The organism is Paenibacillus sp. CMAA1364 (genome assembly GCF_054373195.1).
This window is the reverse complement of the sequence record NZ_JBITNB010000025.1, coordinates 1-52,264: the sequence shown is the minus strand read 5'-3', so window position 1 is coordinate 52,264 and position 52,264 is coordinate 1. Positions and strand designations below refer to the sequence as shown.

General features: G+C 39.1%; 48 protein-coding genes. 39 read left to right on the top strand and 9 right to left on the bottom strand.

All coding sequences use genetic code 11. The features are described from left to right. The first annotated feature begins 199 nt into the window (after positions 1-199). The 17 genes from ACH8E3_RS13595 (at position 200) to ACH8E3_RS13515 (ending at position 19,289) form a co-directional block, all read left to right on the top strand. Positions 200-937 (top strand): glycerophosphodiester phosphodiesterase, encoded by a 738-nt coding sequence (locus ACH8E3_RS13595; RefSeq protein ID WP_458633180.1) that lies wholly within the window; start codon positions 200-202, stop codon positions 935-937. 180 nt (positions 938-1,117) lie between these two features. Continuing rightward, positions 1,118-2,056: a manganese-dependent inorganic pyrophosphatase gene (locus ACH8E3_RS13590; RefSeq protein ID WP_458633182.1), complete on the top strand. Its 939-nt coding sequence runs from the start codon at positions 1,118-1,120 to the stop codon at positions 2,054-2,056. Positions 2,057-2,329: 273 nt separating this feature from the next. Then, positions 2,330-3,682 carry an ABC transporter substrate-binding protein gene (locus tag ACH8E3_RS13585; RefSeq protein ID WP_458633179.1) on the top strand — a complete coding sequence of 451 codons (1,353 nt, stop codon included), beginning with the start codon at positions 2,330-2,332 and terminating at the stop codon, positions 3,680-3,682. Positions 3,683-3,781: 99 nt separating this feature from the next. Next, positions 3,782-4,735, top strand: a complete 954-nt coding sequence (locus ACH8E3_RS13580; protein WP_458633178.1) for a carbohydrate ABC transporter permease — start codon at positions 3,782-3,784, stop codon at positions 4,733-4,735. After that, on the top strand, positions 4,732-5,595 hold the full coding sequence (locus ACH8E3_RS13575; RefSeq protein WP_458633177.1) for a carbohydrate ABC transporter permease: 864 nt from the start codon (positions 4,732-4,734) through the stop codon (positions 5,593-5,595). The genes ACH8E3_RS13580 and ACH8E3_RS13575 overlap by 4 nt, the downstream gene beginning before the upstream one ends. Before the next feature lie 84 nt (positions 5,596-5,679). Next, positions 5,680-7,401, top strand: coding sequence for a cache domain-containing sensor histidine kinase (locus ACH8E3_RS13570; protein WP_458633176.1), 1,722 nt, complete (start codon positions 5,680-5,682; stop codon positions 7,399-7,401). A 32-nt stretch (positions 7,402-7,433) separates the two neighbouring features. After that, positions 7,434-8,783: an ABC transporter substrate-binding protein gene (locus ACH8E3_RS13565; protein ID WP_458633175.1), complete on the top strand. Its 1,350-nt coding sequence runs from the start codon at positions 7,434-7,436 to the stop codon at positions 8,781-8,783. A 20-nt stretch (positions 8,784-8,803) separates the two neighbouring features. Then, positions 8,804-10,402: a response regulator gene (locus ACH8E3_RS13560; protein WP_458633174.1), complete on the top strand. Its 1,599-nt coding sequence runs from the start codon at positions 8,804-8,806 to the stop codon at positions 10,400-10,402. Positions 10,403-10,614: 212 nt separating this feature from the next. Next, positions 10,615-10,932: a thioredoxin family protein gene (locus ACH8E3_RS13555; RefSeq protein ID WP_458633173.1), complete on the top strand. Its 318-nt coding sequence runs from the start codon at positions 10,615-10,617 to the stop codon at positions 10,930-10,932. 22 nt (positions 10,933-10,954) lie between these two features. Then, complete coding sequence (gene deoC, locus ACH8E3_RS13550; RefSeq protein ID WP_458633172.1) at positions 10,955-11,632, top strand: deoxyribose-phosphate aldolase; 678 nt, start codon at positions 10,955-10,957, stop codon at positions 11,630-11,632. A 202-nt stretch (positions 11,633-11,834) separates the two neighbouring features. Further along, positions 11,835-12,659 (top strand): 5-dehydro-4-deoxy-D-glucuronate isomerase, encoded by an 825-nt coding sequence (gene kduI, locus ACH8E3_RS13545; protein ID WP_458633171.1) that lies wholly within the window; start codon positions 11,835-11,837, stop codon positions 12,657-12,659. A 25-nt stretch (positions 12,660-12,684) separates the two neighbouring features. Next, complete coding sequence (locus ACH8E3_RS13540; RefSeq protein ID WP_458633170.1) at positions 12,685-13,443, top strand: DeoR/GlpR family DNA-binding transcription regulator; 759 nt, start codon at positions 12,685-12,687, stop codon at positions 13,441-13,443. 12 nt (positions 13,444-13,455) lie between these two features. Then, positions 13,456-14,208: a 2-dehydro-3-deoxy-D-gluconate 5-dehydrogenase KduD gene (gene kduD / locus ACH8E3_RS13535; protein WP_458633169.1), complete on the top strand. Its 753-nt coding sequence runs from the start codon at positions 13,456-13,458 to the stop codon at positions 14,206-14,208. Positions 14,209-14,410: 202 nt separating this feature from the next. Then, complete coding sequence (locus tag ACH8E3_RS13530; protein ID WP_458633168.1) at positions 14,411-15,703, top strand: homocysteine synthase; 1,293 nt, start codon at positions 14,411-14,413, stop codon at positions 15,701-15,703. 276 nt (positions 15,704-15,979) lie between these two features. After that, on the top strand, positions 15,980-17,941 hold the full coding sequence (locus ACH8E3_RS13525) for a heavy metal translocating P-type ATPase (protein ID WP_458633167.1): 1,962 nt from the start codon (positions 15,980-15,982) through the stop codon (positions 17,939-17,941). Positions 17,942-18,056: 115 nt separating this feature from the next. Further along, positions 18,057-18,998 (top strand): thioredoxin-disulfide reductase, encoded by a 942-nt coding sequence (gene trxB / locus ACH8E3_RS13520; RefSeq protein ID WP_458633181.1) that lies wholly within the window; start codon positions 18,057-18,059, stop codon positions 18,996-18,998. 54 nt (positions 18,999-19,052) lie between these two features. Then, the gene (locus ACH8E3_RS13515) at positions 19,053-19,289 is read left to right on the top strand and encodes a glutaredoxin family protein (protein WP_458633166.1); all 237 of its coding nucleotides are present in this window, start codon (positions 19,053-19,055) and stop codon (positions 19,287-19,289) included. A 70-nt stretch (positions 19,290-19,359) separates the two neighbouring features. Here ACH8E3_RS13515 and ACH8E3_RS13510 read toward each other — a convergent pair whose 3' ends face one another. Together ACH8E3_RS13510 and ACH8E3_RS13505 are read right to left on the bottom strand one after the other, a co-directional pair. Beyond that, positions 19,360-19,557 carry a hypothetical protein gene (locus ACH8E3_RS13510; protein WP_458633165.1) on the bottom strand — a complete coding sequence of 66 codons (198 nt, stop codon included), beginning with the start codon at positions 19,555-19,557 and terminating at the stop codon, positions 19,360-19,362. A 158-nt stretch (positions 19,558-19,715) separates the two neighbouring features. After that, the gene (locus ACH8E3_RS13505; RefSeq protein ID WP_458633164.1) at positions 19,716-20,876 is read right to left on the bottom strand and encodes an ROK family protein; all 1,161 of its coding nucleotides are present in this window, start codon (positions 20,874-20,876) and stop codon (positions 19,716-19,718) included. A 137-nt stretch (positions 20,877-21,013) separates the two neighbouring features. Here ACH8E3_RS13505 and xylA point away from each other — a divergent pair, with 137 nt between their 5' ends. From xylA to ACH8E3_RS13490, 3 genes are all read left to right on the top strand, one after another. Continuing rightward, the gene (gene xylA, locus ACH8E3_RS13500; RefSeq protein ID WP_458633163.1) at positions 21,014-22,327 is read left to right on the top strand and encodes a xylose isomerase; all 1,314 of its coding nucleotides are present in this window, start codon (positions 21,014-21,016) and stop codon (positions 22,325-22,327) included. Positions 22,328-22,418: 91 nt separating this feature from the next. After that, on the top strand, positions 22,419-23,915 hold the full coding sequence (gene xylB / locus ACH8E3_RS13495) for a xylulokinase (RefSeq protein ID WP_458633162.1): 1,497 nt from the start codon (positions 22,419-22,421) through the stop codon (positions 23,913-23,915). Between the two features lie 217 nt (positions 23,916-24,132). Further along, positions 24,133-25,269, top strand: a complete 1,137-nt coding sequence (locus tag ACH8E3_RS13490; RefSeq protein WP_458633161.1) for a transglutaminase domain-containing protein — start codon at positions 24,133-24,135, stop codon at positions 25,267-25,269. Positions 25,270-25,356: 87 nt separating this feature from the next. Here ACH8E3_RS13490 and ACH8E3_RS13485 read toward each other — a convergent pair whose 3' ends face one another. Next, positions 25,357-26,493, bottom strand: a complete 1,137-nt coding sequence (locus ACH8E3_RS13485; RefSeq protein WP_458633160.1) for a virulence factor — start codon at positions 26,491-26,493, stop codon at positions 25,357-25,359. A gap of 388 nt (positions 26,494-26,881) precedes the next feature. Between ACH8E3_RS13485 and ACH8E3_RS13480 the strand changes: the two genes are divergently transcribed. The 6 genes from ACH8E3_RS13480 to ACH8E3_RS13455 all read left to right on the top strand — a co-directional run bounded on the left by ACH8E3_RS13480 (position 26,882) and on the right by ACH8E3_RS13455 (position 35,855). Continuing rightward, positions 26,882-28,504, top strand: a complete 1,623-nt coding sequence (locus ACH8E3_RS13480; RefSeq protein WP_458633159.1) for an ABC-F family ATP-binding cassette domain-containing protein — start codon at positions 26,882-26,884, stop codon at positions 28,502-28,504. Between the two features lie 198 nt (positions 28,505-28,702). Continuing rightward, positions 28,703-29,668, top strand: a complete 966-nt coding sequence (locus ACH8E3_RS13475) for an ABC transporter permease (RefSeq protein ID WP_458633158.1) — start codon at positions 28,703-28,705, stop codon at positions 29,666-29,668. Positions 29,669-29,698: 30 nt separating this feature from the next. Further along, complete coding sequence (locus ACH8E3_RS13470) at positions 29,699-30,592, top strand: carbohydrate ABC transporter permease (protein ID WP_458633157.1); 894 nt, start codon at positions 29,699-29,701, stop codon at positions 30,590-30,592. Positions 30,593-30,688: 96 nt separating this feature from the next. Then, a complete protein-coding gene (locus tag ACH8E3_RS13465; protein ID WP_458633156.1) occupies positions 30,689-32,365 on the top strand; it encodes an extracellular solute-binding protein in 1,677 nt (558 codons plus the stop codon). 129 nt (positions 32,366-32,494) lie between these two features. After that, a complete protein-coding gene (locus ACH8E3_RS13460) occupies positions 32,495-34,075 on the top strand; it encodes a response regulator (RefSeq protein ID WP_458633155.1) in 1,581 nt (526 codons plus the stop codon). Between the two features lie 16 nt (positions 34,076-34,091). Then, complete coding sequence (locus ACH8E3_RS13455) at positions 34,092-35,855, top strand: sensor histidine kinase (protein WP_458633154.1); 1,764 nt, start codon at positions 34,092-34,094, stop codon at positions 35,853-35,855. A gap of 85 nt (positions 35,856-35,940) precedes the next feature. Here the strand turns inward: ACH8E3_RS13455 and ACH8E3_RS13450 are convergent, their stop codons facing one another. Together ACH8E3_RS13450 and ACH8E3_RS13445 are read right to left on the bottom strand one after the other, a co-directional pair. Then, positions 35,941-36,126: a hypothetical protein gene (locus tag ACH8E3_RS13450; RefSeq protein ID WP_458633153.1), complete on the bottom strand. Its 186-nt coding sequence runs from the start codon at positions 36,124-36,126 to the stop codon at positions 35,941-35,943. Positions 36,127-36,317: 191 nt separating this feature from the next. Beyond that, positions 36,318-36,482 (bottom strand): DUF1328 domain-containing protein, encoded by a 165-nt coding sequence (locus tag ACH8E3_RS13445; RefSeq protein ID WP_458633152.1) that lies wholly within the window; start codon positions 36,480-36,482, stop codon positions 36,318-36,320. A 285-nt stretch (positions 36,483-36,767) separates the two neighbouring features. Here ACH8E3_RS13445 and ACH8E3_RS13440 point away from each other — a divergent pair, with 285 nt between their 5' ends. The 11 genes from ACH8E3_RS13440 (at position 36,768) to ACH8E3_RS13390 (ending at position 48,576) form a co-directional block, all read left to right on the top strand. After that, on the top strand, positions 36,768-37,250 hold the full coding sequence (locus ACH8E3_RS13440; RefSeq protein ID WP_458633151.1) for a DUF948 domain-containing protein: 483 nt from the start codon (positions 36,768-36,770) through the stop codon (positions 37,248-37,250). Between the two features lie 56 nt (positions 37,251-37,306). Continuing rightward, positions 37,307-37,849 (top strand): hypothetical protein, encoded by a 543-nt coding sequence (locus ACH8E3_RS13435; RefSeq protein WP_458633150.1) that lies wholly within the window; start codon positions 37,307-37,309, stop codon positions 37,847-37,849. 68 nt (positions 37,850-37,917) lie between these two features. Beyond that, positions 37,918-38,256 (top strand): general stress protein, encoded by a 339-nt coding sequence (locus tag ACH8E3_RS13430; protein ID WP_458633149.1) that lies wholly within the window; start codon positions 37,918-37,920, stop codon positions 38,254-38,256. Positions 38,257-38,383: 127 nt separating this feature from the next. After that, the gene (locus ACH8E3_RS13425; protein ID WP_458633148.1) at positions 38,384-39,553 is read left to right on the top strand and encodes a PP2C family protein-serine/threonine phosphatase; all 1,170 of its coding nucleotides are present in this window, start codon (positions 38,384-38,386) and stop codon (positions 39,551-39,553) included. After that, a complete protein-coding gene (locus ACH8E3_RS13420; RefSeq protein WP_458633147.1) occupies positions 39,550-43,236 on the top strand; it encodes a response regulator in 3,687 nt (1,228 codons plus the stop codon). Before ACH8E3_RS13425 ends, ACH8E3_RS13420 begins: the two co-directional genes overlap by 4 nt. A gap of 31 nt (positions 43,237-43,267) precedes the next feature. Beyond that, a complete protein-coding gene (locus ACH8E3_RS13415; protein WP_458633146.1) occupies positions 43,268-44,137 on the top strand; it encodes a CheR family methyltransferase in 870 nt (289 codons plus the stop codon). Positions 44,138-44,155: 18 nt separating this feature from the next. After that, positions 44,156-45,811 (top strand): response regulator, encoded by a 1,656-nt coding sequence (locus tag ACH8E3_RS13410; RefSeq protein WP_458633145.1) that lies wholly within the window; start codon positions 44,156-44,158, stop codon positions 45,809-45,811. Positions 45,812-45,890: 79 nt separating this feature from the next. Next, the gene (locus ACH8E3_RS13405; RefSeq protein WP_458633144.1) at positions 45,891-46,229 is read left to right on the top strand and encodes an STAS domain-containing protein; all 339 of its coding nucleotides are present in this window, start codon (positions 45,891-45,893) and stop codon (positions 46,227-46,229) included. A 17-nt stretch (positions 46,230-46,246) separates the two neighbouring features. Further along, positions 46,247-46,699 carry an anti-sigma B factor RsbW gene (gene rsbW / locus ACH8E3_RS13400; RefSeq protein ID WP_458633143.1) on the top strand — a complete coding sequence of 151 codons (453 nt, stop codon included), beginning with the start codon at positions 46,247-46,249 and terminating at the stop codon, positions 46,697-46,699. Beyond that, on the top strand, positions 46,696-47,466 hold the full coding sequence (locus ACH8E3_RS13395) for a sigma-70 family RNA polymerase sigma factor (RefSeq protein ID WP_458633142.1): 771 nt from the start codon (positions 46,696-46,698) through the stop codon (positions 47,464-47,466). Before rsbW ends, ACH8E3_RS13395 begins: the two co-directional genes overlap by 4 nt. A gap of 123 nt (positions 47,467-47,589) precedes the next feature. Then, on the top strand, positions 47,590-48,576 hold the full coding sequence (locus ACH8E3_RS13390) for a magnesium transporter CorA family protein (RefSeq protein WP_458633141.1): 987 nt from the start codon (positions 47,590-47,592) through the stop codon (positions 48,574-48,576). A gap of 89 nt (positions 48,577-48,665) precedes the next feature. On the opposite strand, the gene ACH8E3_RS13385 is transcribed toward ACH8E3_RS13390, so the two are convergent. The 3 genes from ACH8E3_RS13385 to ACH8E3_RS13375 form a co-directional block, all read right to left on the bottom strand. Further along, positions 48,666-48,992, bottom strand: a complete 327-nt coding sequence (locus ACH8E3_RS13385) for a DUF5665 domain-containing protein (protein WP_458633140.1) — start codon at positions 48,990-48,992, stop codon at positions 48,666-48,668. A gap of 98 nt (positions 48,993-49,090) precedes the next feature. Continuing rightward, a complete protein-coding gene (locus ACH8E3_RS13380) occupies positions 49,091-49,498 on the bottom strand; it encodes a YtxH domain-containing protein (protein WP_458633139.1) in 408 nt (135 codons plus the stop codon). A 55-nt stretch (positions 49,499-49,553) separates the two neighbouring features. Further along, entirely contained in the window at positions 49,554-49,811 is a 258-nt protein-coding gene (locus ACH8E3_RS13375; protein ID WP_458633138.1) for a GlsB/YeaQ/YmgE family stress response membrane protein, read from the bottom strand. Between the two features lie 259 nt (positions 49,812-50,070). Here ACH8E3_RS13375 and ACH8E3_RS13370 point away from each other — a divergent pair, with 259 nt between their 5' ends. Next, positions 50,071-50,802, top strand: a complete 732-nt coding sequence (locus ACH8E3_RS13370) for a pirin family protein (protein WP_458633137.1) — start codon at positions 50,071-50,073, stop codon at positions 50,800-50,802. 56 nt (positions 50,803-50,858) lie between these two features. On the opposite strand, the gene ACH8E3_RS13365 is transcribed toward ACH8E3_RS13370, so the two are convergent. Next, positions 50,859-51,086, bottom strand: coding sequence for a DUF1128 domain-containing protein (locus tag ACH8E3_RS13365; RefSeq protein WP_458633136.1), 228 nt, complete (start codon positions 51,084-51,086; stop codon positions 50,859-50,861). A gap of 151 nt (positions 51,087-51,237) precedes the next feature. On the opposite strand from ACH8E3_RS13365, the gene ACH8E3_RS13360 reads away from it, so the two are divergent. After that, positions 51,238-52,026, top strand: a complete 789-nt coding sequence (locus ACH8E3_RS13360; protein ID WP_458633135.1) for an alpha/beta fold hydrolase — start codon at positions 51,238-51,240, stop codon at positions 52,024-52,026. Positions 52,027-52,264: the final 238 nt, after the last annotated feature.

Below are 52,264 nucleotides of genomic sequence, written 5' to 3'. Positions count from 1 at the left end.
TGGACTTCTTTTAGACATTAGAAAAACTCCCATCATTGTAGTAGTAGAAGTTTTTATTTTTTCTACTGTCTACTATGATGGGAGCATATCAAAATACACTGGACGACTTTTTGCTGTGGATAGTAAATAATTGATGTATCTGACCTGAATACTAACTATAATTAAATATAGTGTAACTTTTGATTAGGAGGGATTAAGAATGGAGAGGATCATTAACTTTGCACATCGGGGTGCATCTGCTGTGTGTCCTGAGAACACGATGTCGTCTTTTACTAAAGGGCTTGAATTAGGTGCGAGCGGCATTGAAACGGATGTTCAGATGACGAAGGATGGACAACTGGTCTTGATTCATGATGAATCTGTTCAACGGACAACGGATGGCAAGGGTTTTGTGAAAGATATGAATTTTGATGAGCTCTCTATGTATGATGCTGGCTCTTGGTTTGGACATTCTTTTAAGAGCGAACGCATCCCATTATTAGAAGAATTGTTAGATCTTCTACGTGAGCGAGACACGATACTCAATATCGAATTGAAGAATGGTATCTTCATGTACCCAGGGATGGAAAAAAAGGTGATTGATCTTGTGCGTCAGTTCGGCATGACGGAACGAGTCATACTTTCTAGCTTTAACCACTATTCTCTAGTTCACTGCAAATCGATTGCGCCCGAGATTCGAACAGGCATTCTATATATGGAAGGACTATACCGTCCTTGGAATTATGCTGTATCCGTTGGAGCAGAAACGCTTCATGCGAATCATCTTACTGTACGTCCAGAACTTGTTGTGGAAGCAGAGAAACATGGCATCACGTATCTTCCGTTCACAGCAAATTCTCCTGATCGAATGAAGACTCTAATCCATGCAGGAGTATCAGGAATGATTACGGATTATCCTGATGTATTAGATAAGATTCTATCCAATAGAAGCGTATGATCGGGTGAAAACGACAGGGTGGCTATGATACTAATTTCTTCTGGTTCGCTACATACCAAGGAAGTAGAAAGATTATTCTGTGTAAGGGGATTGGAATAATTTGAATTTGACGTTATAATCTTTAAATAGGACAACAAATGTGGTTTACTAAGTATGGAACATACGAAGGAGAGAATAATGATGTCAACTAAAGTACTTATTTTTGGACACAAGAATCCAGACACAGATACCATATGCTCAGCTATTGCTTATGCTGAATTAAAGAAAGCGATAGGTGTAGATGCAGAGCCCGTACGTCTAGGTAATGTGAATGGGGAAACACAATATGCTTTGGATTATTTCAAAGTAACTGCACCTCGTCTTGTAGAGACCGTATCTAATGAGGTAGCTGAAGTCATATTAGTCGATCATAACGAAAGCCAGCAAAGTGCGAATGATATTGATCAGGTTCGTGTTGTTGAAGTCATTGATCATCACCGGATTGCTAATTTCGAGACGAGTCATCCCCTATATTATCGTGCAGAGCCAGTAGGTTGCACAGCGACTATTCTTAACAAGATCTATAAGGAAAAGGGCGTGGCTATTCAGAAGGAGATCGCAGGATTGATGTTATCCGCTATTATTTCTGATTCTCTATTATTGAAATCACCAACATGTACAGAAGAAGATGTGGTTGCAGCTAAAGAATTAGCTGATATTGCTGGTGTGGACTTGTATAGTTATGGATTAAAAATGCTAAAGGCTGGTGCTGATCTGAGTGATAAGACGATTAGTGAGTTGATCTCATTAGATGCAAAGGAATTCCAAATGGGTAATGCCAAAGTAGAAATTGCCCAAGTGAATGCCGTGGATATCAATGATGTATTGGTTCGTCAAGCTGAGCTGGAATTGGCGTTGACTCAGGTTGTAGCAGATAAAGGACTAGATCTATTCGTATTTGTCGTGACGGATATCCTTAACAACGATTCAGTTGCGTTGGTACTTGGTAAAGAGACTCATGCCGTTGAGCGAGCTTATAATGTTCAATTAGTTGATAATAAAGTCTTGTTAAAAGGTGTCGTATCCCGTAAATCACAGATTGTTCCAGTGTTAACGGAAGTCTTGAAGACACTTAGCTAAGACTTCTGCTCAGATCACGGAATATTAAGATTCAATTAAGTAGGATCATATTTGCTGCTGTTTCGAATAGTAAAAATACCCCCATCAAATAGTAATTTGATGGGGGTATTTTTCATGAAATATTATGTGTAAAGGAGTCTGTTATAAAGTTAAAGCATAAGGTAGTCGTAATATTTCAACCCTAAATTCGCATCATTACCACCTCAAAAAGTGGGAATAAGTCTTGTAGAATAAAGAGTGTAAATAGAAACATTCTCGAAAGGGGTTAAGAAAATGAAAAGAGTTAAACGTTACACGGTATTGTTGCTAGTAATCATGTTAGTCGCTGCTCTAGCAGCTTGCGGAGGAAATAACACCGCTAACAGCCCTAAGAACAACACACCAACTACTGAACCAGTTGAAGAGACTAAAACACCTGATGAAGTGAAAGAACCAGCTGAAAAGATTGAACTTTCCTTCTGGTCGTTGGGAACGACAAACTATGAGGATCTTGCTAAGGAATATACCAAAGAGCATCCGAACGTTACAATCAAATTTCAAAATACATCAGATCAAACAGCACATCACAACAATCTGACAACATCGTTATCCGCGGATTCAGGTGCTCCTGACATCTTCATGCTAGAGATTGGCTTCATGGAGCGTTTCATTAACGCCCAGGATAAGTTTTATAACCTAAATGATTTAGGAGCCAAAGATATTGCAGCTAACTATCTAGATTGGAAATGGAAACAAGCATCATCTATCGATGGAAGCTTCCAAATTGGTCTACCTACGGATATTGGACCAACAGTTGTATACTATCGTACAGATCTTGCTGAGGCAGCGGGGTTACCCGTTGATCCTGCAGAATTCGGAGCAACAATTGATACTTGGGATAAATTCGCAACCGTGGCTAAAGACTTTAAAGAAAAAACAGGAAAGCCATTTGCTGACTTGACGGATCTCGTATACAACGCACTTCGTGATCAATCGGCAGATCAGATTTACTTCAACAAAGACGATGGTACATTTATTGGAGACACCAATCCACAAGTCAAGAAAGCTTTTGACTATACAGTGAAAGGTATTCAAGAAGGATGGATCGGTAACACTTTGCTATGGTCTCCTGAATGGGGTCAAGCAATGACGGATGGTGGATTTGGGGTTATATTGGGCCCTGCATGGATGGCGGGAAACATTAAGAGTAATGCGCCAACTTCAACAGGTAAATGGAAAATCGCTCAATTACCAGAAGGTGCTGGTAACTGGGGTGGATCATTCTTGACAATACCTAAAGAAGGCAAACATCCGAAAGAAGCTTATGAATTTATCGCTTGGTTAGATAGTCAAGCAAGCCAACTCGAATCATTCAAAGCAAGTGGGTTGATGCCTTCTATTCCTGCACTTTATACAGATGCAGCCTTTACAGGATTCCAAGATGAATTCTTCGGAGGTCAAGCAACAGCAGTTGAATATGGTAAAGCAGCAGAACGCGTTAAGCCCGTTTATTACGGTCCATTGCATGACCAAACAGATACATTCTTCAAGGATGCACTTAAGAATGTGTTAGAGAAGAAAGCTGATCCAGCTAAAGAGTGGGATGCGGCGATCAAAAAAGCGAAGACATTGGCAGAACGTAGCTAGAATCTTCTTCCTGCAATCCGTTTAACAAACCATTCAAATTCGCAGGAAGGGACACTTCTTGCGAATTTGGATTTATAAATCATTCCATGGAGGTGCCTCATGGCAGAACCAGTCACAGTTCGTCCATCTACCAGTGTCAAGAAGCCTTTTCTAACAGAGCAACGAAGAAGTCGTATTACGGCCTACACGTTTATTTCACCTTTTTTTATTCTGTTTTCTATATTTGGGCTTTATCCGATTTTATTCACGTTCTACCTATCGTTCTTTAAATGGGATGCATTAGGTCCTATGAAGTATGTTGGTATAAAGAATTATGACTTGATCATCAGTGATCCGACCTTTTGGATCTCATTTAGCAATACGCTCATCATGGGTGTAATGGGGACAGTTCCACAGTTAATTATCGCTCTTTTTGTTGCGGTCATTCTCAATTCAACTCTGACAAATTTCAAGAAATCATTCCGTATTCTTTATTTCATGCCGAATATTACGTCAATCGTTGCTGTAGCACTCGTGTTCAGTACGATGTTCGGTAACAATGGGATGATTAATTGGCTTCTTAACGGCCTAGGATTAGAGAATATAGCGTTTAACTCTGGATGGTGGGGCGTTAAGATTGCGATTTCTACGATGGTGATGTGGCGTTGGACAGGATACAATGCCATCATCTTTCTATCAGGTCTTCAAAGTATTCCAACAGACTTATATGAGGCTGCTAAGATTGATGGAGCGAATAGAAGCCAACAGCTAATGTTCATAACGTTACCCTTATTGAAACCTTTTATTGTTTTTGTAACATTATTATCGACGATTGGATCACTTCAATTATTTACCGAGCCATATGTATTCCTTGGACAATCAGGAACAGGTTCTACGCGTGAGGAAGGTGTCACCATGGTTACCTATTTGTATAGTGAAGCATTCCGTAATGGATTCTTTGGTACAGCTGCTGCAACGGCAGTTATGTTGTTCTTAATCACCATTGTTTTCTCCGTTCTGAATATGGTCATATCCAGTCGATTGGGTGGAGATACAGGAGGGGATACAGCATGAGCTCATTGAATACGATGACAACAAAGAGAGCTAATTCAGGTGTCTTTAGTAAAATACTATATTATGTGTTACTCATCGCTGGGGCATTAGTATCTATCTTTCCGTTCTATTGGATGTTTGTTATAGCTACCAATGATCGTGGGGCGGTCTTCCACATCCCGCCTCTGTTAACGATCGGAGATCAATTTTTCAATAATTTCGAACGGGTATTAGAGAAATCTGATTTCTTCAGGGCATTAGGGAATTCATTATTTGTTTCTTCGATAGTTACTATTTCTGTCGTATTTTTTTGTACACTTGCTGGATATGCCTTTGCGAAATACGATTTCCCTTTCAAAAGGGTGCTGTTCTATTGTGTTATCGCGACCCTATTCGTTCCCACTCAATTAAGTGTTCTTCCGACGTATATCATTATGGCTAAACTACATTGGATTGATAGCTATAAAGCACTCATCGTACCTTCTATGGTTAATGCATTCGGTATATTCTGGATGAGACAATATATATCGACTGCTGTGCACTCGGAATTAATTGAAGCGGGTCGTATCGATGGAGGCGGACATTTTCGGATTTTCTGGAATATCGCTATTCCAGTGATAACACCAGCGATGGCAACACTAGCGATACTTAATTTCATGAACGTATGGAATGACTTCTTCTGGCCACTAGTTGTTCTGAAGAATAAAGAGAATTATACGATACAGATTGCATTGCAGCAGTTATTCTCGAACCGTGATGGTCTGGATTATGGCATGATTATGTCAGCAACTTTTACGGCTACACTACCTTTATTAATTGTTTTTCTTTTCTTTAGCAGATACTTCATTGCAGGTCTAACATCAGGGGCGATAAAGAGCTGATTTATAATCATTTTATATTATGCAAGGAAATAGAAGCGCAATGAAGAATAATAGACGTAAGATACAACAGGAGGAAGTGAATAAATGAAACTCCGTCGTAAAATTTTGCTCGCTATTATTCTTCTTGTGTTTATTCCTGTGATCGTAATGGGAGCCATATCATATTATAATTTCTCGAATGCGATGGAGAAGAAATCAAGTCATTTCTATTGGATTTCTCTACTGGAGACAGATCGTAAATTAAAGTACGCTCTTAGTGAAATTACTGCCATCTCTAATACAGCAATTACACAGCCAAACCGTGCAATTCAACCCGCTCTAAAGCAACAAGATATGATCATGACTTATGATCGCAAACAGGAAATCAGTATCACGCATCCTATGATTTCTTCTTTTAGCCTATATAGTAATGATAGGTTAATCTATCATTATAATGAGCCTTTGTCTTTCGACAATATGAAGAAGAAAGTATGGTACGAACCGATGAAGGAAGCTGAGGGACAACCTGTGTGGTTTGGACCCGGAGAGAGCGGTACGTTAGAACAAGGAAATCCAGTCCTCATTCATGCCCGGGTAATTAAAGATTATTATTCTTTAGAGAATATAGGCTCTCTCGTTATTTATGTTAAACCAGATATATTAGAGCAAGTCTTTTGGGAGACAGCCACGCTGAAAAGCGGGGACATTTTGCTTGTGAATAAACAAGGAAACATCGTTTTTAACAAAGCAGGTGGGCAAGTGGGTGAACATATAGAATTCCCCTTTTTGGCGAGTGGATACTCGAATGAAAAGGGGTATTACATTGATGATTATCGAGATGAAAAGTCTCTAATTACGTTCTTACCATCCTATAATGAACAATGGTATTTGGTTGCAATTACACCGATGAACCTAATTCGATCTGAATCGGACTCTATTCGTAATGTTGCCGTTATGTTAGGTCTGTTTTCATTAGTATCAGCTTTTTGGTTTGATCATTTTTTCATAAGTAAACTAGTTCGAAGTATCATTAGTGCAGTTAATGGAATGAAACGGGTACAACAAGGCATATTTATGCCCATTCTTTCGCATACAAAAAGTGATGATGAAAGAGACTTATTGATCGATGGATTTAATCGAATGAGTACGCAAATTAATGAATTGATATTGCAGGTGGAAACCGAGCAAGGTCGTAAGAAGGAAGCAGAGTTACAGGCATTAGTGGCTCAAATCAATCCGCATTTTATATATAATTCATTAGAATCTATTAATTCTATGGCTATATTGCAGGGCAATAAGGATATAAGTAAGATGGTCATCTCCTTGGGTAAATTGCTAAGAATTAGTATCAATGAGAATCAAGAGTTAATTCCAATACATATGGAGCTTGAGCATGTACGACATTATTTGAATATCCAGAAATTCCGCTTCGAGGATCAATTTGATTACAGTATTGATTTTCCTGAATCTATGAAATATTTCAAGACGCAGAAATTGATCGTTCAACCGATAGTCGAGAATGCATTATATCATGCAATTGAGCCTATGGAGAGCAAAGGGTATATTACGATTCGAGCTCATGAGACAGAGAAAGATATATTGATTGATGTTATAGATAATGGACCTGGTTTTGATCAGTCTACATTGATGAATCTTTGGAATGCGGATTCCACAGGCCAGAGGAAATACCGTAATAATGGTGTAGGACTAAAGAATGTTCATGAACGCTTAGTCATTCTATTCGGTAGCCCTTATGGTATTCTGATTTGTTCTTCTCCGGCATACGGTTCGACGATTAGAATTCGTATTCCAAAGATTACTACCTAAATAGTCACATATACTGGAGAGGAGGAGTTATTGTGAGGCGATTTATGAACTGGGGATGGATCATTCTATATACGATTCTTCTGATTGTAACGGTTATATTTATTACTGTTGAAGAAGATTTCCCCGTCGATGATGATACTACGACAGAGAAGATTACATTGACCTTTCGTCATTTCTGGATCCAGGAGCATGATCGGCATGTACTAAATATTTTTGAAGATATCGTGCAGACCTATCAATTATCGCATCCGAACGTGAAGGTTAATTTTGATGGAATGGATCAAACGGTTCATCGAGAACAACAATTAAAGAGTGAAATGGTCATAGGATCACCACCTGATATGTTTGTATTGTTTGGTGGTGCGGAAATCGAACCATATATCCGTGCGAATCGGTTGATGGATTTAACGGATTTCGTAATGGATCATAATCTAAAGGAACAGTTTAAAGATCTTAATTTATGGATGGAGAATGAGCATATTTACGGTTTACCCATTGAAGGGAATGCCGAGCCGTTATATGTAAACTCAGAGATATTCGAGAAGGTGGGGCTTCAAATGCCGCGAACACTTAATCAACTAAATGAAGCGGTTCGAGTGTTGAAGCAACATGGATATATCCCTTTTGCATTAGGGAACGAGGAGCGCTGGCCCGCTGGGATATTTGCTCATTATCTTTTGGATCGGTTTTCTAACCCCGATTTAATTAATATGCTCGTGCAGGGTGAAGAGGATATTGGATTTAACAATAAAGATTATTTGCAAGCGTTTGAGCAATTAGAGTCTTGGGTCGATGAGGAAGTATTTGGTCCTACACCTAATAAACTGTCTACGGAAGAAGCAGTGCATCTTTTCACCCATGGAAAGGCTGCTATGTATTTGAATGGAAATTGGGATATTACGTTATTTCAAAATGAGGATGCCCCTCCAGATTTTCAGAACAAGGTGAGTGTTATTCCATTCCCATCGGTATATGCAGAAGGAAAACAATCCATGGCTGGAGGATATACGATTGGTATCGGATTATCCTCGAACTTAACAGACGCCAAAAAAGAAGCTGCACTTGAATTAATGAAAGCTTTCTATACAGAGGAAGTTCAGACAAGGATTGTGTATGAGGGATTAAGGATACCTTCTATGCGGATCAAATTTGATTCTGAGAAGACAGGGCCTATATTCACGCAAATGATTACTGTGATGGAGGAGAGTCAAACAAGCTTTGTGCCATATGATAATGTCTTGTCACCAGAAGTGAAGTGGTCATTCTTACGTGTCATTGAAGAAATTATCGATGGTAAAATAAAGGCAAAGGAAGCCCTAGATCAGCTTGATGCTTCGTCCGTGCAATATTGGAGTTTAAGGAAAAGTGCTATTGGCAATTAATCTTAGGGGGGTTAGATGAAATGGTTACAATAGGAAAGAAGTATAAGGTCATTCTAGTGGATGATGAACCACTGATCTTACGTAGTCTAAAAGTAGCCATTCCCTGGGATGCTCTCAACCTTGAAGTCGTAGGAGAAGCGAGAAATGGGGAAGGGGCACTTCGTTTAATTAAAGAAACCTCACCTAATATGATTATTAGTGATATTCGAATGCCTGGTATTGACGGGATATCTTTAATGCAGGAAGTTTCAGCGAATAATCCCAAGCTCATTTTTATAATCATTAGTGGGTATGGAGAATTCGAATATGCGCGCGAAGCACTAAGACAGGGAGCGTTCGATTATTTATTGAAACCGATAGATCATGATGAGCTGGCGGAGATGCTTAGACGGGCAAGTGAAGAGTTGGATTCGCGAATTCAAAATGACCAATTAATTGATGATGTCCAAACATTATCGTTAATGGCCCGGGAGCGAATGTATTCAGAGCTTATTGAAGGAAATCAAAGAACACTTCATCATCTGAATTGGATGGAAAGTGATGAATTGGATCAAGATTACTACATGGCTGTTGTAAAACTTGATCAATACTTGTTATTAAATGGTCGCTGGACGAACGAAGAGAAGCGATTGTGGCTGTTTGCTATCCGAAATATTCTGGAGGAATGGTCACAGCAGAATAAAGGGATGACCGTATTTCCTTTTCATAGTGGAGAATGGGTTGTCTTATTCACTAACACATGGAACGATAACTTAATTTCAATAGGTGAAGATATCATTCTACACATTAAAAAGTACTCTAAGCTAAGTTGTTTCGTAGGCATTAGTAGAATTACGAATGGTATTGATCAGCTAAGCTCTTCATATCAAAGTGCAACCAGAGCATTGTATCAACGCTTTTATTCAGAGAATGAAGGGGTATTCATTGATACGGATTCAATTAAGTATCTTGCGAGAGATCAAGAGGTTAAATATCCGAAGCATCTTGAAATAGCTATTCTACAATGTATCCGTACACTTGATGTGGAACGTATGCTTTCGTACTTCGATGAGGTAAAGACATATATAGAAGAATATTCGTTGACAAAGGATATTGCAGAACGAATGATTGTGGAAATGACGGTTGTGCTGTATAGGCAGTTTGAATACTCGAATTTCTTAGTGGATGGATCACTAGGTGGATTGATTCAAAGGCTTCATGAGTTGGCAACGCTTCATGAGATGATTCGCGAAATAAAGGGAACCTTTGAGAAGAGATTGAGAGAGAATAAGGTAAGTAAATCTAAAGAGGATATTCAAATGAACGTGGATAAAGCTAAAAAGTATATTAAAAATAACTATCATAAGGAGTTAAGTATTGAAGAGTTATCGGAGTTAGTAGATTTGAGTGTAGGACATTTTTGTATGATATTTAAACAAGTTTCGGGATATACCTTTTTGGAGTATTTAACCAAGTGTAGAATGGATAAGGCAAAGTATATTTTGAAGAATACAAGTGTGAAGGTGTACCAAATTGCGCCACTTGTCGGTTATCAGGATCCTAAATATTTCACACAAGTATTTAAGAAGACGACAGGCAAGACACCGTCCGACTTTCGTGATGAGACGGTAAATGGATAGTTTATAATAGAATGAACGTACTAAAGCAAATGGAATTATTAATCTTATGGGTGGAGTAGGTTCCATATTGTATAATGTTCATCAGTCAGCACAAACGTACAACTATATTTTTACAAGTCGTGTTAAATGTGCATGCTATATTTGCAAAAGAATAAATACTCGTTAGAATAAAGAGTAGAATACGATGAATGTAATCAAGGAGGAATAACACAATGGAAAGAATTCAAACAGAAGAACAGTTCCGTCAATTGACACAAGGTGATGAGCTGACCGTCATTAAATATGATGCAACATGGTGTCCAGATTGTAAGACATTAGATAAATTTATGGATCCTATTATTGAAAAAAACCAGGATAAACGATTCTTTGCACTAGATGTTGAGCAGTTACCTGATATTTCCGAAGAGAACGATGTTCGTGGCATTCCGAGTCTATTAGTGTATCGAAATGGTGAGAAACTAGCACACCTTCATAGTAAATTTGCTAAGACACCTACTCAAATTACAGAATACTTAGAGTGCATTAAATAAAGAGTAGTAGGAGGAATAGCCCATGACACAACCATCGATATGCGGATATATTGATCATACGATTCTAAAGGCTGATGCGAAGAAGGAAGATATTCAGACTTTAGCAGAAGAAGCCAAGGTTCATCGATTTGCATCTGTATGTGTTAACCCAGCGTGGGTTGCTGTAGCCCATGAAGTGTTAAAAGATACGCCTGATGTCAAAGTATGTACCGTGATTGGATTCCCTCTAGGTGCTTCAACTCCTGAAGTGAAGGCATTCGAAACGACCAATGCGATTGCGAATGGAGCAGGCGAAATAGATATGGTGATTAATATCGGTGCGCTAAAAGGCCATGATGATGCACTCGTAACACGCGATATTAAAGCAGTTGTTGAAGCAGCTCGTGGACAAGCGTTAACAAAAGTTATTATTGAAACATGTTTACTGACAGATGAAGAGAAGGTTCGTGCATGTAAGTTAGCGGTTGAAGCGGGTGCAGACTTCGTTAAGACATCCACAGGATTTTCTACAGGTGGGGCAACGAGAGAAGACATTGCATTAATGCGTGCGACGGTTGGTCCTGATATCGGCGTAAAAGCTTCTGGTGGTGTTCGAAGTGCTGAAGATGCGTTGATCATGATCGCGGCAGGAGCTACCCGAATCGGAACAAGTGGTGGCGTAGCGATTGCGGCTGGGAAGCAATCGCGAGAAAGCTATTAAGCAAGCACATTCCTTGTTTCAACAATAGTTGTGTAAAAGAGAGACGGATAGTCAAGCCAAGTACGTTAGGGCTGGACTATCCGTCTTTTGATATGCAATTAAAAATAAACAGTACACAAATGAATATAAATGAACTACAATGAACCTATTCGAACGTTTACATTATAAAATATGATGAATTGAAAGTGAGGATTTTATAATTATGGAAAATCGCTATGTATCTCATCCCAACGATGTAAAGGTATTTAATACACATCGCTTACGTGAGGAATTTCTGATTGATCATTTATTTACAGCAGATGAACTGGTAACTGTATACACACATGTGGATCGTTTTATTGTAGGTTCAGCAGTACCTGCTACGAAGGATATCAAGTTAGAAGTCAATCTTAAGGATATCGGATCAGATTACTTCCTAGAGCGCCGTGAGATTGGTATTATTAACGTGGGAAGTAAAGGTCTTGTAACGCTTGACGGTATGGAGTATGAAGTGGATTCGAAAGAATGTCTATATGTTGGACTTGGTGTAAAAGAAGTTGTATTTAAGAAGGATGGCGGAGCTCGTTTCTATTTCAACTCAGCGCCTGCCCATAAGGCATATCCGACGAAGAAATCAACACAGGAAGAAGCTACTCCTGCTCATATGGGGAGTATCAACACATCTAACGAACGGACGATCTACAAATATATCCATCCAGACGGCATTCAAAGTTGCCAGCTTGTTATGGGGATGACAGAATTAGATCCAGGTAATATGTGGAATACGATGCCAAGCCATACACATAACCGACGTTCTGAAATATACTTGTATTTTAATTTACCTGAAGATGGGGTAGTATTCCATATGATGGGTCAACCGGATGAAACGCGGCACTTGGTTGTTAGAAATGAGCAAGCTATTATCTCGCCAAGCTGGTCTATTCACAGTGGTGTAGGAACATGTAACTATACATTTATTTGGGGAATGGCTGGAGAGAACCAAACCTTCAATGATATGGATGCAGTAGCTATGCAAGATCTGCGTTAATTGATATAGAAAGCGATGAAACTTTATGAGTCCTTTGAAACGACATGAAAAAATTATGGAGGTCCTGATCTCGGACCAAGAAGTTACGGTTGTAGCATTGAGTGAAATGTTACAGGTAACGGGTAAAACGGTTCGTGACGATCTCGCCAAGCTGGAGAGTATGGGTTTACTGATAAGAGTCCATGGTGGAGCAATATTAGCTCAGAATGATCAGTATGGGATTTTAACTAATAAAGGTGTGACAGACAAGAATAGTTCAGAGAAAGCTCAAATTGCTAGTCGTGTACTTAAATACATCGAACCTGGCGATATTATTGCTCTTGATGGTGGTAGTACAACGTTAGAAATTGCTAAGCGTCTAGACAATCAACCATTGACGGTGATTACGAATGATCTATTCATTATCAATGAATTGACACGGAAAGATCAGATTCTGCTTGTCGTTCCTGGCGGATCGCGCGTGCGTAACGTATTAGTAAGTGAGGATGCTCCGCTTATGATTTCAGAACTGAATATTCACAAAGCATTTGTTTCGGCAACAGCAGTAGATCCTGAGTTCGGATTATCGATTTATACCGGGGATTTGGTTCCTTTTAAAAAAGCGCTAATTGAAACGGCTCAGCAGGTGTATTGTGTCGTTGATCATATTAAATTTGGTCAATTTGCACTTAGAACGTTCGCGACATGTTCCGATTTGGACGCGATTATTACAGATGATGGTATCTCCGAAGAGATGTGTAAGAGATTTAGTGAATATGGTATTACACTAGATTATAAATCATAGGAGGAACAATACATGGATTTATTCGATTTAACAGGTAAAGTAGCTGTCGTTACAGGAGGTGGAAGTGGTCTTGGTCAAGGAATAGCGGTCGGGCTGGCAGAAGCTGGTGCAGATATTGTCTCAATTTCTTATACAGATAGTGATGAGACGATACAAATTGTTGAAGCTCTGGGACGCAAAGCCCATCAAATTAAAGTTGATCTTAGTGATGAAACGGTGCTGGATAGTGTCTTTAATGAAGCGCTAGGCATCTTCGGAAAAGTAGATATTTTGGTTAATAATGCAGGGATTATTCGACGCGTACCAGCAGTAGATCACCCAGCGAAAGATTGGCATGATGTCATGAGCCTGAACTTGAACAGCGTATTCTTCCTGTGTCAATTAGCGGGTCGTCATATGATGGAACGCGGTAGTGGTAAGATTATCAATATAGCTTCTATGCTAACATACCAAGGTGGAATTAACGTTCCAGGATACACAGCGAGTAAGCACGCAGTTGCAGGAATTACAAAGGCATTCGCAAATGAGTGGGCATCTAAGGGTATCCAGATCAATGCGATTGCACCGGGTTATATGGCAACAGACAATACTACTGCTATTCGTGCTGATGAGGATCGCTCGAGAGATATTCTAGCTCGTATTCCTGCATCACGTTGGGGAACGCCAGCTGATCTGAAAGGTCCGGCTGTATTCCTAGCATCCAATGCTTCAGACTACTTGAACGGTCATGTCGTTTGTGTAGACGGTGGATGGATGGCACGTTAAGGGGAGGATTATCTTCCCTCAGAAATAATATGCTATAGCTTAAATACCCCTTATGATGAAATTATCGTAGGGGGTATTCTACATTATTATTCTGATGTGATAAGTGTGAGTAAGTCTTTTCAAATTTCCTGATTTATGAGAAGATGTGGACAGAACAATTCATATGCAATTATATTTCGAAATCGATAAGGGAGGCATCATCATGTCTGAAGAAAAGCATTTGTCGTTTGAGACTCTAGCCATTCATGCAGGACAAGAAATAGATCCTAGCACAATGTCACGAGCGGTTCCACTGTATCAGACCACTTCTTATGGATTTCAGGATAGTGATCATGCAGCCAATTTATTCGCACTAAAAGAGTTCGGAAATATTTATACTCGAATTATGAATCCTACGACGGATGTATTCGAGCAACGCATTGCCGCCCTTGAAGGAGGCGCTGGAGCATTAGCAACAGCATCGGGGCAAGCCGCCATTACATTCTCGATACTTAATATCGCAGGTGCTGGTGATGAGATTGTTTCTTCATCTAGTCTATATGGTGGAACATATAATTTGTTTGCCAATACATTATCCAAGTTAGGAATCAAAGTGCATTTCGTAGATTCCAACAATCCGGAGAATTTCCGTGCTTTAATTACGGACAAGACGAAGGCTCTTTATGCGGAGACGATTGGTAACCCGCAAGGAAATATTCTAGATATAGAAGCGGTAGCTAATATAGCTCATGAATATGGCTTGCCACTTATTGTAGATAATACATTCCCGAGCCCTTATTTACTTCGTCCTATTGAACATGGAGCAGATATCGTTGTTCATTCCGCAACAAAGTTTATTGGCGGTCATGGTACATCCATTGGTGGTGTGATTGTTGATGCTGGTAAATTCGATTGGAAAGCTAGTGGTCGGTTCCCAGGTCTTACGGAGCCAGATCCAAGTTATAATGGCGTAATCTATACGGATGCTGTTGGGCCAATTGCCTACATTATCAAAGCCAGAGTTCAATTGTTAAGAGATATGGGTTCATCCATTTCTCCATTCAACTCTTGGATGCTAATACAGGGACTTGAGACACTACATCTTCGCATGGAACGTCATAGCGAGAATGCATTGAAGGTCGCTCAATATTTAGAGAAGCATGATGAAGTAGAATGGGTAAGTTATGCTGGTCTTTCAAGCCATCCATCCTATGAATTAGGTAAGAAATATCTACCTAAGGGTAATGGCGCGATCCTAACGTTCGGTATCAAAGGCGGTACGCAAGCTGGACGTAAATTAATTGAGGGTGTTAAGTTATTCTCTCATTTGGCGAATGTAGGTGACTCGAAGTCATTAATCATTCATCCGGCAAGCACAACACATGCTCAGCTGTCAGAACAAGAACAGTTGGCGGCAGGGGTCAGTCCCGAAATGATCCGTTTATCGGTTGGAACTGAGTTTATCGGTGATATTCTAGCTGACTTAGAACAAGCCATTCAAATTAGCCCGAATTAAATATATAAGTATTAACTCTTCAGTAAAAGGTATCCCACTAGCGTTAAAACTAGGGGATGCCTTTTTTATATGCCTATTTAAGGGCGCGTCTATTTACTTCATAGAAAAAAGGATGTATAATAAATCCATAATGTTGCATTAGGTAAAAATAATTGCATAAGAGAAAGAAATGATTCTCATTCTCAATTACATGCTGCTCCGGATATTCCGGAGCAGCATGAGTCATTTTTAGGGATATAATAATGCAACTCATTCTCAATAAGGAAGGTGTTCATAATGGAAAATGCTCAGAAAGCTTTATCAAGGATGAATTCGGTTCAGATCTCATCAAAAGGTAACAGTCCTCAGCCGCAGAAAAAGAGAGAATTTGATTTAAAAAGTATGCTTAGAAATCAAGAGATGCTCTGTGCGATAGGGAGTGGTATTCTTACGCTGTTAGCTTGGTCAGTGGGGCACTCCTATGAATACCTAGCGATAATCATGTATGTGGCGGCATATACCATTGGAGGATGGACTACTGCGAAAGAAGGAATCAAGACATTAATAGAAGATCACGATCTAGATGTCAATCTATTGATGATTGCAGCAGCAATGGGTGCGGCATCTATTGGATATTGGAATGAGGGTGCGCTACTTATATTTATATTCGCATTTAGCGGAGCTCTGGAGAGTTACACAATGGAGAGAAGTAAGAAGGATATTTCTTCATTACTAGCGTTGAAGCCAGAGACAGCTATTCGAATTGAGAATGGGGAAATGATCAAGGTAACGATTGAAGAGCTTCAGATTGGGGATGTATTTCTCGTCAAGCCAGGAGAATTGATTCCAGCGGATGGTTGTGTTCAACGTGGTTATTCCGCAGTTAACCAAGCTTCGATTACGGGAGAAGCAATTCCTGTAGATAAGCAGTTAGGTGATGATGTATTCGCTGGTACGATGAATGGAGAAGGTGTACTCTATGTCGAGGTTACTCAATCCGCAGAATCAACTGTTTTCGCCAAAATTATTAAGTTAGTTGAAGAAGCGGAAAGTGAAGAGCCCCAATCTCAACGTTTCATTAAACGATTTGAATCCATCTATGCACGTGTGGTTGTAGTGATCACATTAGCAGTGATTATGATTATGCCACTATTATTGGACTTTACTTGGGGAGATTCATTCTATAAAGCTATGGTGTTTCTAGTGGTTGCATCTCCATGCGCCTTAGTATCCTCTATTATGCCAGCTATGCTATCGGCTATTTCTAACCGGGCACGTAAAGGAATTCTATTTAAGGGTGGAGCCCACGTAGAGAATTTGGCGTTGACCTCTGTTGTTGCTTTTGATAAGACAGGTACGCTTACGCTAGGTACACCTCAAGTGACAGATTTGATTCTAGATGAGACATATGATCGTGAAGAAGTACTCACGATATGTGCATCTGTAGAGCAGTTGTCTGATCATCCTCTCGCAAAGGCTATTATAACTAAAGTACAAGAAGAGCTGGCTGAGTTGGTATGCAAAGAGGTGGATTCTGTTCAATCTATCACCGGTTGGGGAATGTCGGCTGAAGTGGATGGGGCGATCTGGAAGATTGGTAAGAGTAATAACCTAGAATCACTTGCAATAGAGTCGGTCTGGTTAGAACATAGACGGCGGTTGATGAGTGAAGGAAAGACGGTATCGGTCATTATGAATGATGACCGTGTCGTTGGACTTGTTGCCTTCCAAGACACCATTCGTGCTAAGGCAGCACAAGCTGTGAAATCACTACAGGCTTTAGGTATACAAGTTGCCATGCTCACAGGCGATCATGAAGATACGGCACAGGTTATTGGCAGACAGATCGGTGTTGACTTTGTGTATGCTGATCTACAACCAGAGGAGAAGGTTGCACATATTAGAGAGTTAAGAGATAAATATGGTCATGTGGTTATGGTGGGGGATGGCGTAAATGATGCACCAGCACTTGCTACAGCAACTGTCGGTATTGGTATGGGGATGAACGGAAGTGGTACGGCATTAGAAGTGGCAGATGTCGTTCTTATGAATGATAATATTGAAGAGATTGCGAGTACGATTCAATTGGCACGACGAGCCCAAAGAATTATTAAACAGAATATGGGCTTTGCAATAACCGTTATTCTGACATTAATTATAAGTAACTTCTTTGCAGATATTGCTCTTCCTTTTGGTGTGGTTGGACACGAAGGTAGCACTATATTAGTTATATTGAATGGACTACGACTGCTCAAATGAACTGTAACAAATAAGTTGACAAAAGTCTTTTTATGAAACATAATGGTTACTATATAATAATCATTATAAATAAATAGTTATTAAATTATTTTTTGTTGAAACAGGAGGATATATGATGTATAAATCAATTATTGTAGGAACAGGACCTGCTGGGTTAACCGCTGCTATATATTTAGCTCGTGCGAATATGAAGCCACTTGTTATTGAAGGGCCGCAACCAGGCGGTCAATTAACAACAACAACTGAGATCGAGAATTTCCCAGGATTCCCAGAAGGAATTATGGGTCCAGAACTCATGGATCAAATGCGCAAACAAGCCGAGCGCTTCGGTGCGGAATTCCGGACAGGTTGGGTGAATAGTGTGGACTTAGAAGAACGTCCATTTAAGTTAAATGTAGAAGGTATCGGTGAATTGGTCACAGAAACTCTAATTCTATCCACCGGCGCTACAGCGAAATACTTAGGCATACCTAATGAGCAAGAGAACATCGGTCGCGGTGTGAGTACTTGCGCAACGTGCGACGGTTTCTTTTTCCGAGGTAAGGAGATCGTGGTTGTTGGAGGTGGCGATTCAGCACTAGAGGAAGCGAACTTCCTAACCAAATTTGCATCCAAAGTAACACTCGTTCACCGTCGTGAGGAATTACGTGCATCTAAGATTATGCAGGATCGAGTTCGTAACAATGATAAAGTAGAATGGGCTCTAAATAGAGCACCAATAGAAGTATCCGTCGGTGAGAAAGGTGTTAATGGCCTTAAGGTTCTTAATAATGAGACAGGTCAAGAAGAATTGATCGAAGCTAGCGGTGTGTTTGTAGCGATTGGTCATCATCCGAACACAGCATTTCTAGGTGGGAAGATCACAACAGATGAGAATGGCTATATTGTTGTGACACCAGGTACAACGCAGACGAATATCGAGGGTGTCTTTGCATGTGGTGATGTTCAGGATACGAGATATAGACAGGCAATCACAGCAGCAGGTAGCGGCTGTATGGCTGCAATGGATTGTGAGAAGTATGTGGAGAGCCTTGAATATAGCGAAGTTAAGAACTAATATATAGAGATTATTAAATCCAATATGAAATGCTTAAATAAAGGAGATATGAATATGGAGAACGTTATTGTATATACGAGTTCGAATTGTCCGCACTGTCGTCAAGTGAAGTCATTCTTGGGAGATAAGGGAATTCAATATGAAGAACGTAATATTGAAGAGAATGAAGATTTCGCTCAACAAGTCTGGGATATGGGTCTAAGAGCTGTTCCCGTGACCATCATTGGTGAATATCAGATTGTGGGTATGAATACAACTCAGTTCAATAAAGCGTTGAATCCTGAAGCTTAATACGAATGATGAAAAAGGGATAACCTTCCAACAAGTGGAGGGTTATCCCTTTTTTTTGGTACATATTGTGTCAGAAGAACAATACCATACTTATTTGGAATACAACATATGTCATGATGCCCGCGAGGATGAGCATGAATCCGGACTTCCGTTTAGCTTGAAAGAAACGCAGAATAGCTAGACTGAATAATGGAGCAATCACGAGTAGAAATAATAATACTGTAATGAACATTTGGGCCGAAATATTAGATGTATCAACGTAAGTCAAAGAGGTTCTCCTCATTTCTGTGGGAATATGACATTAATCACTATCGTTATTTCTATTATAGCGAAACCTACGTCCAACGGTAGTATAAAAAAAGGCGAAAATGCGACGAATTAATAGTTGCAGCGCAAGTTTAAAAAGTTAGCGTCTCAAGATTCCTCTTACAATGTAATACGAACATGACCGAGAAATGAGGAAACCGCAGCATAAGATGCTCCAAGCATGGCTGAACGACTACCGAGTGCGGAGAATTGAATCTGTAATTGACTTCGGTGATAAGGTAAAGTACGTTCTGCAACAACATTCTGCAATGAGCTTTCTAGCCAATCCTTAGCATCGGCAAGGGGACCACCAATAATGATCAGTTCCGGATTGAAGCTATTGACTATATTGGTAATTCCGATGCCGAGATACCGTCCAATATCATTGTATAAGTTAAGAATGTCCTTCTCTTGTTGAAGAGCATATGGAATGAGTTCGCGAGTTGAACGAGCAGGTAATTGTCTCGCTGGATCGTCATAAGCGATCTCTGAAGCGTATAATTCCCAACAACCTCGGTTCCCACAAGAGCATTTGTGACCATTAGTTTCAATAGTCATGTGACCCGTTTCTCCAGCATAGCCTCGAGCACCTTTATAGAGTTCTCCGTCGATGATAATGCCTGACCCAATCCCCATGCCAGCACTGATATAGATGAGATGACGAACATCAATGCCAGCACCATAATGAAGTTCACCTTCGGCACCTGCATTAGCTTCATTATCTACCGTTACTGGGATGCTGAATGCTTCTTCAAGGATCGTCTTTAACGGAATCATCTCCCAACCTAGATTGGGTGCGAACAGTATAGTGCCGTATTCATCGACCATACCTGGTACACCAACGCCAATGCCAACGATGCCATGTGGAGAGGGAGGTGCTTGCAACATAAGTGAGCGAATAGCCTTAATCAATTCTTCGAGGACAAAAGAAAAATCTTGATGGAGTAACTTAACGCTATATTCAGCAACGATCTGGTCTTCCAGATCAGTTAATATTCCAGTTAAATGGGTGACGCTAAGTTCTAAACCGATGGCGTGTCCAGCAGTTCGATGAAAAATAAGCAACGTTGGCTTACGCCCCCCACTAGACTTGCCAGGGCCAATCTCTTCGACGAGGTGTGTTTTCAACAATTCAAGTACAAGATTGGAAACGGTGGCCTTGTTGAGACCTGTCATTTCAGATATACGTATGCGCGATAGTGGGCCATAGCGGCGGATTGCATCGAGTACAATAGACATATTTATTTTTTTAACAAGCGTTTGATCACCAGTTATTTTCATGAAAAAAGTACACATCCTTTATAGATTACAATTAGGAAACAAAAACTTAGTTTAATGGATATACAAAGTATAGCGGATATGATAGGATAGCGGTATTACAATAACATATTAGTTCAATTATGAGGAGGATATTTTTCATGGCCTATTTTGATCAAGTTGGAAAAATTGCTTACGAAGGAAACAGTTCTACTAATCCATTAGCTTTTAAAAATTATAACCCAGAAGAAGTGATTGCTGGTAAAACAATGGAAGAACATTTTCGTTTCGGCATGGCATATTGGCATACATTGACTGCGGGAGGTTCTGATCAGTTCGGTGCTAACACTGCTGTTCGTTCATGGGATAAATTTACGGGTATGGATCTTGCTAAAGCTCGTGTTGAAGCAGGATTTGAATTTATGGACAAAATGAGCCTACCATTCTTCTGTTTCCATGATATTGACATCGCTCCAGAAGGAAACAACCTTCGTGAATTCCAAAGTAACATTGATGTTATCGTTGGATTGATTGAAGATCAAATGAAGGCAACAGGCAAGAAATTACTCTGGAATACAGCAAATATGTTCACGAATCCTCGCTTCATGCATGGTGCAGCATCAACGAACAACGCGGATGTTTACGCCCATGCGGCAGCACAAATTAAGAAAGGTCTTGAAGTTGGTAAACGTCTAGGCGCTGAGAACTATGTATTCTGGGGTGGTCGTGAAGGTTACGAAACTCTTCTTAATACGGATATGCAATTGGAACAAGACAACTTAGGTCGTATGTTCCACATGGCTGTAGATTATGCTAAGGAAATCGGATTTGATGCTCAATTCTTGATCGAGCCTAAACCGAAAGAGCCTACGAAGCACCAATATGACTATGATGCAGCTACATCTATTGCATTCTTGCAAAAATACGGCTTGGATAAACACTTCAAACTAAACCTTGAAGCTAACCATGCGACACTAGCTGGACATACGTTTGATCATGAAATTCGTGTAGCTCGTATTAACGGTATGTTGGGTTCATTGGATGCTAACCAAGGAGATATGCTTCTTGGATGGGATACAGATGAATTCCCTACCGATATTTACGATGCAACACTTACAATGTATGAAGTTCTTAAGAATGGTGGAATTGGTCGTGGTGGTGTAAACTTTGATGCTAAAGTACGTCGTGCTTCCTTCGAGCCAGAAGATTTGTTCTTATCACATATTGCGGGCATGGATACTTATGCTAAGGGATTGAGAGTCGCAGCTAAGTTAATTGAAGATCGCGTATTTGAGAATGTGATTGAAACTCGTTATAGCAGCTTTGGCGAAGGTATCGGAGCAGATGTTGTGTCTGGTAAAGCTACTTTATCATCACTTGCTGATTATGCACTTCATAATGAGAACCCACGCAAGAACATTTCAGGTCGTCAAGAGCATCTAAAAGCGACATTGAACCAATATATTTACGCGTAAAAATAGTTCTAAGGGCCGCTGCTCCTTTCCCATGGGAAGGCGGCGGTCTTCTTTTATCATTCATCTATTTATTCCGCATAGGAGGGGTATTATGAGTTATGTTATTGGGGTTGATTTGGGTACAAGCGCTGTGAAGACAGTACTTGTAGATCGAAAAGGCCGTGTGGTCTACGAAGTATCGGAAGCGTATCCGTTACTTCAGCCAAAGCCTGGTTATAGTGAGCAAGATCCTGAAGAATGGGTAGACAAGACTCTGATTTCTCTTCATAGAATGATGAAGGAATCGGGTGTGAAGTCTTCGGAAGTTGAAGGACTAAGCTTTTCAGGTCAGATGCATGGGTTAGTATTGGTCGATGATGCTGGGCAAGTGCTTCGTAATGCAATTCTATGGAACGATACCCGAACAACGTCACAGTGTCGTAATATTGAGAAGGTATTAGGTAATGACCTTCTGCAAATTGCACGCAATCGGGCATTAGAAGGATTCACCCTACCTAAAATTCTGTGGGTGCAAGAGCATGAACCACAAGTTCTTAAGAGAGCAGCATTATTCCTACTACCTAAAGATTACGTAAGATTCCGTTTAACAGGGGACTATGCTATGGATTACTCTGATGCTGCAGGAACATTATTACTTGATGTTGCTGGTAAGAAGTGGAGCGAAGAGATTGCAACTGCATTCGAACTGCCTGTATCCATTTGTCCAAGGCTGGTTGAATCCTTTGATCTTGTAGGAACATTACTTCCTGAGATTGCTGAGAAGTCTGGATTACTCCCAGAGACCAAGGTATTTGCAGGTGGAGCGGATAATGCTTGTGGTGCCATTGGAGCGGGTATTCTAAGTGAAGGTCAAACGATGTGTAGTATCGGTACTTCCGGAGTTATACTATCTTATGAAGAACGTAAGGATTTGGATTTCGAAGGAAAAGTTCACTTCTTTAACCATGGGGAGAAAGATGCATTCTATATTATGGGTGTTACTTTGGCTGCTGGTTATAGTCTGCAGTGGTTCAAAGAAACATTCGCAGCAGATCTCACTTTCGATCAAATGCTTGAGGGAATTGATAGTATTCCAGCAGGTAGTGGTGGTTTGCTCTTCACGCCATATATCGTCGGTGAACGTACACCGCATCCAGATGCGAACATTCGTGGTAGCTTTATCGGAATGGACGCAGGACATCAACGTGCGCATTTCGCACGCTCTGTGATGGAGGGAATTACGTTCTCATTGAAGGAATCTATTGATATCCTACGTGCGTCTGGGAAGACGATATCTGAAGTCATCTCCATCGGTGGGGGAACGAAGAATGAGAATTGGCTACAAATGCAGGCGGACATCTTCAATGCTACGATTCTGAAGTTAGAGACTGAACAAGGACCTGCTATGGGGGCAGCTATGCTAGCTGCTTACGGAAGCGGTTGGTTCCCAACTCTTCAAGAATGTGCATCTCATTTCTTACGAACAGCTAAGTCATATGTACCGAATCCAGAAACTGTTGCGGTATATGAGCAATTATTCAGTCTTTACCAGGAAGTTTACGGACAAACACGTGATTTGAACAATAAATTAGCAGCATTTCGTCAGTAATTACAACAAATATATTGGATAAAAGCGCCATTGTTCCTTTGTATAAAGGAGACAACGGCGCTTTTTATTTTCGTGTAAGGACCGAGAATGAGCAGAGTTAGAGTGGCATGTTCAATTATATAGAGCATATATATCATTGGATGGTAAACTTGACGTTCTTGTAAGTTTATTATGTTACAATGTATTTGTGAAATAATTACAGAAGGGCAGGGTATTCATGAGAATAGTCGGCAAACGACTTGTTAAAGCATTGATCATTGGCGCCCTGTTGAGCGTTTCAATTCCATCTACTCTATATTTCAAGCATGTATATGCGGCATCTAAGACTACCGTGGCAAGATCAGTTAGTGATATACAACAAGTGCTACTAACCGCAATGAATGCTCATCAAGTGGATGTTACATTTAAATATAAAGGTAAAACAAGTTCGCTCAAGACACAATTGAAGCAAGCATTAGATCAAGCAATGGAAAGTGATCCTTATATTAATTATACCATTGCAAGCTACGGCTACTCTTATCGCGGTAGTTCAAATAATGCTGATGTAAGTGTGAAACTTAGTTATCGCGAAACAGCTCAACAAACAGCTTATGTAGAGAAAACGGTAAAGAATATCTTGAAAGAATTGATCAAGCCTGGGATGAATGATCATGAAAAGGTAAAGATCATCCATGATTGGATCGTTACTCGTTTGAAGTATGATACAACATTACAGAAGTACACGGCATATGATGGTCTAAATACGGGAAGTACGGTATGTCAAGGCTATTCGTTACTAACTTATAAAATGCTTACTGAAGCAGGGATTAGCAACAGAATCGTGGAAGGTGTTGCTACACCAGAAGGTAGCAAGGATAGCCAACTTCATGCCTGGAATTTAGTTCTTGTATCAGGAATATGGTATCATTTGGATACGACGTGGGATGATCCTATCCCCGACCAGAAGAATGTCGTTAGTACAGCTTATTATCTGTTAACGGATAAGCAGATGCGTAAAGATCACAGTTGGACAAAGCCGTATCCACGTGCAGAGACCTTATATAGGGACACGATATCGACACTTTTGGATCAGGGTGGGAGTCAAGCGTCCTATTATGGAGAACTGAAGCGCGATCTTCAATATCACTTGTATGATAAACAAGAGATTGTGAGTACTAAACAGCAGCTGATATCTCAGGCGAAGGAAAGAATTAGACAGAGTGAGCATTCTTTATTATTTCGCTTTCAAGGAAGCGAAAGTACACTAATGGATGTGCTACAACATTTATATTCATTAGATATGAAAGGCATCTCATATCATCATAGTCCGTTCGATGGAACGAATGATCTAAAGGTGACGGTGACTTGGAGATAAGTTGGGAATGAATAAGAGAGCATCCTTGTCATAAACGACTTGGATGCTCTCTTATTCTGGTGGGATATAATGATATCCATCTTCATATTAGGATGGACTTCTTCCAGCCATCTGTTGCCATATGGTACCCGCTGCTGCTTCACCAGATTCAATACGTTCAAGAGCCATTCTTGCTTGTAGACTAACTTCAAATTCAGGGTCATCTATTGCCGCTTCAAGAGCTTCGCGTGCTGAATTAGTTCCTACTTCATATAAGAAGCGAGCAGCACGCCAACGTACAATTTTGCTGGTATCTTGTAACGAATCCATCATAGCTTCTGTAGCACTAGCATCACCAATATCGGATAGTGTATCGCCTGCTGTTCGGCGGACAGCGGCCGATTTATCTTGAAGTGCAACATACAGTAGTTTCATAGCTTCTGGGGAAGCAAGATCACCCAGATAGATGATTGCAAGACGACGGATTGCGACTTTGGAATCATGAAGTGCTGTGCGAATGATCTCAATTCTCTGTTCTGAGGGTGTCATTCCATCCAATGCAGCGTACCGTATTCGCCAATCCTCATGTTGAAGAGCTTCCTCCAGTTGTTGGTCATTCAATAAAGTACGCTTTTCCGTGAACTCTTCATCACTGATACCATGTGCAATGGCTTGCTGCACGAGTTGTTGAACTCTTTCCTCAGGATAAGCCGCTTCTAGTTCTTGTTCTACTTCACGTGCAATATCTTCAAGTTCGCCATACCTGACACCGTAATCAGCAAGCTTACGTTCTTTAATCATTGTTGAACTTGCCACTTCTGTGATCGCTAGGGTGAATCGGTTGGATAGAGCAATGCGTTCCTCGCGACCTTGGGCTTTCACACGAATCTGCATGGGGATACCTCGGAAATATTGTACTAGAACTTCGGCATCGCCGTAATGCTGAGCGGAATCAGTATCTTCGTCAGACCAGTTGGCTGTTAATCCATCTTGTCCAAGGCGTTCTTGTAACTCACCTAAGATAGCAGACCAGTCGGCATTGCCTTTGCGCTCAAGTGCTGCGAAGTCACTAGTATGAAATACACTTTTGACGCCAGGGATATGAAGCATATCTCGAATCCAAGGAGGAGCAGAAAGTTCATTATCCAAGGTATATGTTTTTCGCAATCCATTCTCTATCGTGTGGTCCAAATGTAGCTTCATCGTATTGGGACTTGGTGTTGGCTCTATAAAAGTAATTTTCACGGGTATAGCACATCCTTTCTGTCTATCTTAGTGTAACTCAAATTTAACTTAATTAAAAAGAAGATGGAGTTGATGGATATGAATTTCTTGACGAAATGCTTCAAGACACAGCGAAGGATAGTCAAAAATCCAATAAATAAGTCTTTTACAATATGTGCTTTGGAACCCAAACATATGGAGATTTACTTGAATGAGCATCCTATAGCCGGAAGAAGAGAATGAAGAGGACTTTTCAAATGCATTATATTTTTTAAATATAAATATTTTGGTTTGTTATAGTTTGTTTAAGTAAATACCAAAAATTATGAACACCTAGAATAGGCTTAGATTAGACAACCTATTTGTGTTATAATGTATTCAGCTAAATTTGAAGGGAAATGATTATTTCATGATCAGTACAAGCGGCGTGACTCTTCGTTATGGAAAGCGCGCACTTTTTGAAGATGTAAACATAAAATTCACACCAGGTAATTGTTACGGTCTAATTGGAGCGAACGGTGCTGGTAAATCCACATTCTTAAAGATTCTATCGGGCGAGATTGAAGCGAACTCAGGTGACGTTCATATGACACCGGGGGAACGTATGGCAGTACTTAAACAGAACCATTATGAATATGATGAGTTCCCTGTCCTTGAAGTTGTTATTATGGGACATATCCGACTGTATGACATTATGAAAGAGAAGGATACATTGTATGCAAAATCTGATTTCTCTGAACAGGATGGTCTACGTGCAGGTGAGTTAGAAGGAGAGTTCGCAGAATTGAATGGTTGGGATGCTGAGCCAGATGCAGCAGCGCTGTTAATTGGTCTTGGTATACATCGTGATCTTCATGATAAGCCAATGAAGGAATTGGGTGGAAATGAGAAAGTTCGCGTATTATTAGCACAAGCACTCTTTGGTCGTCCCAATAACTTACTACTCGATGAGCCTACGAACCATTTGGATCTTGAATCGATCGGTTGGTTAGAGAATTTCTTGATGGATTATGAAGGTACAGTTATTGTCGTATCCCATGACCGTCACTTTTTGAATAAAGTATGTACGCATATCGCTGATATTGACTTTGGTAAAATACAGATGTACGTAGGTAACTATGATTTCTGGTATGAATCAAGCCAGCTTGCCCTACGCTTATCACGTGATATGAACAAGAAGAAAGAAGAGAAGATGAAAGAACTACAAGCGTTCATTCAACGCTTCTCAGCGAATGCATCTAAGTCCAAGCAGGCTACATCACGTAAGAAACAACTCGAGAAGATTACACTAGATGATATTCGACCATCTAGCCGTAAATATCCATTCTTACATTTCAAGCCAGAACGTGAAGCGGGTAAGCAACTGCTTACAGTCGATAATCTAAATAAAACAGTCAATGACGAATTAGTCCTTGAACAAGTGAGTTTCGTAGTTAATAAAGGCGATAAGATTGCACTGGTCGGTCCAAATAGCCTTCCTAAATCCACATTGTTTGATGTCCTTATGGGAGAACAAGAGGCGAATTCAGGTGAATACACTTGGGGTGTTACGACAACACAAGCTTATTTCCCGAAGGATAACTCACGTTATTTCGATGGTGTAGATATGAACTTAGTTGATTGGTTGCGACAGTATTCACAAGATCAAGATGAAACGTTCTTACGTGGATTTTTGGGTCGTATGTTGTTTGCTGGAGAAGAAGCTTTGAAGAAAGCTAGTGTCCTCTCTGGAGGAGAAAAGGTACGCTGTATGCTGGCCAAGATGATGTTGAATGGAGCTAACGTGCTTATATTCGATGAACCAACGAATCACTTGGATCTAGAATCAATTACAGCTCTGAACAACGGCCTAACGGATTTCGATGGAACGATACTCTTTACATCTCATGACCATCAGTTCATTCAGACCATTGCGAATCGGATTATAGAGATCACACCTACGGGTATTATTGATCGTACGATGAGTTATGATGAATATTTAGAGAGTGATGAAGTAAAGGCTCTACGTGAGCAAATGTATCCAGCAGAATAAAATAATAATATTTCAGATCAATGACCCGTTACAGGATCCTTTGAACAAGGGGACTGTTTACGGGTCATTTGTTTTTTATAAACGTAATTTATGTTGGTGTTGATAAGTATCATATTTAGTTGATCTGTCAGATAGAATGTGTAAGCGTTCTCATGTAAGCTTGATTTAGTCGGAAGAACACAGAGGAGGATATGAGACATGGCACAACTTTCCGTAAATAAATCGGTGGAATCCAAGCCACCTTTACGGCCACCTAGAAATGTAGTGAGAACATTTCTTAAACAGATTGATTTACAGCTTATGGTACTTCCAGCTTTAGCGCTTATTATACTGTTTAGTTACGTTCCCATGTATGGCGTGTTGATCGCATTCCAGGATTATAAAATAGGAAATAGTTTTATCGGTAATCCATGGGTCGGGTTTAAACATTTTGCGTATTTCTTTAATTCACCAGACTTTGCATTGGTGATGAAGAATACCATTGTGATCAGCTTACTAAAGTTCGGAATTGGCTTTCCTGCACCTATCATTCTAGCTTTAATGTTGAATGAAGTGAGAAAAGCGAGATTCAAGAGAATTGTACAGACGATTACATATTTGCCGCACTTTATGTCATGGGTTATTCTTGGGGGCTTAGTTGGTTCGTTGCTTGCTACGGATAATGGTAGTGTGAACATGCTACTTGAGAAGCTGAATTTAATAGATGAACCTGTTAACTTTCTCTCGATGCCCGAATATTTCAGAACTATTCTTGTATCAACGAATGTGTGGAAAGAGATTGGATTCGGTTCCATTGTATACTTAGCAGCTATCGCAGGTGTTGATCCTAGCTCCTATGAAGCAGCTTCGATAGACGGAGCAAGTCGATTCAAACAAATATATTTAATTACTATTCCTTCTATAATGCCTGTGGTTTCTATCTTTATGATTCTTGCCATTGGGAACTTGTTGAGTGCTGGGTTTGAAGACATTCTCGTTCTCGCACCCAATCCTGCACTCCGAGATGTATCCGATGTTATCGATACGTATGTCATAAGAGTCGGTATCAATAATTACCGGTATTCCTATGCTACTGCCGTGGGTCTGTTCAAAGCTGTTATTAGTGTAGGGTTACTCACGATCGCTAACTATGTGGCTAGAAAGTCGGGTAACAGTCTATGGTAATCATGACACAAGAACAGGAGGTGCATACGGATGCGAGACACTAAAGGCGATCGCTTTATGATTATATTCATCTATGTATTTCTAACCGTATTAGCTATATCGACAATCTATCCATTTCTGAATGCGATTGCGATTTCACTTAATCAAGGATCCGACACTGCGAAAGGGGGGATTACGCTTTGGCCAAGACAATTCACGTTGGAGAATTATAACATCGTCTTCAAGGATGAACGATTAATGACTGGTTTTTATATATCTGTATTACGTACCGTGGTAGGTACAGTAACTGCGATATTGGCGACAGCTATTTTCTCATACGGCATGTCAAAGAAAGAATTGATAGGTCGTAAATACTATATGGTTCTGTGTATCATCACGATGTACTTCTCAGGTGGTCTCATTCCATCGTTTCTATTGATGCGTAATCTTGGCTTGATGAACTCATTCTGGATCTTCATTATTCCATCATTGATTGGTGTATGGAACATGATTATATTCCGAACGTTCTTTCAAGGATTACCTTCAGGGTTGGAAGAATCAGCTAAAATGGACGGATGTGGGAACTGGGGTACATTATTTCGTATCGTTTTACCGCTATCAGGTCCTGTCATTGCTACACTAGCATTATTTACAGCCGTGTCGCACTGGAATGAATGGTTCTTAGCGAGTATCTATATTTCAAAAGATGAGTTGATGCCTATTCAGACGATATTGAAGCAAATCTTGGCTTCTAATATTGTATCTGAACAATCGGCTAGTCTAGATGCTGCTTCATTAGCCCGTATGCAGTCGGCGAAGACAATTACAAGTAAATCGCTATCGATGGCGACGATGATGGTAGCCACGGTACCTATTGTTATGGTGTATCCATTTGTTCAGAAATATTTCGTTAAAGGTGTGTTAGTCGGTTCTCTGAAGGAGTAGCAATCCATAACAAGCTACGTTAAGAATCGAACGAGAAAGATTTCGGAGCCTTGTGCTTTGAATATAAATAAAAGTTTGAAAGGGGATTAAGTAATAATGAAAAAAAGAGGCAAGTTGTTTGGCAGTATGTTGTCAATCGTAATGGTCCTATCATTAATAGTTGGTTGTTCTGGTTCAGGCAATGGAAACGCTGCGGATCCAGTAAAAGAGACACCGAATTCAGGGAACACAACAGAGGTGAAAGAAGAAGCATCTGCGATGTATGAATTAGGGAAAGAACAATTAGATATCACATTGTTTGGTGCTTATGATTGGTACACGATGCAGCCTAAATGGGGTTCAGAAGAAACAACAAAATTTGTTCAAGATACGAAGAAAGTTACAGTCACTGAAATTCCAAATGGAGGAAATGCTGTTCAGAAGTTAAACACAATGATTGCTTCTGGCGAACTTCCAGACATTATTTGGGGCGAGCGAGGCGCTGATGTAGAACGTTTACGTGAGGCAGGAATGTTAGTACCTTTAGATGATTATATTGAGAAATATCCTAACCTAAAGAAGTGGTTAAGCCCGTTAGCACTTAATATGTTACGTTCATCAGACGGAAAGATTTATCAGTTCCCTAACTGGTATACGAATCGTCCTAACGGAAATGCAGGTTGGGTTGTAAATAAGAAAATTTATGAAGAATTGGGTTCACCGAAATTAGAAACAACGGATGACCTATATGCCTATCTGAAATCAGTAAAGGAGAAATTCCCTGATGTTATTCCTTTTGAATCTGACTTAGCGAAAGAAGGACAAGGAATTGATCAGATTTTCTCCGCTTTCAAAGAAGATAACTTTAGTTTCACAAGATATTTTGCAGTACCAGAAGGCGATAAGTTAACTTCAATATACAAAGACGAAGGATTCAGAGAGTCCATTGTTTATGCGGCTAGATTATTCCGTGAGAAGTTGATGACACAAGATGCTATGACACAAACACGTGATCAAGTGCAAGAAAAATTAAATAACGGGAATGTAGCTGTATATGCTTCTACGAACCCAACTACGTTTGCTAGTGAAGCTCATACGGCATTGACCAAGGTTGATCCTGATGCAGGTTACTTCATGGTATGGCCAATTCATAAGGAAGGTCTAGATAAGAACAAGATCTTCCCAGGTACCTACAATACACTTGGATGGAATGCAGCTGTTATTACGACAGCCGCGAAAGACCCAGAAGCTGTCTTTGCTTTCTTAGACTACTGGACGGGTCCTGAAGGAATGGCATTACAAATGTGGGGAGTCGAAGGTGGATATTGGGAAGGTCTAGAATCTGATGGTGTGACACCGAAATTCACAGATAAATATACGACAGATAAGGATGGTTTGGCGGAACATCAAACGATGATGGATCCATTAATGTGGGTAGGTAACACCGTATTTGTAGATGATATTAAAGGGAAGTTTGAAGCAACATTACCAGAGACAGAGCGTAACTGGTCAACTTACTGGCAATATGAAATTACTTGGAAGACACAAGGTGACGCAACGGAATTCATTAACTTGTTCCCACAACCAGAGAGTGAAGAGGGAATTGCGTTCCAACGTGTGAAGGACATCTGGCTGAAGGTTAGAGCACAGACATTGTATGCGAAGACAGATGAAGAGGCACTTGCTATGCTAGATAAGGCACATGAAGATTCGATGAAAGCTGGATTCCAATCCGTGCTTGATTTATATACAACGAAATGGCAGGCGAACAAAGAAATGATCAAAGGGAATTAATGTATATAGGGGGACCCGCAGGGTCCCTCTTTTTAATAGGGATAAATTCGTATTCTAGGTTCCAAATGTATTCATAGAAGGTATACTTAAGTTAGCATGTGATATCTCAATTGAGAGGTGTATGTATCTATGTACAAAGTATTATTAGCAGATGATGAGCATCTTGATCTAGAGGGAATGAAACAGTTTATTCCATGGACTGAATTAGGCCTAGAGGTGGTAGAGGCTGTAAATAATGGATTTGCAGCTTGTGAAGTAATGGAGAGAGAATCAATCGATATTCTGGTTACAGATGTCAATATGCCAAATATGTCTGGGTTGGAGCTTGCTAGAATCGCTATAGATAAGAGGCCAGACATGAGAGTAATCTTTGTAAGTGGTTATCAGGATTTTCATTATGTGAAACAAGCTTTATCTATGAAAGCATGTAGCTATGTGCTTAAGCCTATGGATGATAATGAACTTATCTGTTCCTTGCAGGAGATTATTAAGGATCTTACAACGCAGGAGAAACGCAAAGAAGAGGAAGAACAATATAATCAAATGAAGCCTATGGCGAAGAATGATCTTCTAATCCGTTTATTACAAGGACAGATTGCTTGGGAAGAACCAGATAGTATTACGAAGATTGCAGTATATTATGGACTAGATCAGTTAAAAGGACCTCTTCGCGTAGCTGTGATAGAAATGGATGGCAAGGACCGTAACCAGATAGGAGATACACCATCGATCACAGGGCAGAAGCTTGAAATGTTGACGCAAGAAATCAATAAAGTGATCCTTGAACGCGAGAAAGGATACTGCTTCAGACTGTCTCAATATCGTGTAGCCGTTGTAGTGCAAGGAGAATCGATTAATACTCGCCTGTATGAATTATTTGAGGAATTGACATCCAGGTTATCTCTTGTCGTGACGATTGGGCTTGGAGAAACAGTCGATCATGTATCGCAGGTGCCTAATTCGTATAAGCAGGCCCTTGAAGTATTAGAGGGAGCGTTGTTTTTTGGCAAAGGTGATTTAATCGCTTATGAGGACTTTCATGGGACATCAGAGTTACGTGATATTAAAATGTTAGATCAGCGATTAGAAGCATTATTTAAAGCGATGTCCGAATATGACTTGGTTGGTATTCATGATGAGATTGAGAATTTATTTCAAACCGTATCAACGTTCCGATCGCGCTTTACAATGGTCAATTTAGCCATGTATATCTTATTTAAGTTGGATCAATATTTACATACACTCGATGAAGATTTATTTGATATGTTGGGGATGGAGCTTCATAGTCTTGATATTGTCTTGAAATTTGAGGTGATGGATAATATTCGTTCATGGCTTGTTCGTAAAGTGTTCGAGATTTCCGAGAAAATACGTCATAAAGAAAAATCGAAGAACAGCAAGTTAATTAACGAGATAATGAGTGTCTTAACAGAGAGAATGCATGAGAATATTACCTTAAAGCTTATTGCACAACAATTCTTATTTTCACCCAATTATTTAGGGCATTTGTTTAAAGAGGAAGTTGGGAAAAGCTTTAGTGAAATATTAACTGGGATGAGAATGGAAAGAGCTAGGGAGTTGTTGAAGGACCCTACTGTGAAAATATATGAAGTAGCTAATCAGGTAGGATATCGATATATACCTTACTTTAGTAAGCAATTTAAAGAAGCATTTGGGATGACACCTATGGAGTTCCGCAAAAGAGAATAATGACGGAGGACAATTGATGCAAACACCCGTAGTTCAGAAGAAGCCCAAATATATTCCTTTTGGCTATAAATTAATGCTTACGTATCTTGTATTTGTGATTATCCCCGTGATTGCCATTGGTTTCTTCTCACATTCCATGTATCAAGATTCCATTCGTAAACAGACGAAGAGTAATATTAATGGTACTTTATTGCAGATACGAGATAATATCGAATATAAGATGGGTGATGTAGAGAGGGTATCCTGGATGCTATACCAAGATTATTCTTTAATAACGCAGTTACGTGTCTATGATGAAGGATGGGATAGTTACGAGCGTACTACAAAGATTATATTGCCAAAGTTTGATATAGCGGTAGATGCAACGGGTGTAAATATAGCGATGAACTTATTCTTGGCGAATGATACTCTCCCTGAAGTGTATCAAGGATCATTTGATCATGAGAATCCAGAATTGATGGAACGTAATTATAATTTATATCACCTTAAGCGGATTAAGAATAAAGAATGGTATATTCATTTCCCGCAGGAGGAATATGGGGGAACCATGTTATGGCAGCAGGTAGAGCGGGATGTTGATTTTAATCGTATTTCATTACTTCGTCGTCTAGTAGATAACGTGACTCCCTTGAGCTTGAAGGAAATTGGTTTTATGAGACTAAGCGTAAGTATTGAAGAACTCTTTCAATCGCTGGATTACCGTAAGATTGGTGAGGGTAGTATCTTAGCCATTAAAGATAATCACGGGAAAGTGATGTATCAGTCCGGGGTATTACCGAATGATTTGGAGAATGACGCACTTCAAAGTAACAAATATTTAGCGATTAGTGAAGTTATGAGTAGCCCATCCTGGGAATTGATTGCTTACGTTCCAACGACAATCATGGAACGCGATTCTGCCAAAGTACGAATGTTTGTTATTTTGATCTGCTTCCTATGCTTGATTGTATTTACGATTGCAGGAATGTTTATATCACGTTATTTCTCTATTAGAGTCACCAAAATTGTATCCGTACTGAATGCATTCCGAGAGGGTGATTTACATAAGCGGATGAGTTATAAAGGCAAAGATGAGTTCTCTCAAATTGCGCTAGCACTAAATGAAATGGGGCAAAATATAGACGAACTGATTGAACAAGTATATATCACACAAATTGAGAAGCGAGAAGCAGAGCTGGAGTCACTGCAGGCGCAGATTAACCCGCATTTCTTATACAATACGTTATCATCCATAAGCAGGTTAGCTAAGTTTGGTCAGATTGACAAGTTACAACGTATGGTTCTAGATCTAGCGAAGTTCTATCGACTTTCTTTGAATGAAGGGCGAACATTGATCCCTGTACGTAGTGAATTGGAGCAATCTCAGGCATATGTGGATATTCAGACAACGAAATTCGGTGATGCGGTAAGTATCTATTATGATATTGATCCAGAGATAAGCAAATATGTAACGATCAAATTAATACTTCAACCATTTATAGAGAACGCATTTGAGCATGCATGGTTTGGTGATTCGATTAACCTTAGAATTGTGGGAACAAGGGAAGATAATCATATTGTATTTAAGATTATAGATGATGGCATCGGAATGTCACCGAAGCTAATCAAGGAAATATTTGACCCTGTTGAAGGGTTGAATACGGGATATGGGATTCGCAACGTAAATAGTCGCATTCAGCTTCACTTTGGTTCACAGTATGGGGTGACCATTGGAAGCAGACCGGGGATCGGAACTACCGTACGTATTATTATCCCGGCAGAACTTCCTAATCGCTCATAAAGGTTGCTATAACGAACAAAGATGGTTCCTTTATGATAAAAGGAACCATCTTTGTTCAGCTTGCATCCAATGGATGGAGAGGAAGTTATGATCCGCCTGTACGACGACGTTGATTGGCAGGCTTTTTGTCATTCTGGTTTTTGAATGCTTTGGCAGAACCGGCTTGGAAGCTAGTTGCTTGACCAGGGGCAGACTTTTGTTTCTTTTGTTCTAGTTTCTTTCGAATGGCATCTGCCAGATTTACTTTTGGTGTATCGGTATTATCGCTCATTGAATTACCTCCCTTAGGCTTGTATATTCATTTTAATCGTTTTCTAATTTAGCTACAAGTCATTGTGTAGAACCACCTGTTATTTACCTCACTAGACAGCACAAAACCCCTAAAGTTTGTATTTAGGGGTTTTGTGAAAATCAAACCGTGTTATATCTCTTTAATGTCTATCTCATAAGGAACTGACCTAACTATACATTCCTTGAACGACCTGTGATGAGAGAAATAATAAACAATACAATAAAGATAAAGAATAGAACCTTCGCCATAGTAGCTGCTGCTGCAACGATATTAAAGAAACCAAAGATTCCTGCGATAATTGCTACAACTAATAGTATAATAGACCATCTTAACATATAAAATCACCTTATCCTTTTTCAAATTTTTGTTCTCAAGGAACGTCTTCTTCACATCACCATAAGAAAACTCATAAGTATTTATAAGGTTTCTTGTAGCGTTGTATGTGTTCGTTGTTCCTTCGTATTCGTTCATTAACCCTGACAAATGAAAGTGAAACAATTCAAAAAAAAAAGTTATTCTTGTGTAGAATGTGCATTGAGTTATAATTGGTTCGACTACTTGATCCGTGGTTAATTATAATTAATACAACGATAAAATCAGATAAAAGGAGAGATTACCCTATGATGGAAATTAGCGTACTAATAATAGCACTCGCATTTGCTGTTCTTGTAGTATTTCTTATCAAAACATTAAAAGCTGCTACACAATCATTAGAAAAGACAACACAGATATTACAAGAGGTGAAGAAAACAATTGATGAACTAGGTTACGAAGTGAAACAAACGGTAAGGCAAGCAAACGATATTACGGTAGACCTTCAACATAAGATGAAGCAAATCGATCCAGTCATGGATTCGGTGAACAATCTTGGTGAAATTCTTAGCGAAATTACATTCGCAGGTAAGCAAGTCGCTAGCACATTAATGGATAAAATAACAAAATCAAAGACGAAATCAACCGAACTAGTGGTTGTGCCCCCTACTACAATGACAGAGGGAATCATCCCAACAACCAATCCAATCAATAAGACTTCAAAATTGAAAGATGTCAGTTGGTTAAGGTATGTAGATGTTGCAGCAGATGTATGGAAAAAGTTTCGTTAATTAGCTTGTTTATTCTATAAGAAAATCCATGGAAGTTATTAGAGAGGATGAGAAACATGTTCAAATTTATGTTGGTACTACTTGGATTAGGGCTAGTTTCTCAATGCTCTAATCCTTCAATAGAAATGGATATGGGCAATATGGCTATGGCGCCAGCACCCGTAACTATACATACAGCCGTGTTTGCTGATCAGGTGACTGAACAACAGGTTAGTGATGAAGTTGCTTTTGAGACTGTGAATGGCATTTCCTTGCAAGATCAAATCCAAGACGTATTAACTAAGAAAGGCGAACCCCTAAATATCGAAGAGATTCCAATACTGGGATGTACTGAGTATGAGTATAAGGATGCAACCATTGGAATATGCGATGATTGGGTGAGTTATGTTCATATTGAGAATGATGCAGGAACGTTTATAGTGAATGGTCAACATATTGAGATTAGTGAAAGTGGAATTGCTGAGGCGTTAGGAGCTTCTGAATTTATTGCAGATGATGGAGAAGTGTTTATTAGAGGAGAACAAGCGATTAAAGTATTTAGTGATTCAAAGACGGGGAAGATAGAATTTATCGAGTTTTTTGATAACACATCGTTCTAATTCGTTTCAATTATAATAGACCGGGGTAATACATAAACGAAGCAGAAACTTAAAGGAGAGTGAAGAATATGCAATCAACTCAATTTAATTCTTATGCGAAAGTAGTAGAGAATGGTGTACTAGCAGTACAAGAGGTAAAGCAATTACAAAATTTAGGGTATCAATACGATAATATATTCGTCTTAGCACATGATGAGGATCGTACAGAGCGTATTGTAGAGACAGCAGATGCGAATGAGATTGGAATGAAGGAAGAAGGCATGATGGAAACATTAGCTAATCTATTTCGTTCTCGTGGAGACGAGCTAAGAGCGAAGATCACTTCTTTCGGTTTTACAGATAGTGAAGCTGATTTCTATGAACAAGAACTAGATCTAGGTAAAGTGCTCGTTATTGCAAAGAAATAACAACTTGATATAGTAAAGTTATTAGTTTTAAAAATATAGATAAGGAGTGGGAGTTCTGTCCATTTCTTATCTATATTTTTTGAATTAATGTTACTATAATAATAGCATGTTAACAAAGGAGCTAATTATGAGCATATTACTAGTAGATGACAATCCAACGAATGTCATTATTATACGTGAGATATTGAAAAGAGAAGGCTACGTAGATGTTGTTAAAGCTTTATCTGCTCAAGAGATGTTCGAAGTACTAGGAATAAACAATTATCCTGATGAAGTTAACTCAGAGTATGTCGATATAGATTTGATTCTTCTAGATATGATGATGCCTGAGATTGATGGCATTCAAGCATGTCGTATTGTACAGCAATATAATCATCTTAAAGACATTCCTATCATTATGGTCACAGCTGTTGGAGATTCAAAGAAACTTGCTGAGGCATTAGACAGTGGTGCGGTAGATTACGTAACCAAGCCAATTAACAAAGTGGAATTAATGGCGAGAATTCGACTAGCATTGCGTTTAAAGAAAGAGAATGATTGGCATAAAGAAAGAGATAAACGTATTCAGGAAGAACTTAGGTTAGCTTCAATGGTTCAGAATGCGGTATTAAGTTCTCCTATTATAGATGACTTATTTCAAGTACATGCTCTTTATCAACCTTCCGAAGAATTGGCGGGTGATCTATATGCCTGGTATCCGCTTAAGAATGGACGATATGGTGTTATTCTGCTTGATATGATGGGTCATGGTATTTCATCTTCATTAGTCTGCATGTTCATTTCTTCCGTATTAAAAGATACAATCACAACATTTGAAGAACCTGAGGCTGTAATCCATGAACTGAATAGACGAATGAATCAACTTCATATTGAGAATGAACTCACACAGTATTACTTTACAGCAATCTATTTAGTAATAGATCCACATAGACAACGAATTGATTATGTAAATGCGGGTCATCCGCCAGCACTTTTTTTCCACGCAGAGGATAACGTGGTGATGTTCCATCAGAGTTGTTGCCCTGTAGGACTATTCGATAAGATTGAGGTGCAGCAAAACAGCATTCAGTATAAAGAAGATAGTCATCTCGCATTGTATACAGATGGATTGATGGAGATTGTAGATGGGGATCATGATCAACAAATGGATTTTTTGATAGGACATTTAAAAGATCATCAGGAATGGAATGAAGAAGCGATGCAACAAGCTTTCTTTAATGTTGAAATACAATCAGAACGTGAAGATGATAAATGTTTAGTATGGATTTCGCTTAAGAAAGGAGATTCACCAGAATGAAATTAAAGACAAAGTTAATATTGGGGTTCGGTGCCCTTATGGCCATATTACTCGTGATGACGATGGTCGGATTTGACCGCTTAGAATTCATGAATAAACAAATAAATCGCGTCTATGAAGAAAGATATATACAGGTGCGTAATTCTAACGGAATGCGTGGAGAAGTAAATAATGCATCACGACAATTAGTAAACATTCTTCTTAATAATAAGGATTCAACTCAAAGCTTAGAATCACAACAGAAGCTGGCTACAACAATGTCTAAGGGTGAAAATTTATTAAAGGAAATAACTAAGGGTACAAAGACTATACAAGAAGAACAAATGCTTATTCGTGTACAATCGGCTTGGGAACAATTCTCATCCTATCAACGACTAGAATTAGAATTGATAGCTGCGGGTAAGATGGAAGAAGCGAGGAAGTATCATGTAACAGAAGGTATTCCTTTACAGGTAGAAGCTTTGGATAGTTTGAATGCATTAGCTAGCTACATGGACCGAATGGTTGATGAAGAGATGATTATGGTGAATGCGGCGCATAAACGCTCTGTTCAAATGACATCTAGTATCATGGTTGCAGGATTACTGTTAGGCTTGGGCATTATTATGTGGATTATTCCTAGCATTACTAAAGGTCTGAATACAGTCAATATGATGATTCGTAGCTTCGGTAACGGTCGGATGCGCACGATTCGGCGTCTGAAGATCACTTCTAAGGATGAAATTGGCCAAGTCGCACAGGTGTTTAAGCAGATGGCTGAGAACCTTGAGGAACAACAAATCATGGAGAAGAATTATTTGCAGGCCCAAAAAGATCAGAGCTGGCTTGATTCGCATACCAGTAAAGTAACAGAATTGCTACGTGGTGTGAATACATTGGAAGATATCTCACATACCTTTATCAGCGAATTCACACCTATATTAGGTGCACATTATGGTGCGGTGTATTTGAAGAAAGATGAGGGATTATCAGATCGATTATACAGATATGGAACATATGCTGCGTCTGAAGAGATATTAAGTAAAGATTCATTTGTCATAGGGGAGGGGCTATTAGGTCAGAGTGTATTAGATAGACGACCACTGTATATGGATAACATTCCGGATGAATATGTATCTATTGAATCAGGACTTGGATTTGCTTCGCCTAATAGTATTATGATCTACCCAATTGTGTTTGAAGATGCATTGTTAGGTGTTGTCGAATTAGCATCTTTCGGAAGCTTCACATCTATGCATCGACAGTTAATGAATCAACTATCAGGTAATTTAGGGATCGTTATTAATAATATTCTTCATAGAATGAGTGTGGAGAACCTATTGGAAGAATCTCAGGCATTGACCGAAGAATTGCAATGCCAATCAGAAGAACTACAAACACAACAAGAGGAATTACGTCATTCTAATGAGCATTTAGAAGAGCACGCTTCAGCACTTAAGAGGTCTGAGGAATTGTTACAGAGTCAGCAAGAAGAGCTTGAACAGTATAATACGGAGTTAGTCGCTAAGACACGAACGATGAAAGAACAGATGGAAGAGCTAGAAGAAAAGAATTACCAAATTGAAAAGACAAGTAATAAATTAGAACAACAGGCTGTACAACTAGCACTGACTAGTAAATATAAATCCGAGTTTCTAGCTAACATGTCCCATGAATTGAGAACACCTCTTAACAGTCTTCTTATTCTTTCACAATTATTAACAGAGAATAAGGATGGCAATCTTACGGATAAACAAACGGAATATGCTCAAACGATCTATATGTCAGGGACAGATCTACTCAAAATGATTGATGAAATTCTGGATTTGTCGAAAGTGGATGCAGGGAAGATGGAGATTAATTATGACACAATAGCTCCAAAAGATATCAATAATTTCATTCAGCGTAACTTCTCACCATTAATTGAAAAGACAGATATTGAACTTGATATACAATTCGGTGAAGGTTTGCCTGAGAAATTCATTACAGATAGACATCGTGTGAAGCAGATTCTTCGTAATTTGTTTACCAATGCATTCAAGTTTACAAGTCGTGGTCGTATTAGCTTTAGTATGAATACAGTACCAACGCATCAAGTTCCACGTCATCTTAAGAAAGATTTAGATTATATTGCATTATCCGTAAGAGATACAGGTATTGGGATTCCTGATGATAAAAGAGATTTAATATTTGAGGCTTTTCAGCAAGTGGATGGAACAACGAGCCGTAAATATGGAGGCACAGGGCTAGGGCTTTCAATCAGTCGCGAGTTAGCACTTCTGCTTGGAGGTCATATAGGTCTTGAATCAACAGAAGGTATTGGAAGCTGTTTCACACTATATTTGCCTGTACTTGCCTCCGAAGAGGCATTTAAAGGAGAGATAGAAGCTGCTGCAGTATCTAATTCAGAATCCTCTTTAACGAATATCATTCAGAGCTATGATACCAATTTTCTTTCGACTAGGAAAGTGAATGTGACTGGATTGAATCCAGTCCCTATCTTGGATGACCGTGATTCTATTGAAGAGACAGATAATGTATTGCTAATTATCGAAGATGATTTGAAGTTCGCAAATATATTGATTGAGATGGCAAGAGAACGTGGCTTCAAGACATTACTTGCCACACAGGGAGATACGGGATTGGGAATGGCACAACAGTATCTACCTAACGCAATTATTCTAGATATTCAACTTCCGGTCATGGATGGATGGTCTATCCTAGGTATGCTCAAGAACTCATCATTGACTCGACATATCCCTGTGCATATCGTTTCGGTGGTCGATGAAGTAAGACAAGGATTGCGTATGGGGGCTATTGCTTATCTTCAGAAACCTACCTCTAAGAATGCGCTTGAAGGAGCTTTTTTACACATTAAATCATTTGCGGAGAAATCATTAAAGCAATTATTAATTGTTGAAGATGATGAGATGCAACGTAATGAAATGGTTCAATTAGTTCTTCATGATGATGTATCGATTACAACGGTGAGTACTGGTGAAGAAGCGTTAGAACAACTTCGTACGCAGACATATGATTGTATGGTTCTGGATTTGGCCCTCAAAGGTATGACGGGTTTTGAACTTCTCGATTGTATCAAAGAAGATAAACAATTAAGGAATTTACCAATCATTATATATACAAGCAATGAATTAAACTCTATCGAAGAGATGGCATTACGTAAATATACGGAATCAACCATTATTAAAGATGTCAGATCACCTGAAAGGTTATTAGACGAGACGACCTTATTTCTACATCGAATCGAAGCGGATCTACCAGAAGATAAACGCGAAATACTGCAGAAGCTTCATAATAAAGAAGCTATTTTTGAGGATAAGAAAATATTGCTAGTCGATGATGATATAAGGAATGTATTTGCTCTTTCAAGTGTGCTGGAGAGTTATCATATGAAAGTTGTATTTGCAGAGAATGGAAAAGAAGCATTAGCCATTCTTGATGAACAATCAGATTTCGATCTTGTCTTAATGGATATGATGATGCCAGAAATGGATGGGTATGAGGCTATGCGTCAAATCAGAAAGAACGAGAAATTCCAAAGGCTACCTATCATTGCATTAACAGCCAAGGCAATGAAAGAAGATCGTGCTAAATGTGTAGAAGCGGGTGCTTCCGATTATGTGAAGAAGCCAATTCAAACAGAACAACTACTCTCATTGATGCGTGTGTGGTTATATTCTTAAATGGCAACAAATTAAGGAAGTAGGTATTATAATGAGCAAATGGAAGAGTCCGAAAGATGAATATGATAGTCTAAACTCCATAGACTCTGAAAGAGAGAATATCGAATTAGACTTATTGTTGGATGGAATGCACCGATTATATGGTCATGACTTTAGAGATTATGCCCCTCCTTCAATAAGAAGGAGGATACGCAACTTCATGAATTTACATGATTTAAGCAGTATTTCTGCTCTTCAGGAGAGAGTACTACATGATCGTGGGACATTTGAGCGTTTAGTGCAAAGTATATCTATATCGGTGACGGAGATGTTCAGGGATGCCGAGGTATTCAAGTCATTCCGAAAGAATGTCGTACCGATTCTGCGCAACTATCCATTTATTCGTATTTGGCATGCTGGATGTTCTACAGGTGAAGAAGTGTATTCCATGGCCATCTTATTATATGAAGAAGGGCTGTACGATAAGACGCGTATATATGGAACAGATATGAATAGTCAGGCATTGAAACAAGCGCAATCGGGCATATTCGATATTGAGAAAATGAAATTATATACAAAGAATTATCTAGATGCAGGTGGAACGGATTCCTTTTCTGAATATTACACAGCGAAGTATAACTCGGTGATATTGAAACCGTTCATCCAAAAGAACATCACTTTCTCAGAACATAATCTGGTGACAGATCGTTCATTTAACGAATTCAACGTGATCTTATGTCGAAATGTGATGATATACTTCAACGATACGCTAAGAAATCGAGTTCATGGACTATTCCATGAAAGCTTAGATCCCAATGGTATATTGATGTTAGGCTCCAAGGAATCCATTAAATATACCAAGTATGGTAGGTCTTATGAGACCTTAGATCGTGTAAATAAAATTTATCGTAAAATAAAATAGGAATAGGAGGTAGGTCTGTTGAGTGTTATTGAATCAGTTCATATTCTGCTAGTAGATGATCGTCCAGAAAATTTCCTCGCGCTCGAAGCAGTTCTTGGCAACGAGCAATATATTCTTATCAAGGCAAACTCAGGAGAAGAGGCGTTAAGGTGCCTCTTGAAGAATGAGTTTGCTGTTATTATCATGGATGTGCAAATGCCCGGTATGGACGGAATTGAGACGGCAAGAATAATTAAAGCCAGGGATAAGACGAAGGAAATCCCTATTATTTTTGTTTCTGCGAATAACAAAGAGGCTGAACATTTATTTGCAGGCTATTCCGCGGGCGCAATAGATTATATGGTTAAACCGTTTATCCCACGAATTTTAAAGTCTAAAGTTGAGGCATTCGTGAATATGTATTTAACGAGTAAGAAATACAAGAATCAAACCTTCTTACTCCAACAAAAGACGCGTGAATTAGAAAAGATTAATGAGGAACTCATTATCGCCAAGGAAGATGCTGAAGTATCAGCAAATGCCAAAACAGAATTCCTAGCGATGATGAGCCATGAGATTAGAACACCTATGAATGGTGTTATAAGCATGATAGATTTGTTGATGGAGACGGATCTGCAAGGTGAGCAAAGGGAATATTCTGAGATCATTCGTAAGAGTGCTGATTCATTGGTTGCAGTCATCAACGACGTCTTGGACTTCTCGAAGATGGAATCGGGCAAGATGGAACTAGAAGAACATCCCTTCGAGCTGATATCCTGTGTCCAAGAAGTATTCAGTCTATTCTCTGTAGAAGCAGGAAAGAAACAGTTAGAACTGGATTACTTCATGGACGAAGATATTCCTCAATTGATCTACGGAGATATGAATAGATTGCGTCAAGTGCTAATCAATTTAATATCGAATGCGATCAAATTCACTAGTAAGGGAGGCGTATACCTCGTCATCTCTCTACTACAGAATAATGAGGAAAATCTTATGCTAGAGTTCACTGTCAAGGATTCAGGCATCGGAATTCTAGAAGAAAAAATAGAGCTATTATTCATCCCATTTTCCCAATTGGATTCTTCTATGAACCGTAAATATGGCGGTACTGGATTAGGTCTTGCCATATCGAAATCGATGGTTGAAATGATGGGTGGAGAGATTCGAGCTGAATCCATGGGATTGGAAGGTGCGAATTTTATATTCACCATTGCAGCGAAGCATGTAGATGAGGATGATCGAATATTATATTTTGAAGACCGTCCAAGACTATCTCAATCCAATAGAGGGCATTTAGAGGCTAGTGTACTCATTGTAGATAATCATCCTGCGGACCAAAAGCTAATGGTTAGTATGTTATATAAATTGGGTATGACAGCAGATATAGCAAAGGATGCTACCCAAGCGGTCGAATTGATAAATAAACATAAAGGATATGACATCATATTTCTGGATTTAGATATACCTGAAGTAGATGGATCAGATCTCGCGACTACGATCCGCAATGCTACTCTAGAAGAAGGAACACCATCAGTAATTATTGCATTAGTATCGGAGCAGATGACCAATGGTAGACAATATTGCTCGAGAACGGGAATGGATAATCATATTACGAAACCGCTGAATATGTGCAGTATGCAAAGGTTAATCTCCATGTATAGAAATCGATTGAAAATATATTCCAAGATATAACATGAATAATTATGATTCAACTTGTTTGAAATAGGGTTATATGATTTAAGTAAAAGATGATTTTTTGGGAGGGTATATTATGAATACGAATAAAACAGAGAAATTCAATGCAAGGGTTGAGACTATAGAAGGTCAATCTACAGTGTACCTTACTGGTGAACTTGATCTATCCGTTTCCACAGACTTTCGCGTTGTGATGGAACCGTTAATAAGTAATTCGGATATCGATCTTATTGTCAATATGAATGAATTGAAATACATAGATAGTACCGGTATCGGTATTTTATTATCTATTTTAAAAACACGACATAGCATGAGTTCTAAGTTTAAAGTAGTAGAAATACCTCAACAAATCCAAAAATTATTTGATATGACAGGTATTGCTAAGTTTTTTGAGGCTGAAGAGAAAAATGTATAGAAAGGAACTAACAATCAATGAGTAGTGAAATTCAAAAAGTTGTAATTACCTTGCCAGCTAAAGCTGAGTTTGTGGATATTGTAAGATTAAATTTGTATGGCATTTCTTCGAATATGGGTTTTTCGTATGAAGAAATCGAAGATATGAAAGTTGCTGTATCAGAAGCATGTAATAATGCAGTTCTCCATGCTTATAGGCAGCAGGAGGGCACAGTAGAAGTGACCTTTGAAATCAATAGAGATAACTTAACGATCACTGTTAAAGATCACGGTGAAAGCTTCGAGAATGTCGATGTGAAATCAGAAGATAAAACCTTACACCATAAAGAACTAGATGAAATAGAAATCGGCGGATTAGGATTCTATCTGATGCAAGCTCTTATGGATGATGTAAATGTTGAGTCACATGCTGGGAAGGGTACCGAGGTTACACTAAGTAAACGAATTATGAGAAGTGAGGAAGCTGTATGAGTAATAAAGATGCTCTCTCAGAGTCTATGAATGATGCCATAGGTATGATTCTAGAATATCAAGAGACACAAGATAACGATATTGCTACGCTCCTTATTAAGAAATATCAACCTATGGTCAAGATGGCTTCGAGTAAAATTTCTCGAAATCGTCCTGATCTATACGAGGACTTATTTCAAGTAGGGCAGATGGCATTAATTCGTTTGTTCAAACAATATGATGTTAGTCTGGGGATTCCATTTGAACCCTATGCGATGAAAAGTATTATTGGACATATGAAGAATTATTTGCGCGATAAATCATGGTATATCCAAGTTCCTCGAAGGATTAAGGAGAAAGGAGCACTCGTTCAGAATGCCATCGATGTCCTAACCGTAGACTTTGAACGATCACCTAGTGTTCGGGAGATCTCCGATTATTTAGATCTTACGGAAGAAGAGACGATTGAGGTGTTGGCAGGTCGAGAATGTTATCATTATGTATCCTTGGATTCACCGCTCTCCCAAGAAGAGTCCGGCGCAACCATTGGTGATATATTAAGTGATGACGTTAGTGATTACGATTCCATTGAGAAACGTATGGATTTACAAGAAGCTCTAAGTCAGTTGAAGGAACAAGAACAGAAAGTGTTGTTACTTGCCTTCCAAGATGGAGAATCACAACGATCCATTGCTAACCAATTAGGTATTTCACAAATGAGTGTATCAAGAATTCAGAAGAGAGCAACGGATAGACTTAAAGAAATTATGTCTCATTCATCGTTATAAGATGGGAACAATGAACCAAGATATTACGATACAAATTATATGTACATTCGGTAGGACATACCCATAATTCTTGTAACAGAGAAAAAATGGGTATGTCCTTTTTGATAGAAAGGATGTTCGCTAATGGACAATAAACAGCAGCACAATCATTATTGCTTAACTACTTTTCCATGTGATTGGCAATGGCATGATATTGTGGTGGATGATTGGGCCTCACCCGAAATTCAAAAGATTCGCATGGATTGCCCATATACTAAGGAGTGGCTAGACATACTCCCAGAACTTGACTCTAATTATATTAGTGTTCGCTTCCCCGATGATAGTGAAGATCCTAGCATCTTTGGTACGATGGTCTATTGCAAGGACTGGTCAAACACTCATAAAAAGCGTCATGTGCTGCGTTGTCATTATTTTGTTTATAAGAAAACCTTGATTACTATCAACTTAGATGACGAGACAAGAGAGACATTAAATAACAAAAACAGAAAAACGATGCTGGAACAATGTCAAGAACCCATGGAAGGGGTATTCGTAATCGAATGGACGATCCTACATTATCTACATCAAGGTATGGATAGGTATGAGAGTAACTTGCGTAAGTTAGAGCATCAAATGGAACATAATAATCATCGATATGTCATGGATGAAATTCTAACCTCACGATATGAATTGCTCTTTCTTAGTAATTTGTCCATATCGTTTCAGGAATTAATTAGTGCTACACATGAAGGCTATCATGACAAATTTAAAGATAATCGATTCTACAATCAGTTATATTACAGAGTAGAAAGAATGGACCATCTTGTGAAGCATTATAACGATGAGATAGACACTTTAATATCGATTGATAATGCAGTGTCATCTTTTAGAGGTAATGAGATTATGAAAACTTTAACCATCTTGACAGCTATATTTACACCGGCATCTGTACTAGGGGCAATATGGGGAATGAACTTTGATGTGATTCCCTTTTCCGAAATACCCTGGGGCTTTGTAGGCATGATGGGGATGATAGGATTGACATCTGCAATTATGTATCTGTGGATGTATAGGAAGGGATGGACGGGAGATTTACTAAGAGCCAAGTCTAAGAAGGGCCATTTAGAATAAGTGTTTAGTAATTAGTATAGAAATAGCCTGAAGAATCTAATCTAGTATAGATTCTTCAGGCTATTTCTATGTTTTGCAGGTATGAGAGATTATTTATAAGCTTCAATATACTTTTGTAAGTCTCCTATATATTGACCAATAAGTGGTAGATCAACGAATTTACTCATGATAAATCCTAGAAGACCTAGAACAACAAACGTACCGATAGATAATCCCAAACCACGCGCTAGACCTGCAGTGAAATTGGTAATGATTCTTCTTTTGGGATTGTTGTAGTTCTCAATGACATCTTTAAATTCAATTTTGTCGAGCATATCAGCTATTCGGTCTAAACGAGAATTAAGATGTTTAACTTCATGCCTGAGTTCGAAAGGGTGTTCATCTATTTCATAGTTGGGAGTTCTTGTTTTCGTCATAAGGGGTCCTACTTTCTATTCTAATAATGGTGGAGAATACGGGTTGATACACAAATAGCCAGCTAAAGAAGCTGGCTATTTGTGTGACAACAAACTACTTATAGCTTTGTAGAATTGAGCTCTTTATTAACATCTTTGGCTGCATCTTTAGAACTATCTATAATATCCTTGGATGCCTTAGACACTTCATCAGATACATCAGATGCTGAACTTCTTACAGATTCGACAACATGCTGCGTGCCTTCCATAACACTCTTAGCGACATCAGAGGATTTAGTAGAGACATTCTTAGCTAACTCTGAAGCTTTGTCACTAACAACAGTCGCAACTTCTTTGGTCTTATCCGTAGCAAGTGACAACTTATCACCTAAATCTCCACGAAGTTCAACACCAGGCTTCGGAGCGAATAGTAGTGCCGCAGCCGCACCAAGTAAACCACCAATTAATGCACCTTTTAAGAACGTATTATTACCTTCAACTGAACAGTTATTATTTTCTTTACTCATCTTAAATCACTCCTTAGTTATAGTTGGTTATAGATTGTAAATGTACATCGAATATTTATGCAGCACGTCTGAATAAACGGCTGAGGATACCTAGAAGGAATACAAATATTGCTGTTCCTAAAATAGCGGGTATTACGGCGAATCCTCCAATTTGAGGACCCCAACTTCCGAATAAAGATGCACCTATCCAAGCGCCTACAAATCCGGCAACCATAGCTCCAATCCATCCTCCTGGCATGTTATTACCCACGATTGCATCGCCAATGAATCCTATGATTATAGCCATAATGATACTAATAATTATACCCCACATACTCATGACCTCCTTCTTTTCAATGCGAACTTGTTGGTCGTCTTTCTTACTTGGTATTTAAACTAAAGCAAGAAAGATGAATCACAGTTGATAAGATAATCATCAAAAAGAAACTGACGAAAACGGAATCATTTAATAGAAGGAAAAAAATTTGGTTGTCATAAATAATTATTTGAATGATTGAAGAGTTATATTGGCGGGTATGTAATAAGAAAGAAATCTAGATGAACCACTTACGTAAAATATGGAGGTGTATGAAATGATTAAAATAGTAACTTCAGCAGAGCGTCATACTTCAGAGAAGGGTTGGATTCAAAGCGATTTTAGCTTTTCTTTCTCAGACTATGAAGACCCAAGCAATTCACACTTTGGTTGTTTATTAGCCCACAATGATAATATATTACAACCGGAGAAAGGTTTCCGTAAACATCCACATCATGATTTAGAAATTGTGAGTTATGTCATCTCAGGGACATTACAGCATGAAGACGACTTAGGAAATCTACACTTACTAGAAGAAGGTACAGTTCAAGTGATGAGTGCTGGAACTGGACTTAGTCACTCCGAGCATAATCCATCCAAGACAGATCCTGTACGTTTTTTACAAATGTGGTTCCTGCCATCCGATCCGTTGCTTCAACCGAGATGGGAACATAACATGATAGATCGAAAAGCGAGATTGAATAATTGGAAACCTGTTGTTATAGGTAATGATAAGAATCAAGAAGATAAAGAAACATTACGTATTCATCAAGATGTTTCGATGTACTTACCTATTTTAGAGACAGGTAAAGAACTTACTTTTCCTCAAAAAGATGAAAGAAGAACGCATATATTCCTCATCTCTGGAAACATTGAAATTCAATGTAATGATGGAAGCTTCCAATTGGAAGCGGGGGATGCTGCTAGAATTCATAAATCATGTGATCTGATTATAAAAGGAAATAGTAGCGAAGGGCAATCTGAGTTTATTCTGGTAGACCTTCCATAATCATAGAAACCTCCTATCATTAATGATAGGAGGTTTCTATGAAATAAATCAATGCATTAGGATTGGCGACGTAAACGTCCTAGTTCCGATACCAAAGATTCAACTTCGGATATACTTAGGTTTTGCTTTTTCATAACTAAATCATACACGTCTTGAATATCTTCGTACTGATCTACCGAAAAGGCAGAAGATTGCATAGCAGCCCCGCTTGCCATTCTTAATTTAGTTTTAATCTTATCAATCATAAATTCGATATTTTCTGGTGTTTTTTCTGATAAATTCATAAGATGAAATCATCCTCTCTTATATGCAAGTCTGCTTATTGTATTGTAACATGTCTATGTGCACTGCACCATTCTCAAGTAGCATATTCGTCTATAACCTTATTAATTGGGTTAATAATATATAAGAAACCAACAGAAAGAAGGATGTACGATGGAGAAAGTAATATGCAATGGCAATAACATTAGTTATAGAGAGCAGGGGCAGGGAGAACCTGTAGTGCTATTACATGGATTTTGTGGGAGTTCTCAGTACTGGGATGAAGTCGTATCTTTATTAGCAGATGAATATCGATGTATTATTCCGGATTTAAGAGGACATGGCGAATCGGATGCGCCTACAGGTGCATACACTGTAGAAGATATGGCAGAAGATGTTGTTTGTTTGATGGATGAACTGGAGCTACCTACTACATTCTTGTTAGGTCATTCCCTAGGAGGATATATCACCCTCGGGGTTGCAGAACAATATGAGTCTCGCCTAAAGGGTTTTGGACTTATACACTCAACTGCATTTGCGGATAGTGAAGAAGTGAAGGCCAAACGATTACAGAGCGTAAGTACAGTTCAAACACAAGGAATAACAACGTTGATCGACAACTTGATTCCAACGTTATTTGCTCCTGATCATGTTCATACACATCCAGAATTTATAAATAAAGCTAAAGAGATTGGATATAAGACACCGCCACATGGTGCTATAGGGGTTACTATAGCTATGCGTGAACGTCCTGATCGTAGGCATGTCCTTGTCGAGACTGATCTTCCATTGTTGCTCGTTGCAGGAAAGGAAGATGGTATTATCCCTGTTGAACGGACATTTACAGTTGATCGACCCAATGTAATGCAAGTGATTATTGAGAATGCTGGGCATATGAGTATGATGGAAGCACCAGATGAATTGGCTCGGCATATAAAGGCCTATTTACAGAATGTGCAATAAGATGAATCAGATGTGATTATCAATATATGTATATTGGACGACAGTGTTAAATCTGGGGCTGTCCCAAAAGTAGATTATCTACAAGGGATGATGGATTCTCTTCATTCTCAAAATAATAAAAGTCAAAGAGCAGCGATTCTTCCGTTATTGGAGGATCGCTGCTCTGCATTTTTGATCCATTGTGGCTTGTTTCAGTAGATTATGGGCAAGTGAAAGCCAACCGACCTCAAGCGTCACT

Excerpts from the sequence above, each read along its gene's own strand:
- ACH8E3_RS13455 (WP_458633154.1), top strand. The coding sequence starts at position 34,092 with ATGCAAACACCCGTAGTTCAGAAGAAGCCCAAATATATTCCTTTTGGC.
- ACH8E3_RS13450 (WP_458633153.1), bottom strand. The coding sequence starts at position 36,126 with ATGAGCGATAATACCGATACACCAAAAGTAAATCTGGCAGATGCCATT.
- ACH8E3_RS13490 (WP_458633161.1), top strand. The coding sequence starts at position 24,133 with ATGAGAATAGTCGGCAAACGACTTGTTAAAGCATTGATCATTGGCGCC.
- ACH8E3_RS13530 (WP_458633168.1), top strand. The coding sequence starts at position 14,411 with ATGTCTGAAGAAAAGCATTTGTCGTTTGAGACTCTAGCCATTCATGCA.
- ACH8E3_RS13470 (WP_458633157.1), top strand. The coding sequence starts at position 29,699 with ATGCGAGACACTAAAGGCGATCGCTTTATGATTATATTCATCTATGTA.
- ACH8E3_RS13465 (WP_458633156.1), top strand. The coding sequence starts at position 30,689 with ATGAAAAAAAGAGGCAAGTTGTTTGGCAGTATGTTGTCAATCGTAATG.
- deoC (WP_458633172.1), top strand. The coding sequence starts at position 10,955 with ATGACACAACCATCGATATGCGGATATATTGATCATACGATTCTAAAG.
- ACH8E3_RS13570 (WP_458633176.1), top strand. The coding sequence starts at position 5,680 with ATGAAACTCCGTCGTAAAATTTTGCTCGCTATTATTCTTCTTGTGTTT.
- ACH8E3_RS13375 (WP_458633138.1), bottom strand. The coding sequence starts at position 49,811 with ATGTGGGGTATAATTATTAGTATCATTATGGCTATAATCATAGGATTC.
- ACH8E3_RS13575 (WP_458633177.1), top strand. The coding sequence starts at position 4,732 with ATGAGCTCATTGAATACGATGACAACAAAGAGAGCTAATTCAGGTGTC.
- xylB (WP_458633162.1), top strand. The coding sequence starts at position 22,419 with ATGAGTTATGTTATTGGGGTTGATTTGGGTACAAGCGCTGTGAAGACA.
- ACH8E3_RS13585 (WP_458633179.1), top strand. The coding sequence starts at position 2,330 with ATGAAAAGAGTTAAACGTTACACGGTATTGTTGCTAGTAATCATGTTA.
- ACH8E3_RS13440 (WP_458633151.1), top strand. The coding sequence starts at position 36,768 with ATGATGGAAATTAGCGTACTAATAATAGCACTCGCATTTGCTGTTCTT.
- ACH8E3_RS13370 (WP_458633137.1), top strand. The coding sequence starts at position 50,071 with ATGATTAAAATAGTAACTTCAGCAGAGCGTCATACTTCAGAGAAGGGT.
- ACH8E3_RS13380 (WP_458633139.1), bottom strand. The coding sequence starts at position 49,498 with ATGAGTAAAGAAAATAATAACTGTTCAGTTGAAGGTAATAATACGTTC.
- ACH8E3_RS13385 (WP_458633140.1), bottom strand. The coding sequence starts at position 48,992 with ATGACGAAAACAAGAACTCCCAACTATGAAATAGATGAACACCCTTTC.
- ACH8E3_RS13425 (WP_458633148.1), top strand. The coding sequence starts at position 38,384 with ATGAGCATATTACTAGTAGATGACAATCCAACGAATGTCATTATTATA.
- trxB (WP_458633181.1), top strand. The coding sequence starts at position 18,057 with ATGTATAAATCAATTATTGTAGGAACAGGACCTGCTGGGTTAACCGCT.
- ACH8E3_RS13540 (WP_458633170.1), top strand. The coding sequence starts at position 12,685 with ATGAGTCCTTTGAAACGACATGAAAAAATTATGGAGGTCCTGATCTCG.
- ACH8E3_RS13460 (WP_458633155.1), top strand. The coding sequence starts at position 32,495 with ATGTACAAAGTATTATTAGCAGATGATGAGCATCTTGATCTAGAGGGA.
- ACH8E3_RS13430 (WP_458633149.1), top strand. The coding sequence starts at position 37,918 with ATGCAATCAACTCAATTTAATTCTTATGCGAAAGTAGTAGAGAATGGT.
- ACH8E3_RS13420 (WP_458633147.1), top strand. The coding sequence starts at position 39,550 with ATGAAATTAAAGACAAAGTTAATATTGGGGTTCGGTGCCCTTATGGCC.
- ACH8E3_RS13415 (WP_458633146.1), top strand. The coding sequence starts at position 43,268 with ATGAGCAAATGGAAGAGTCCGAAAGATGAATATGATAGTCTAAACTCC.
- ACH8E3_RS13580 (WP_458633178.1), top strand. The coding sequence starts at position 3,782 with ATGGCAGAACCAGTCACAGTTCGTCCATCTACCAGTGTCAAGAAGCCT.
- ACH8E3_RS13445 (WP_458633152.1), bottom strand. The coding sequence starts at position 36,482 with ATGTTAAGATGGTCTATTATACTATTAGTTGTAGCAATTATCGCAGGA.
- ACH8E3_RS13475 (WP_458633158.1), top strand. The coding sequence starts at position 28,703 with ATGGCACAACTTTCCGTAAATAAATCGGTGGAATCCAAGCCACCTTTA.
- ACH8E3_RS13390 (WP_458633141.1), top strand. The coding sequence starts at position 47,590 with ATGGACAATAAACAGCAGCACAATCATTATTGCTTAACTACTTTTCCA.
- ACH8E3_RS13555 (WP_458633173.1), top strand. The coding sequence starts at position 10,615 with ATGGAAAGAATTCAAACAGAAGAACAGTTCCGTCAATTGACACAAGGT.
- ACH8E3_RS13405 (WP_458633144.1), top strand. The coding sequence starts at position 45,891 with ATGAATACGAATAAAACAGAGAAATTCAATGCAAGGGTTGAGACTATA.
- kduI (WP_458633171.1), top strand. The coding sequence starts at position 11,835 with ATGGAAAATCGCTATGTATCTCATCCCAACGATGTAAAGGTATTTAAT.
- kduD (WP_458633169.1), top strand. The coding sequence starts at position 13,456 with ATGGATTTATTCGATTTAACAGGTAAAGTAGCTGTCGTTACAGGAGGT.
- ACH8E3_RS13595 (WP_458633180.1), top strand. The coding sequence starts at position 200 with ATGGAGAGGATCATTAACTTTGCACATCGGGGTGCATCTGCTGTGTGT.
- xylA (WP_458633163.1), top strand. The coding sequence starts at position 21,014 with ATGGCCTATTTTGATCAAGTTGGAAAAATTGCTTACGAAGGAAACAGT.
- ACH8E3_RS13525 (WP_458633167.1), top strand. The coding sequence starts at position 15,980 with ATGGAAAATGCTCAGAAAGCTTTATCAAGGATGAATTCGGTTCAGATC.
- ACH8E3_RS13365 (WP_458633136.1), bottom strand. The coding sequence starts at position 51,086 with ATGAATTTATCAGAAAAAACACCAGAAAATATCGAATTTATGATTGAT.
- ACH8E3_RS13505 (WP_458633164.1), bottom strand. The coding sequence starts at position 20,876 with ATGAAAATAACTGGTGATCAAACGCTTGTTAAAAAAATAAATATGTCT.
- ACH8E3_RS13435 (WP_458633150.1), top strand. The coding sequence starts at position 37,307 with ATGTTCAAATTTATGTTGGTACTACTTGGATTAGGGCTAGTTTCTCAA.
- ACH8E3_RS13560 (WP_458633174.1), top strand. The coding sequence starts at position 8,804 with ATGGTTACAATAGGAAAGAAGTATAAGGTCATTCTAGTGGATGATGAA.
- ACH8E3_RS13590 (WP_458633182.1), top strand. The coding sequence starts at position 1,118 with ATGTCAACTAAAGTACTTATTTTTGGACACAAGAATCCAGACACAGAT.
- ACH8E3_RS13395 (WP_458633142.1), top strand. The coding sequence starts at position 46,696 with ATGAGTAATAAAGATGCTCTCTCAGAGTCTATGAATGATGCCATAGGT.
- ACH8E3_RS13480 (WP_458633159.1), top strand. The coding sequence starts at position 26,882 with ATGATCAGTACAAGCGGCGTGACTCTTCGTTATGGAAAGCGCGCACTT.
- rsbW (WP_458633143.1), top strand. The coding sequence starts at position 46,247 with ATGAGTAGTGAAATTCAAAAAGTTGTAATTACCTTGCCAGCTAAAGCT.
- ACH8E3_RS13515 (WP_458633166.1), top strand. The coding sequence starts at position 19,053 with ATGGAGAACGTTATTGTATATACGAGTTCGAATTGTCCGCACTGTCGT.
- ACH8E3_RS13360 (WP_458633135.1), top strand. The coding sequence starts at position 51,238 with ATGGAGAAAGTAATATGCAATGGCAATAACATTAGTTATAGAGAGCAG.